General features: G+C 66.8%; 53 protein-coding genes and 2 tRNA genes (2 of these 55 cut by a window edge). 22 read left to right on the top strand and 33 right to left on the bottom strand.

The annotated features are described in order from the left end of the window. Positions 1 to 699 carry the 3' portion of a cupin-like domain-containing protein gene (locus AC5P7U_RS04835; protein WP_197563472.1) on the top strand. The gene continues 318 nt to the left of window position 1, outside the view, so 699 of the gene's 1017 nt are visible here — the last part of the coding sequence; its start codon lies beyond the left edge, outside the window; the stop codon is at positions 697 to 699. Between the two features lie 114 nt (positions 700 to 813). Further along, complete coding sequence (locus tag AC5P7U_RS04830) at positions 814 to 2388, top strand: sensor domain-containing diguanylate cyclase (protein WP_197563474.1); 1575 nt, start codon at positions 814 to 816, stop codon at positions 2386 to 2388. A 34-nt stretch (positions 2389 to 2422) separates the two neighbouring features. On the opposite strand, the gene AC5P7U_RS04825 is transcribed toward AC5P7U_RS04830, so the two are convergent. After that, positions 2423 to 3313: an energy transducer TonB gene (locus tag AC5P7U_RS04825; RefSeq protein WP_197563476.1), complete on the bottom strand. Its 891-nt coding sequence runs from the start codon at positions 3311 to 3313 to the stop codon at positions 2423 to 2425. Positions 3314 to 3374: 61 nt separating this feature from the next. Next, entirely contained in the window at positions 3375 to 5105 is a 1731-nt protein-coding gene (gene aceK / locus AC5P7U_RS04820) for a bifunctional isocitrate dehydrogenase kinase/phosphatase (protein ID WP_197563478.1), read from the bottom strand. 155 nt (positions 5106 to 5260) lie between these two features. On the opposite strand from aceK, the gene AC5P7U_RS04815 reads away from it, so the two are divergent. After that, positions 5261 to 6007, top strand: coding sequence for a KilA-N domain-containing protein (locus AC5P7U_RS04815; RefSeq protein ID WP_049456693.1), 747 nt, complete (start codon positions 5261 to 5263; stop codon positions 6005 to 6007). A 76-nt stretch (positions 6008 to 6083) separates the two neighbouring features. Here the strand turns inward: AC5P7U_RS04815 and AC5P7U_RS04810 are convergent, their stop codons facing one another. The 9 genes from AC5P7U_RS04810 to AC5P7U_RS04770 all read right to left on the bottom strand — a co-directional run bounded on the left by AC5P7U_RS04810 (position 6084) and on the right by AC5P7U_RS04770 (position 15450). Next, on the bottom strand, positions 6084 to 6443 hold the full coding sequence (locus AC5P7U_RS04810; RefSeq protein ID WP_006473505.1) for a hypothetical protein: 360 nt from the start codon (positions 6441 to 6443) through the stop codon (positions 6084 to 6086). A gap of 54 nt (positions 6444 to 6497) precedes the next feature. Next, positions 6498 to 6914, bottom strand: coding sequence for a roadblock/LC7 domain-containing protein (locus AC5P7U_RS04805; RefSeq protein ID WP_006473506.1), 417 nt, complete (start codon positions 6912 to 6914; stop codon positions 6498 to 6500). Next, positions 6907 to 7455, bottom strand: coding sequence for a GTP-binding protein (locus AC5P7U_RS04800; protein ID WP_197563480.1), 549 nt, complete (start codon positions 7453 to 7455; stop codon positions 6907 to 6909). The genes AC5P7U_RS04805 and AC5P7U_RS04800 overlap by 8 nt, the downstream gene beginning before the upstream one ends. Beyond that, positions 7448 to 8413 (bottom strand): hypothetical protein, encoded by a 966-nt coding sequence (locus AC5P7U_RS04795; RefSeq protein ID WP_197563482.1) that lies wholly within the window; start codon positions 8411 to 8413, stop codon positions 7448 to 7450. Before AC5P7U_RS04795 ends, AC5P7U_RS04800 begins: the two co-directional genes overlap by 8 nt. Positions 8414 to 8695: 282 nt before the next feature. Next, positions 8696 to 10918 (bottom strand): NADP-dependent isocitrate dehydrogenase, encoded by a 2223-nt coding sequence (locus tag AC5P7U_RS04790; RefSeq protein ID WP_006473546.1) that lies wholly within the window; start codon positions 10916 to 10918, stop codon positions 8696 to 8698. An 894-nt stretch (positions 10919 to 11812) separates the two neighbouring features. Continuing rightward, positions 11813 to 12325, bottom strand: coding sequence for a hypothetical protein (locus tag AC5P7U_RS04785; protein WP_006473548.1), 513 nt, complete (start codon positions 12323 to 12325; stop codon positions 11813 to 11815). 46 nt (positions 12326 to 12371) lie between these two features. Next, positions 12372 to 12665, bottom strand: a complete 294-nt coding sequence (locus AC5P7U_RS04780) for a LysM peptidoglycan-binding domain-containing protein (RefSeq protein WP_006473550.1) — start codon at positions 12663 to 12665, stop codon at positions 12372 to 12374. Between the two features lie 169 nt (positions 12666 to 12834). Further along, complete coding sequence (queF, locus tag AC5P7U_RS04775) at positions 12835 to 13653, bottom strand: NADPH-dependent 7-cyano-7-deazaguanine reductase QueF (protein WP_197563484.1); 819 nt, start codon at positions 13651 to 13653, stop codon at positions 12835 to 12837. Between the two features lie 477 nt (positions 13654 to 14130). Beyond that, positions 14131 to 15450 carry a M20 family metallopeptidase gene (locus AC5P7U_RS04770; RefSeq protein WP_006473586.1) on the bottom strand — a complete coding sequence of 440 codons (1320 nt, stop codon included), beginning with the start codon at positions 15448 to 15450 and terminating at the stop codon, positions 14131 to 14133. A 186-nt stretch (positions 15451 to 15636) separates the two neighbouring features. Between AC5P7U_RS04770 and AC5P7U_RS04765 the strand changes: the two genes are divergently transcribed. The 9 genes from AC5P7U_RS04765 to AC5P7U_RS04725 all read left to right on the top strand — a co-directional run bounded on the left by AC5P7U_RS04765 (position 15637) and on the right by AC5P7U_RS04725 (position 29910). After that, a complete protein-coding gene (locus AC5P7U_RS04765) occupies positions 15637 to 16881 on the top strand; it encodes an efflux RND transporter periplasmic adaptor subunit (protein WP_006473589.1) in 1245 nt (414 codons plus the stop codon). Positions 16882 to 16955: 74 nt separating this feature from the next. After that, on the top strand, positions 16956 to 20189 hold the full coding sequence (locus AC5P7U_RS04760; protein WP_495220825.1) for an efflux RND transporter permease subunit: 3234 nt from the start codon (positions 16956 to 16958) through the stop codon (positions 20187 to 20189). Positions 20190 to 20220: 31 nt separating this feature from the next. Next, a complete protein-coding gene (locus tag AC5P7U_RS04755) occupies positions 20221 to 23343 on the top strand; it encodes an efflux RND transporter permease subunit (protein WP_006473614.1) in 3123 nt (1040 codons plus the stop codon). Positions 23344 to 23501: 158 nt separating this feature from the next. Beyond that, the gene (gene yccS / locus AC5P7U_RS04750) at positions 23502 to 25679 is read left to right on the top strand and encodes a YccS family putative transporter (RefSeq protein WP_006473615.1); all 2178 of its coding nucleotides are present in this window, start codon (positions 23502 to 23504) and stop codon (positions 25677 to 25679) included. Between the two features lie 142 nt (positions 25680 to 25821). Continuing rightward, positions 25822 to 26616 carry an SDR family NAD(P)-dependent oxidoreductase gene (locus tag AC5P7U_RS04745; RefSeq protein ID WP_049458497.1) on the top strand — a complete coding sequence of 265 codons (795 nt, stop codon included), beginning with the start codon at positions 25822 to 25824 and terminating at the stop codon, positions 26614 to 26616. Between the two features lie 153 nt (positions 26617 to 26769). Continuing rightward, entirely contained in the window at positions 26770 to 28659 is a 1890-nt protein-coding gene (locus AC5P7U_RS04740) for an MFS transporter (protein WP_312561137.1), read from the top strand. Between the two features lie 181 nt (positions 28660 to 28840). Then, positions 28841 to 29128, top strand: a complete 288-nt coding sequence (locus AC5P7U_RS04735; protein ID WP_008265497.1) for a CD225/dispanin family protein — start codon at positions 28841 to 28843, stop codon at positions 29126 to 29128. Positions 29129 to 29162: 34 nt separating this feature from the next. Further along, on the top strand, positions 29163 to 29441 hold the full coding sequence (locus tag AC5P7U_RS04730; RefSeq protein WP_006473644.1) for a CD225/dispanin family protein: 279 nt from the start codon (positions 29163 to 29165) through the stop codon (positions 29439 to 29441). A 43-nt stretch (positions 29442 to 29484) separates the two neighbouring features. Continuing rightward, positions 29485 to 29910 carry a DUF2752 domain-containing protein gene (locus tag AC5P7U_RS04725; RefSeq protein WP_495220824.1) on the top strand — a complete coding sequence of 142 codons (426 nt, stop codon included), beginning with the start codon at positions 29485 to 29487 and terminating at the stop codon, positions 29908 to 29910. 563 nt (positions 29911 to 30473) lie between these two features. Here AC5P7U_RS04725 and ampE read toward each other — a convergent pair. The 5 genes from ampE to AC5P7U_RS04700 all read right to left on the bottom strand — a co-directional run bounded on the left by ampE (position 30474) and on the right by AC5P7U_RS04700 (position 34156). Continuing rightward, positions 30474 to 31361 (bottom strand): regulatory signaling modulator protein AmpE, encoded by an 888-nt coding sequence (gene ampE / locus AC5P7U_RS04720; protein ID WP_006473684.1) that lies wholly within the window; start codon positions 31359 to 31361, stop codon positions 30474 to 30476. Positions 31362 to 31494: 133 nt separating this feature from the next. Further along, positions 31495 to 32400: an NAD(+) diphosphatase gene (gene nudC / locus AC5P7U_RS04715; RefSeq protein ID WP_006473685.1), complete on the bottom strand. Its 906-nt coding sequence runs from the start codon at positions 32398 to 32400 to the stop codon at positions 31495 to 31497. Positions 32401 to 32519: 119 nt separating this feature from the next. Further along, positions 32520 to 32912, bottom strand: a complete 393-nt coding sequence (erpA, locus tag AC5P7U_RS04710) for an iron-sulfur cluster insertion protein ErpA (protein ID WP_049456218.1) — start codon at positions 32910 to 32912, stop codon at positions 32520 to 32522. Positions 32913 to 32943: 31 nt separating this feature from the next. Further along, positions 32944 to 33408, bottom strand: coding sequence for a bactofilin family protein (locus AC5P7U_RS04705; protein ID WP_006473689.1), 465 nt, complete (start codon positions 33406 to 33408; stop codon positions 32944 to 32946). Positions 33409 to 33412: 4 nt separating this feature from the next. Beyond that, positions 33413 to 34156, bottom strand: a complete 744-nt coding sequence (locus AC5P7U_RS04700; RefSeq protein ID WP_049456220.1) for a DUF6776 family protein — start codon at positions 34154 to 34156, stop codon at positions 33413 to 33415. Positions 34157 to 34335: 179 nt separating this feature from the next. Here AC5P7U_RS04700 and AC5P7U_RS04695 point away from each other — a divergent pair, with 179 nt between their 5' ends. The 3 genes from AC5P7U_RS04695 to AC5P7U_RS04685 are packed head-to-tail and all read left to right on the top strand — an operon-like array spanning position 34336 to position 39087. Further along, positions 34336 to 34953, top strand: coding sequence for a DUF4126 domain-containing protein (locus AC5P7U_RS04695; protein ID WP_008268141.1), 618 nt, complete (start codon positions 34336 to 34338; stop codon positions 34951 to 34953). Between the two features lie 44 nt (positions 34954 to 34997). After that, positions 34998 to 36884, top strand: a complete 1887-nt coding sequence (locus AC5P7U_RS04690; protein ID WP_197563488.1) for an EAL domain-containing protein — start codon at positions 34998 to 35000, stop codon at positions 36882 to 36884. Between the two features lies 1 nt (position 36885). Further along, positions 36886 to 39087 carry an ATP-binding protein gene (locus AC5P7U_RS04685; RefSeq protein ID WP_308309337.1) on the top strand — a complete coding sequence of 734 codons (2202 nt, stop codon included), beginning with the start codon at positions 36886 to 36888 and terminating at the stop codon, positions 39085 to 39087. A gap of 23 nt (positions 39088 to 39110) precedes the next feature. On the opposite strand, the gene bfr is transcribed toward AC5P7U_RS04685, so the two are convergent. The 3 genes from bfr to AC5P7U_RS04670 all read right to left on the bottom strand — a co-directional run bounded on the left by bfr (position 39111) and on the right by AC5P7U_RS04670 (position 40663). After that, positions 39111 to 39581, bottom strand: coding sequence for a bacterioferritin (gene bfr / locus AC5P7U_RS04680; RefSeq protein ID WP_006473774.1), 471 nt, complete (start codon positions 39579 to 39581; stop codon positions 39111 to 39113). 143 nt (positions 39582 to 39724) lie between these two features. Further along, positions 39725 to 39934 carry a (2Fe-2S)-binding protein gene (locus AC5P7U_RS04675; protein WP_006473776.1) on the bottom strand — a complete coding sequence of 70 codons (210 nt, stop codon included), beginning with the start codon at positions 39932 to 39934 and terminating at the stop codon, positions 39725 to 39727. Positions 39935 to 40042: 108 nt separating this feature from the next. Next, positions 40043 to 40663, bottom strand: a complete 621-nt coding sequence (locus AC5P7U_RS04670; RefSeq protein ID WP_006473777.1) for an RNA pyrophosphohydrolase — start codon at positions 40661 to 40663, stop codon at positions 40043 to 40045. A gap of 120 nt (positions 40664 to 40783) precedes the next feature. Here AC5P7U_RS04670 and AC5P7U_RS04665 point away from each other — a divergent pair. Both AC5P7U_RS04665 and AC5P7U_RS04660 read left to right on the top strand, forming a co-directional pair. Continuing rightward, positions 40784 to 40860, top strand: a tRNA-Met gene (locus AC5P7U_RS04665). Positions 40861 to 40915: 55 nt separating this feature from the next. Then, positions 40916 to 40990, top strand: a tRNA-Gln gene (locus tag AC5P7U_RS04660). Positions 40991 to 41272: 282 nt separating this feature from the next. Here the strand turns inward: AC5P7U_RS04660 and rpsI are convergent. Both rpsI and rplM read right to left on the bottom strand, forming a co-directional pair. Next, entirely contained in the window at positions 41273 to 41665 is a 393-nt protein-coding gene (gene rpsI, locus AC5P7U_RS04655) for a 30S ribosomal protein S9 (protein ID WP_005411311.1), read from the bottom strand. A 2-nt stretch (positions 41666 to 41667) separates the two neighbouring features. Next, on the bottom strand, positions 41668 to 42096 hold the full coding sequence (gene rplM, locus AC5P7U_RS04650) for a 50S ribosomal protein L13 (RefSeq protein ID WP_005414692.1): 429 nt from the start codon (positions 42094 to 42096) through the stop codon (positions 41668 to 41670). A gap of 196 nt (positions 42097 to 42292) precedes the next feature. On the opposite strand from rplM, the gene coq7 reads away from it, so the two are divergent. Then, entirely contained in the window at positions 42293 to 42937 is a 645-nt protein-coding gene (coq7, locus tag AC5P7U_RS04645; RefSeq protein WP_053509146.1) for a 2-polyprenyl-3-methyl-6-methoxy-1,4-benzoquinone monooxygenase, read from the top strand. A gap of 87 nt (positions 42938 to 43024) precedes the next feature. Here the strand turns inward: coq7 and AC5P7U_RS04640 are convergent, their stop codons facing one another. Continuing rightward, positions 43025 to 43345: a DMT family transporter gene (locus AC5P7U_RS04640; protein WP_005411314.1), complete on the bottom strand. Its 321-nt coding sequence runs from the start codon at positions 43343 to 43345 to the stop codon at positions 43025 to 43027. A 169-nt stretch (positions 43346 to 43514) separates the two neighbouring features. Continuing rightward, positions 43515 to 44309: an adenosylmethionine decarboxylase gene (gene speD, locus AC5P7U_RS04635; protein WP_006473908.1), complete on the bottom strand. Its 795-nt coding sequence runs from the start codon at positions 44307 to 44309 to the stop codon at positions 43515 to 43517. Between the two features lie 149 nt (positions 44310 to 44458). Here speD and crp point away from each other — a divergent pair, with 149 nt between their 5' ends. Further along, the gene (gene crp, locus AC5P7U_RS04630) at positions 44459 to 45148 is read left to right on the top strand and encodes a cAMP-activated global transcriptional regulator CRP (RefSeq protein ID WP_010482649.1); all 690 of its coding nucleotides are present in this window, start codon (positions 44459 to 44461) and stop codon (positions 45146 to 45148) included. A 62-nt stretch (positions 45149 to 45210) separates the two neighbouring features. Then, positions 45211 to 45972 carry a sulfite exporter TauE/SafE family protein gene (locus tag AC5P7U_RS04625; RefSeq protein ID WP_006473912.1) on the top strand — a complete coding sequence of 254 codons (762 nt, stop codon included), beginning with the start codon at positions 45211 to 45213 and terminating at the stop codon, positions 45970 to 45972. A gap of 123 nt (positions 45973 to 46095) precedes the next feature. Here AC5P7U_RS04625 and AC5P7U_RS04620 read toward each other — a convergent pair whose 3' ends face one another. The 5 genes from AC5P7U_RS04620 to AC5P7U_RS04600 all read right to left on the bottom strand — a co-directional run bounded on the left by AC5P7U_RS04620 (position 46096) and on the right by AC5P7U_RS04600 (position 50086). Further along, positions 46096 to 46812 carry a haloacid dehalogenase-like hydrolase gene (locus AC5P7U_RS04620; protein WP_197564881.1) on the bottom strand — a complete coding sequence of 239 codons (717 nt, stop codon included), beginning with the start codon at positions 46810 to 46812 and terminating at the stop codon, positions 46096 to 46098. After that, positions 46809 to 47603, bottom strand: coding sequence for an indole-3-glycerol phosphate synthase TrpC (gene trpC / locus AC5P7U_RS04615; protein WP_014038737.1), 795 nt, complete (start codon positions 47601 to 47603; stop codon positions 46809 to 46811). Before trpC ends, AC5P7U_RS04620 begins: the two co-directional genes overlap by 4 nt. 74 nt (positions 47604 to 47677) lie before the next feature. Further along, the gene (gene trpD, locus AC5P7U_RS04610) at positions 47678 to 48709 is read right to left on the bottom strand and encodes an anthranilate phosphoribosyltransferase (protein WP_006474036.1); all 1032 of its coding nucleotides are present in this window, start codon (positions 48707 to 48709) and stop codon (positions 47678 to 47680) included. Between the two features lie 16 nt (positions 48710 to 48725). Then, entirely contained in the window at positions 48726 to 49313 is a 588-nt protein-coding gene (locus tag AC5P7U_RS04605) for an anthranilate synthase component II (protein ID WP_006474038.1), read from the bottom strand. 2 nt (positions 49314 to 49315) lie between these two features. Next, a complete protein-coding gene (locus AC5P7U_RS04600; RefSeq protein WP_414555590.1) occupies positions 49316 to 50086 on the bottom strand; it encodes an SIMPL domain-containing protein in 771 nt (256 codons plus the stop codon). A gap of 600 nt (positions 50087 to 50686) precedes the next feature. On the opposite strand from AC5P7U_RS04600, the gene AC5P7U_RS04595 reads away from it, so the two are divergent. Both AC5P7U_RS04595 and AC5P7U_RS04590 read left to right on the top strand, forming a co-directional pair. Beyond that, on the top strand, positions 50687 to 51619 hold the full coding sequence (locus tag AC5P7U_RS04595) for a PAAR domain-containing protein (protein ID WP_414555588.1): 933 nt from the start codon (positions 50687 to 50689) through the stop codon (positions 51617 to 51619). 179 nt (positions 51620 to 51798) lie between these two features. Continuing rightward, entirely contained in the window at positions 51799 to 52308 is a 510-nt protein-coding gene (locus AC5P7U_RS04590; RefSeq protein WP_308308186.1) for a hypothetical protein, read from the top strand. A gap of 86 nt (positions 52309 to 52394) precedes the next feature. Here the strand turns inward: AC5P7U_RS04590 and trpE are convergent, their stop codons facing one another. The 5 genes from trpE to AC5P7U_RS04565 form a co-directional block, all read right to left on the bottom strand. After that, positions 52395 to 53885 carry an anthranilate synthase component I gene (trpE, locus tag AC5P7U_RS04585; RefSeq protein WP_006474076.1) on the bottom strand — a complete coding sequence of 497 codons (1491 nt, stop codon included), beginning with the start codon at positions 53883 to 53885 and terminating at the stop codon, positions 52395 to 52397. A 197-nt stretch (positions 53886 to 54082) separates the two neighbouring features. Further along, positions 54083 to 55036: a lipid kinase YegS gene (gene yegS / locus AC5P7U_RS04580; protein WP_197564878.1), complete on the bottom strand. Its 954-nt coding sequence runs from the start codon at positions 55034 to 55036 to the stop codon at positions 54083 to 54085. 302 nt (positions 55037 to 55338) lie between these two features. After that, positions 55339 to 55821, bottom strand: coding sequence for a GNAT family N-acetyltransferase (locus AC5P7U_RS04575; RefSeq protein WP_197564882.1), 483 nt, complete (start codon positions 55819 to 55821; stop codon positions 55339 to 55341). Between the two features lie 12 nt (positions 55822 to 55833). Then, a complete protein-coding gene (rpe, locus tag AC5P7U_RS04570) occupies positions 55834 to 56511 on the bottom strand; it encodes a ribulose-phosphate 3-epimerase (RefSeq protein ID WP_006474082.1) in 678 nt (225 codons plus the stop codon). Positions 56512 to 56540: 29 nt separating this feature from the next. Then, positions 56541 to 56666, bottom strand: partial view of a J domain-containing protein gene (locus AC5P7U_RS04565; protein ID WP_005411327.1) — the final stretch only. It continues 204 nt past the right edge of the window; the window shows 126 of its 330 coding nt (coding positions 205-330); its start codon lies off the right edge, out of view — the gene reads right to left on this strand; the stop codon is at positions 56541 to 56543.

Raw genomic sequence — 56666 nt, 5'->3', positions numbered from 1 at the left:
TACGCACGCGACCCGTCGCCGCCGTCGATCTACGTCGCCTCGACCACGCTGGACAGCTTCCTGCCCGGCCTGGCCGAAGCGAATCCGCTGCAGCTGGGCATGGCCGACCCGCTGACCAGCATCTGGATCGGCAACCGCTCGCGCATCGCCGCCCACCAGGATGTGCCGGACAATCTTGCCTGCGTGGCGGCGGGGCGCCGCCGGGTCACCCTGTTCGCCCCCGATCAGGTGCGCAATCTTTACGTCGGCCCGCTGGATTTCACCCCGGCCGGCCAGGCGATCAGCCTGGTTGACTTCGACGCACCGGATTTCGAGCGCTTCCCACGCTTCCGCGAGGCGCTGGCACAGGCGCAGGTGGCAGAGCTGGCGCCTGGCGATGCCGTCTTCATTCCTTCGCTCTGGTGGCACCACATGGAAGGACTGGACGCGTTCAACGTGCTGATCAACAGCTGGTGGCGCCCGGTGCCGGCCTGGATGGATTCCCCGATGAACGCACTGATGCTGGCGATCCTGGCGGTGCGCGACCTGCCCGAACCCCAGCGCGCGCACTGGCGCGCGATGTTCGATCACTACGTGTTCGACGCCGATGCGTCGACCAGCGCACATATTCCTGCGCATGCGCGTGGCGTGCTGGCCCCGCTGCACGCCGACCGCGCCGCGCAGATACGGCAGATCCTGCGCCAGCGACTGCAACGGTGAGCCCTGTGGCCGGCGCGTGCTTCACCCGCGCCCGGCCCTTTTGTGGCGATAATGCAGCCCCGCCTCCGCCGGTACCTGACCGCGCCGAGCGCCCTCTGCCCTCGTTTGCCCCGCATGCGCCTGATTTCGCCCCGCCTCAACCTGGGCAAGCTGATCCTTGCCCTGGCCCTGCTCAGCGCCATCATCGCGCTGGCCAATACCCTGCTGGCCAGCTACCGGGTGCAGCGCGACCAGCTGGTCGGCAATACCCTGGAAGCCAATCGCGTCTATGCCACCAAGCTGGCCGAGACCACCCAGAACTTCCTGCTGGCCGCACAGCAGGAGCTGGCCTATGCGGCCACCCGGCTCGGCCAGGACGATCTGGATCCGCAGCGGGCGCAGGATGAGGCCAGCCGCCTGCAGCTGCAGACCAACAGCTTCAATTCCTCGCTGGTGGTGGACGCCGATGGCCTGGTGATCGCCACTTCGCCGCAGACCCTGCAGCTGCAGGGTGAGGTGCTGCACAGCGTCGGCAACAACGCGGCTCTGGCGGCACGCCAGCCGATGATCAGCGATCCGTACCAATCGGCCACCGGCAAGCTGCTGGTGTCGCTGTCGCACCCGATCTTCAACCGCCAGGGCCATTACCGCGGCTACGTCAGCGGGACCCTGTACCTGCGCCAGCGCAGCGCACTGCATACGCTGCTGGGCAAGCACTACTACCGCGACGGGTCCTACCTGTACGTGGTCGACCGTCATGGTCGCCTGCTCTATCACGCCGATGGCAAGCGGGTGGGTGACTACGTGGTCGGCAATCCGGCGGTGAAGGCGGTGGTGCGTGGCGAGCGCGGTGCCCAGCAGGTGCGCAACAACCTGGGCATGTCGATGCTGGCCGGGTATGCACCGGTGCCGGCGACCGGCTGGGGCATCATCGCCCAGCGTCCGACCGAGGCCACCCTGCAACCGCTGTCGCGGTTGATGACCGCAGTGATCTGGAACGCGATTCCGCTCGGCCTGCTGTCGCTGCTGGTCACCTGGTGGTTCGCCCGCCGCATTTCGATGCCGCTGTGGCAGCTGGCGCGCAACGTACAGGGCGGCGAGGATACCGGCAATGCAATCAACCATGTCAGCGGCATCCGTGCCTGGTACTTCGAGGTCGCACAGCTGAAACACGCGGTGCTGCACAGCTTCAACGCACTGCAGGACCGGATCGGCACGCTCAACCGGGCCAGCCGCACCGACCCGCTGACCGGCCTGCTCAACCGTCGTGGCCTGCAGCAGGCACTGGATGCGCTGCAGGTGCAGGGCATCCCATTCGCGATCCTGGCGCTGGACATCGATCGCTTCAAATCGATCAACGATGCCCACGGCCACGACGTCGGCGATGCCGCCATCGTCCATATCGCTGATCAGATGCGCCGCTATTCGCGCGACAGCGACATCCTCTGCCGCGCCGGCGGCGAGGAATTCCTGCTGCTGATGCCGGGCATCAACGCCGAGCCGGCACGCCAGGCCGGCGAACGCCTGCGCCAGCGTATCGCCGGCCACCCGTTCGAGCCGGTGGGCACCATCACCGTGTCGCTGGGCGTGGCCCACTTCCCGAGCTTCCATGTCGATGCCGAGCAGGCGCTGCGGCTGGCCGACAAGGCGCTGTACATGGCCAAGGAACAGGGCCGCAACCGGGTCGTGGTCTACCCCTACGCCGACTGAGGCGGAGCCGACCCGGCCAGCTCCGCCATCCTGCTCAGCCCTGTTCCAGCGGAGTCAGCAGGCGCACGCCGCGCCTGGCGCCATCCACCATGTAGACGCCGCCCTCCTGCAGCAGGTCACTGCCGGCCTGCTCGATCGGGTCCGCCCTGCGCCACGGCACGGCGTGCCGCGGCCCCGGAATGAAGACACGCCAGCGCCCCAGACGCTCCGGCCCGGCATTGCGGTCGTTGTTCAGGGCGAAGGTCACCGGCACGCGTACCGTCCAGCTGTCCCGGGTGCTGTCCTCGCCGGTGGTCGGCGGGGTGAAGGTCCATTTGCGCGCGCTGCTGACGCTGGCCTTGGCCAGGCTGTCGCGCATCCTGGCCAGGGTCTGCTCGGGCCCGACCACGGCCATGTTGACCTGCTCGGCAACGACATCGGCCACCGTACCGTCGCGGGCCACCTTGACCATCAACAGCACCTCGCCCTGGCCACCGTTCCGAAACACCTCTTCCGGGTAACGCGGCGGCGTAATGCGTCGGTCGGTCACCGAGTCGGTCGCCTTCGGATCGTATTCGCTGAAGTTGACGCTGGTCATGCTGACTTCGTAGCCGCCCTCCGCCATCGGCTTGCCGCGCAGGCGCACGTGCATGGGGGCACGTGTCGCCACCGCCTTGCCATCACGCAGCGTCGGCTCGAAGCGCCAACCTGCAATGGTGCCCTCGACGAAGGACGCGATGCTCGGAGACAGCATCGACTTCTGGTCCAGTACCAGCGTGCTGACCGAACCATCGGCGGTGATCTCGACATGGCCGGAAAGCACCATGCTCATTTCCGCCGTGGCGCGCACGGCGCGTGCGGTCTGTGCACTGGCATCGCCGGCCAGCAAGGGGGCGCCGCAGCCTACGGCCAGCGCGAGGGCGAGAAACAGGGGGGAACGCATCATTGCCGGATCCTTGGTGATGAGTGCCGAGCGTACCCCAGTCGCGGCCATCACGGCAGCCCGTTCACGCCAGCCGATGGGCGCCCGCGTACGGCGGGGTGTCGGGGTAGTCACCACGCGCGAACCTGTCCTGCAGCTGCTGCCACCACTGCGGATCGAACAGGTGCCGGAAATGCTCGCGCACCGCGGCCAGTTCACCGGCTGGCAGGCCCATGAACGGGCCGAAGCGCTCAGGGAAGACATCGCGCGGGCCTACATGGAACCACGGCTCATCGGCCATTGCCTCTTCCGGGCTGCGCGGTTGCGGCCAGGCGCGGAACACGCAGTCGCTGACCAGGCACAGCTCGTCATAGTCGTAGAACACGGCACGCCCATGCCGCGACACACCGAAGTTCTTCGGCAGCATGTCACCGGGAAAAATGTTGTTGCGCGCCATGTCGGTGATGGCCTGCGCATAGTCGAGCACCGCCGCCCGCACCGCCTCGCCACCCTGCTCGCGCAGGTACAGATTCAGCGGGCGGAAGCGACGCTGCACATAGCACAGCGCGACTTCCACCTGGTCGCCATCGACGCGAACGCTCTGCGCGCACTGCTGCAGCAGCTCGTCCAGCAGCGCCGGCGCGAAGCGGTCACGCGGGAAGCGCAGATGACGATACGGCTGTGCGTCGAGCAGGCGGCCGACACGGTCGAGGTTGAACACCAGCGCGTACTTCTCTTCCACCTGCTGCCGCGACATTGCCTTGGGCCAGGCAAAGCGGTCGCGGATCAGCTTGAACACCAACGGATAGCTGGGCAGGGTGAACACCGCCATGACCATGCCCGGCGTGCCTTCGGCAGGCACCAACCGTTCCTGCGGATGCTCGTTGAAGTGGCGGAAGAAGGTGCGGTAGCGCTCGGTCTTGCCCTGCTTGGCGCGGCCCAGCACGGTGTAGATCTCATCGATTGGCTTGCCCGGCAGCAGGCTGCGCAGGAACACCACCGCATCCCCCACCGTGGCAAGGTCGGCCTGGAAGTAGCTGCGCGACACGCCAAACAGGTGGGCGACATCGCGGCGCCGGGTCAGCACGGCATCGGCGCGCAGCCCGCGCTCATCGTTGATCAGAGCGATCACGCACGGCGAGAAGCGATGCTCGCCGAACACGCGGCCGACCAGATAGGCGCGGCGCTCGCGATAGAACACGGTGTCGAGCAGCTCGATGCTGCGTACCGGCGTATCACCCCAATGGGCCAGATCGTCCTGCAGGCGCACTGCGATCGCCGCCGCGCAGCGCAATTGGTGGGCATAGGGAATGTCGAAGCGGTAATCGGCCAGCACCCGCTGCAGCGCCTCCACCGGCCGCGTGGGCGAGACCGCGTAGGTATGCCGTGCGACCGGATGGGTGATGGCATCGGAAGGTTCAACGTCGAAGGCGATGAACTCCAGCGCCGGGTCCACGCCACGGGTGGCGAACAGGCGCCGCGACAAGGTGTTGTAGAAGGTCTTGTACAGCTCGGCATCGATCAGCCCCTGCAGCAGGGTGCTGTAGCGCGCGTGCACCTGCAGCCACAGCGCGCGCGCGCCGATCGCCTCACCGGCGAGGCGACGCAGCGCATCCATCTGCTCGGCGATGCACAGGTCGTACAGGGCGATGCGCTCGACGGCATCCTGGCGGGCGCCGGCCCAGTCGCGCTGCTCGAAGCGCTGCCGCGCACGCGCGGTGATCGCCGCGAAGCGGGCGTGATACTGCTCGAAACCATCACGGATGGCGCCCGCGATGCGCGACGCCAGCTCGGCGGCGATGTCAGGCTCGGACATGCAGGGCTCATCGGAGAGGACCGGCTTCACCATACGCTGGCATGGGGTGGCTTGTGTAGCGCCGCTGCGCACCGCGACAAACGCAACGATTCCTACAGACCCGATGCCTCCCTGCTGCCTACCCTTTCAGGCCCAACAACGGCACGAGGTGACGCATGCAGCAAATGACCTTTATTCCGCGCGTGGAGGAAGGCAACGTAATCCCGCAGCGCGCCCGCGACGGCTACATCAGCGCCACCGCCCTCTGCCAGTCCGTCGGCAAGCGCTGGTCCGATTACCGGGCGCTGAAATCGACGGAGGAGTTCCTGCAGGAGCTCACGGCGCAGACGAAGCTGTCCGAGAATGAGCTGATCCACGTGGTCTCCGGTGGAAACCCGGCGATGCAGGGCACCTGGATCCACCCGTACCTCGCCATCCAGCTCGGCCAGTGGCTGTCGCGCAAGTTCTCAGTGAAGGTCTCGCAGTGGGTGGTGGAATGGCAGCAGGGTCGTGCCAACGCGGTGATGCCAGCGCACATCGACCGCTACATGCAGAACCGCGCAAAGGTGCCCTATACCCACTTTTCGATGCTCAACGAGCTGACCCTGAACCTGATCGCGCCACTCGAGCAGGCGGGCTATACGCTCCCGCAGGCGCTGGTGCCGGACATCTCCGAAGGCCGCCTGTTCTGCAAATGGCTGAGGGATCATCGCGGCGTCAACACCGATGCACTGTCCACGTATGACCACACCTACCCGGACGGCCGCACGGTGCAGGCCAAGCTGTATCCCAACGAGTTCTACGAGGACTTCCGCCGCCATTTCAACGAAGTCTGGCTGCCCCAGAAGGCGCACACGTACTTCGCCAAGCGCGACAGCAAAGCGCTTTCGTTCGTGACCACGCTGCTGCTTCCACCGCAGTGAAAGCAGCGCCGAACGTGCTCGGCTGCTTCGGCTGAAAGCAGCCGAGCATGGCTCGGCTCTACAGGAGCCGAATGGCTCAGATCGCCAGTTCGGCCTCCACGTCCTGCACCTTGCGCCGCGCCAGTGCCAGGTTGGACTTGGTGCGGTCCAGCACGATGTAGAAGAACAGCCCCTTCTTCTTCGCCACCGGACGCATGATGTGGTACGCCTTGCCCAGCGAGATCAGGATGTCTTCGATGGTGTCGTTGAGGTTCAGCGACGCGGCGGTCTTCATCTTGGCGCGGATCACTTCGGTGTTGCCGGCCGCGGCCACTTCCATGTCCATGCCGGCACCGGCTTCGCCCAGCAGCATGCCGCTTTCATAATCGACCAGCGCCACCGCCTGTGCGCCATCGATGCCCATCAGTGCGTTCAACGATTCAGTCAATCCAGCCACGTCGTATCCCCTTGTCAGTGTTGGTTCGAGCCCCTTGTTCCCCTGCGGCCGGGCTCACGATCCGCTGAGTTCGGCCAGGATCGCCTGGCCACATTCCCTGCTCTGCCACAGCACCTGGCCGATCACGCTGCGCTGGTCGCAGGCTGCCATCAGCAGCAGCGGCGCGCGCCCTTCGGCCTGGATCGCCAGCATCAGCACCTTGCCCCCCGCGGCTTCCAGCATCAGCGTCTGCAGATCGCCCAGCACCAGCTCGCGCCCCACCGCCGCGGCCAGCGCCAGCATCGCGCTCGTCATCGCCGCCAACCGTTCGCCGCGGCCGTCGGCACCGGCGCTGACCAGCGCGAAACCATCCACGCTGGCCAGCACGACCGTGCGCACCCCTTCCACACGCTGCTGCAGGTCCTGCAGCAGGGGTTGCAGGCGCTCGCGCTGTCCGGCATCGGGCAGGACCGCCACCTGCCCGTCAGCCATGCGCGGCCACCAGTGCATGCGCTTCCATTTCGCCCATCAACACATCCATCAGCAGCAGTCCCTGTTCGCGGTCGCGGGCATCGACCGCCAGCAGCGGCAGTGGCTGGTCGTCGAGGCAGGCGCGCGTGGCCCAGTCATCCAGCGCGGCATGGGGTGCCTGGTCGAGATGGGTGACCGCCACCACCAGCGCCAGCGCCGGTGCGAACGGCCGCAGCACCTGCAGGTAGTCCTCCAGCTCGGCGGCCATGCCGGCGCGACGCGCATCCAGCAGCAACACCGCACCGCGCGCGCCCTGCAGCAGGATCGGCCACAGGAAGTCGAAGCGCTGCTGGCCCGGGGTGCCGTACAGGCGCAGTCGTTCGCCGTTGGGCAGGTCGATGTCGGCGTAGTCCAGCGCGACGGTGGTGGAGGCCTTGTCGGCGCCAAGGCGATCACTGTTGGCCACATCCGTATCGATCACTGCGCCAGCCGCGATGCTGCGCACCAGGGTCGACTTGCCACTGCCCATCCCGCCCAGCACCACCACCTTGTGCTCACGCATTGCGCTCGCTCCCGCGCAGGTGCCGCCACAGGCGGGCGAGCAGGCCATGATCGGCACCCACGCTGCGCGCCGTCGCTACCGACGACGTCGGTGGAGCCTGCAGCTGCGCATAGCCACACAGATAGGCGGCATGGATGAAGTCGCGCACCGCCGCTGCCGGCAGTTCCAGCAGCATCGCGCACTCGTCCACGGTGCAGGCACGCTTGAGCAGCAGCGAGCACAGGCGGAAGCCATCGTGATCGTGGCCCAGCACGCGGAAATCGGGCCAGCGCAGCAGCTTCACCGATGCACCGCGCAGGCGTTCGTCCAGCGCCTGCCAGTGGCGGCTGCGCTGTGCCCACTGCCACAGCAACGGCCGCAGTGGCTGGCGTGCACGGTCGCCGGCCAACGCCTGCAGTCGTGCCGGTGTCAGCGCATCCAGCTGCAGCCGCTCGAAGGCGTCGGCCAGGCGCTCTACCAGTGCGGCGGAAGGTTCCTGCAGCACCACCGCCTGATCGTGCTCCAGATCCATCAGCAGCAACGGCTCGCCCGCATCACTCAACAGGGCCTGGCCCTGGCGCAGCGGCAGCCGCTCGCGCAGCAGTCGGGTGATGGCGTGCGCACCATCGGCCAGGCGGATCGGAGCAGGTGCGTGCATGGCCAGGGACTCCCCTGCCACCTGCATGCCACGCAAGGCGCGGCCGATGGCACCGTCATCCAGTACGTCCTGATGGCCATCGCCATCACGCAGCTGGCCTCCCAGGTCCTCGATCCAGCACTGCAGTCGCGGGCGTTGCTGGCGCATGCGCTGGGCCGCATTGCGTAGCGCCGGGGTATCTCGGATCACCAGCAGGTCGCAGTCGTCCAGGTCCTGGCTGCGCCGCACCTGCCCATCGGGCAGTGCAGAGGCCAGGCGCAGCCGTTGCAGCAGGGCCTGCTCGCCCTGGATGTCGGTTCCCACTACCAGCACGCGTGCCATCCGTGTTCCCCGTGCGACCACCTCCCCGGTGGTCTCGCGTCGCCAAGGCTAGGGCATCGCCTGCGGCGACCGTCGTGATCGATTGCTCAGATTGGAAGTGATCGCGAACGCAGCCCTTTCCTTTCTGCGACAACCATCGTGGGCAAGTTTCATGCCCTCTTGACGGCATTACGACAGCCGACGGATTTCACGGTTCTGGCCGCAGGTCGGACGCGGCCGGCCGCGCAAAAAGAAACCCGCGCCGAAGCGCGGGTTCCGGGGTCGCAACGGGACGGCGATGAATCAGCCGCGCAGCTGCTCCAGGGCGGCATTGAAGGTCGCGCTCGGGCGCATCGCCTTGCTGGCCTTGGCCACGTCCGGGCGGTAGTAGCCGCCGATATCCACGGCCTTGCCCTGCACGGCGATCAGCTCGTCGACAATCTTCTGCTCGTTGTCGGTCAGCGCCTTGGCCAGCGGGGCGAAGCGTGCCTTCAGCGCGGCATCTTCATTCTGCGCGGCCAGGGCCTGGGCCCAGTACAGCGCGATGTAGAAGTGGCTGCCACGATTGTCGATGCCACCCAGCTTGCGCGACGGCGACTTGTCGTTGTCCAGGAACTGGCCGTTGGCCTCGTCCAGGGCCTTGGCCAGCACGCGGGCAGCAGCGTTGTCGTAACGGTTGCCCAGGTGTTCCAGCGACGCAGCCAGGGCCAGGAATTCACCCAGCGAATCCCAGCGCAGGTAGTCCTCTTCGACGAACTGCTGCACGTGCTTCGGCGCCGAGCCACCGGCGCCGGTCTCGAACAGGCCACCACCGGCCATCAGCGGCACGATCGACAGCATCTTGGCGCTGGTGCCCAGCTCCATGATCGGGAACAGGTCGGTCAGGTAGTCGCGCAGCACGTTGCCGGTCACCGAGATGGTGTCCTCACCCTTGCGGATGCGGTCCAGCGAGAACGCGGTGGCTTCCACCGGCGGCAGGATGCGGATGTCCAGGCCGGCGGTGTCGTGGTTCTTCAGATAGGTTTCGACCTTGGCGATGACCTGTGCGTCGTGGGCACGGGCGGCGTCCAGCCAGAACACGGCCGGGGTGCTGCTCAGGCGGGCGCGTTCGACGGCCAGCTTCACCCAGTCCTGGATCGGCGCATCCTTGGTCTGGCACATGCGCCAGATGTCACCGGCTTCCACGGCATGCTCGAACACCACGTTGCCGGCGTCGTCGGTGACCTTGACCACGCCATCGGCGGCGATCTGGAAGGTCTTGTCGTGCGAGCCGTACTCTTCGGCCTTCTGCGCCATCAGGCCGACGTTCGGCACCGAGCCCATGGTGGCCGGGTCGAAGGCGCCGTGCGCCTTGCAGTCGTCGATGACGGCCTGGTAGACGCCGGCGTAGCAGCGGTCCGGGATGACCGCCTTGGTGTCCTGCAGCTTGCCTTCGGCGTTCCACATCTTGCCGGAGTCGCGGATCATCGCCGGCATCGAGGCGTCGACGATCACGTCGCTCGGCACGTGCAGGTTGGTGATGCCCTTGTCCGAGTTGACCATGGCCACGCCCGGGCGCTGTGCGTACTCGGCGGCCAGGTCGGCTTCGATCGCGGCGCGGGTGGCTTCGGGCAGCGACGGCAGGCGCGCGGCCAGGTCACCGATGCCGTTGTTGGCATCGAAACCGGCCTGCTTCAGCACGTCGGCGTGCTTGGCCAGCACGTCCTTGTAGAACTCGTTGACCGCCACGCCGAACATGATCGGGTCGGAGACCTTCATCATGGTCGCCTTCAGGTGCAGCGAGAACAGCACGCCCTGGGCCTTGGCATCGGCGATCTGCTCGCCGATGAACGCGGCCAGCGCCTTGCGGCTCATCACCGCGGCATCGACGATCTCGCCGGCCTTGACCGCGGTCTTTTCCTTCAGCACGACGGCGCTGCCGTCCTTGCCGTGGAAGGTGATCTTCAGCGAACCGGCGTTGGCCAGGGTGGCCGACTTCTCGCTGCCGTAGAAATCACCGGCGGCCATGTGCGCGACGTGCGACTTCGAATCAGCGGCCCAGGCGCCCATGCGGTGCGGATGCTTGCGCGCGTAGTTCTTCACCGACAGCGGTGCGCGGCGGTCGGAGTTGCCTTCGCGCAGCACCGGGTTCACTGCGCTGCCCTTGACCTTGTCATAGCGCGCCTTGTAGTCGCGCTGCTGGTCGTCGGCCGGGGTTTCCGGGTAGTCCGGCAGCGGATAGCCCTGGTCCTGCAGTTCCTTGATGGCCGCCTTCAGCTGCGGCACCGACGCCGAAATGTTCGGCAGCTTGATGATGTTGGCGTCCGGGGTGGTCGCCAGCTGGCCCAGTTCGGCCAGGTCGTCACTGACCTTCTGTGCATCCGACAGCAGTTCCGGGAACTGCGACAGGATGCGGCCGGACAGCGAGATGTCACGGGTTTCGACCACGATGCCGGCAGTGGCGGTGTAGGCATCGACGATCGGCAGCAGCGACTGGGTGGCCAGGAACGGGGCTTCGTCGGTCAGCGTGTAGAGGATCTTGGACATGGGGGACTTGGACTCTGTAGCAGTGCTCAGGGGAAGGCCGGCGCCAGCGCCGGGCCACGTGCAACCGTGTCGCTTTTCCCTGCCGCCGTCAGGGTGGGCGCGCGGTGGGGAAACCCCTGCATTGTCGCGTTTTCAGCCGCGCGGGGCAAAGCCGCGCCATACGCGGCGGTACTGCACCACTGTGTTGCGCGGCTGGTTAGCTTCCCGCCTGGAACCTGAGGCTTGGTCGGCTAGTTCGACTTCTCGCTCGTGGAGGCACGCACGACCCACTCCGACAATCGCTGCCCCCACTCGGCGCCCATCGGACAGGTCAACGTCTGTGCGCGTTTGCTTCGCCGGAAGCTGCAGACGCGGAATCCTCCAACGACGGCGGCCAGGCTGGCGACTTCATCTGCCGTCGCTGCAGCACCTCGGATGTGCAGCGAACCGGCGCCAGACACGCTGGGTCGAACGTAGACGTCGTACCGGGTGGAACCTCCGTCCGCGCTTGCGTACCCCGACACGGCATATCCGCTGTCCGTGAAGCGCATATCCGGCGTGCTTCCGGACGCAGGCTTCTCAGGTGCATCGCCCTCGTAGATCAAGGCGACTTCCCGACCATCTCGCCTGACGCGGTGCAGGCCGAAGTCGACAGGTGCCTCATAGGTCACGGACATGCCCGTAGGCACGCGAAGACAGGCACCGTATAGAAAGTGGTCGCAGCTGTAGCTCCACAGATCAGCGGGTGCGATTGCGAGGGTGAGTGCAATCCAGCTGAGCATCCTGTCTCCCGACCTGTCCGTATGCGGCTGAGGGTACCCAAGATCCATGTCGAGCGAGTATCGCCCAATAAAAAAGGACGCAGCCTCGCGGCTGCGTCCATCGTGAGTCCTGCCGGGAGAGAGTCGGCAGGACTTACTTGACCTCGAACTCCTGCGGCGTTCCGGCCGCCTTGCCATCGACCATGACCTCGGCGCGGTACTTGCCGGCCGGCCAGCCCTTTGCATTCTTGAACGTGACGTTGGTGGTTTCCGCGCCGCTGGCGTTCAGGGTCGCGGTCTGTTCGCCGGCCACCTGGCCGTCCTGGTAGGTCAGCTTGGCGCCGACATTGACATTGTTGGCGGCGCCGTCGGTCTTGATCGAGACGATGACGTCATCCTTCGGTGCGAACAGTGCAGCCGGTGCGACCGACTTGTCGGCAGCGGCCGTCTTGCCCACGGTAACGGTGGAGACGCTGACCGCAGCGGCTTCGGCCATCGGCGGCGGCGCGCCGGTCATCGGCGCCGGCGCTGCAGGTTCGGCCGGCGCGGTTGCTGCCGGTGCGGCGTTGCTGTCGGTCGATTCTTCCTTCTTCTTGCAACCGACCAGGGCAACGCTGCCCAGCAGGGCGGCGATCAGGGCGGTCTGGAGCGGGGTGGTCTTGATCATTCGGGGTTCCTCCCAGGGGATTGTCGGACGGCGTTCGATCGCCGGCTTACTTCGGCGGCAGCTTCAGGGTCTGGCCCGGGAAGATCTTGTCCGGGTCGTCGAGCACATCGCGATTGGCTTCGAAGATCTTCTTCCAGGCATTGGCGTCGCCCAGGTGCTGCTTGGCGATCTTCGACAGCGAATCTCCCTTCTGCACGGTGTAGGTGCCGCCGCTGACAACCTCGGCGGTGCTGTCCACCGAAGCGCTGACGCCGGAGAAGTCCGCCTTCGGCACCTGCTCGGCGGTACTGTCGACGCTGGCACTGACGCCGGAGAAATCGGCTTTCTTCTCGGTACTCATCCACAACTCCCGTCTGCATGACTACGTGGTTCGCACGTTGCCATGGAGGTTGTTAAATGGGGATGGTGCAGATGTGAAGCCGCCCCCCGGGGCGGCTGAACAATCGGGAAGGCGGGTGCCTGCAAGGTGCCGGCCGGCGGCCGGCACTACCAGTAACCGCCTTCGGGGGTTACTGGCGCAGTTCGCGGTAGGTCGCGGCCGGGGCGGCGATGCCGGGGCTGGCCCGCCAGGGATTGATGTCCAGGCCACCACGGCGGGTATAGCGGGCTTCCACTTCCAGCCACTCCGGCTGGCAGCGCGTGGACACCTCGCTGAAGATCCGCTCAACGCACTGCTCGTGGAACTCGGCGTGCTCGCGGTAGCTGACCAGATAACGCAGCAGGCCGGCGCGGTCGATCTTCGGCCCGCGGTAGCGCAGGCTGACCGTGGCCCAGTCCGGCTGGCCGGTGACCGGGCAGTTGGACTTCAGCAGCGCCGAGACCAGGGTCTCTTCCACCACCTGGCCGGCATCAGCGGCGAGGAAGTCCGCCTGCGGGGGGCCATAGCAGTCGATCTCCACCTCCAGCCCGTCAATCGATTCGCCGAGCGGCGTTTCGCGCAGGCCCGGCAGGCCGAACGCCACATGGACCGGCGCACCGGCACAGGCCGACAGGTCGGCGACGATGCGTGCGCGCAGTGCTTCGGCGGTGTCGATGCGGGTGCTGTTGAGGGAGTTGAGGTACAGCTTGAACGACTTCGATTCGATCAGCCGCGGCGAGGTGCACGGCACCTGCACGGTGGCGACGGCGACCTGCGGCTTGCCGCGCGGGTCGAGCCAGCTCAGCTCGAAGGCGTGCCAGCGGTCGTGACCGACGAATGGCAGCGCCGAATCATCGAGACCGATCTCGGCGCGCGCGCCGCTGCGGGGGATGGGAAACAGCAGGCCGGGATCGTACTGCGACGGGTAACTGACCTCGCGACCGAGGCTGGAATCCTGTGGGGTGTTCATGGGGGTCATTGTATCGCGCCAGAAGCGGGCCTTCGGCCGGGCCGGCCAACGGCGGAGCCCCTCCGTGGTGGTTCAGGGCAGGATCTCGGGTTGGCCGGGAGGGTGGGTTGGCTGGGGGACGCCGTGAATCCGTCCATGGAGGCTCGGTCGCCGCATCCATGCGGCTCACGCCCCCAGTCAACCCACCCTCCCGGCCACGGACAGTTTCCCGCGCCACCACGGGAAAGATCAGGAAAATCAAAATCAAAAGCCGATCCTTCAGACATTCCGGATGTCTGCCATCCACGCATGGCGTGGATCTACCGGCAAGCCACGGGATCGGGTCTAGAGGAAAGCCCCCTGAGTCAGGGGGCGGCCGCGAAGCGGCGGGGGTCTGGAAGCTGGTAAGGGGGGCCCACGGTTCGCGCAGCGAACTGTGGGAGCGACAGCGCGCATGCGATGTCGCGCACCCAGGGCTGCAAGCCCTGCCGGAAACCCTCAGCCCGCAGGAGTGCCCGCACCGTGCAGGTAGTCCAGGCTCACCTGCAGCAACGCCCGCAGCCCGACATCCAGCGCCTTCTCATCCAGCAGGAACTTCGGCGAATGGTTGGCCGGCGCCGTCGCCGGGTCGATGCCCACGCTGGTCGAACCCACGAAGAAGAACATGCCCGGCACTTCCTTCGCGTACAGCGAGAAGTCTTCCGCGCCCATCTGCAGCGGCGGCTCGTACACGTTGTCCTTGCCCACCACCGCCTGCAGGCTCGGCAGCATCTTCGCGGTCAGCGCCGGGTCGTTCACCGTGGCCGGGTTGCCTTCCGACTCGTAGATGTCGGTCACTGCCTTCGCGCCGTGCGCGGCAGCAGTGTGCTCGGCCACGTTGCGCAGGTCGGCGAAGATCTGCTGGCGCATGCCTTCGTCGAAGGTGCGGATGGTGCCCACCATCTCTACTTCATCGGGAATGATGTTGTAGCGGATGCCACCGTTGATCGCGCCGAAGGTCAGCACCGCCGGCTGCTTGGACAGGTTGGCGCGGCGGCTGACGATGGTCTGCGCGGTGCCGACCAGATCGGCGGTGGCCACGATCGGGTCCACGCCATTCCACGGTGCCGAACCGTGCGTCTGGCGGCCGATCACCTTGATCCCGAAACGGTCCGAGGCGGCCATCAGCGGGCCGCCGCGCACTGCGATCTGCCCTGCCTGCACACTGGAGAACACATGCAGGCCGAACACCGCCTCCGGCTTGAAGTCGGCAAACAATCCTTCCTTCAACATCAGTGCCGCACCGCCCTCTTCCGGCGGCGGTGCGCCCTCCTCGGCCGGCTGGAAGATCAGCATCACCTGGCCCGGCAGGTCCTTCTTCATCGACACCAGCGCTTCGGCCACGCCGAGCAGGGTGGCGGTGTGCGCATCATGGCCGCAGGCATGCATCACGCCCACGGTCTGGCCACGGTACTGGTCGGTGGCCTTGGAGGCGAACGGCAGGCCGGTCTGCTCGGTCACCGGCAACGCATCCATATCCGCACGCAGCGCGATCTTCGGGCCCGGCTTGCCGCCTTCGATGATCGCCACCACGCCGTGATGGGCGATGCCGGTCTTCGGCTTCAGGCCCATCGCACGCAGGCGCTTGGCGACCTCGGCCGAGGTGCGCGCCTCGCGGTTGGACAGCTCCGGGTGCTGGTGGAAATCGCGGCGCCATTCAACCACCCGGGCCTGCAGCCGCTGTGCGGCGGCGGTCACTTCCGGGCGCTGCCCGTCCTGGGCATGGGCAAGCGCCGGCAGGGCCAGCAACAGGGCGGACAACAGCAGCGAACGGCGCATCGCAATCTCCACGGCAAGGGGTTCCAGCTGAATGTAGGGCAACACTGCCGCTACGGGAACCTCCGCGGCTGGATCCGGTCTTAGCGCCCGTCCCATCCGTCATGCAGGAAACGTGATGTGGCACAGGTATGCTTTGCGCATTGCCCCCGGGGTCCCGCCCGGTCCAGCCCTCTTGGAGTCCTCGTAATGTCACGTGTTTGGAAGATCGTGCTGCTGGTCGTGGCGGTACTGGTGCTGGCCGTGGTCGGCCTGCGCGTCGTCGGCGGAGGCAAGGACAAGGCTGGAAAACCCGCTGCGGGCGCACGCCAGGGCGGCGAAGACCCGGATGCCGGTCCGGTGCCGGTGACCGTGGTCGACGCCACGCGCCAGGACGTGCCGGTGTACGCCAGCGCGCTGGGCACGGTGACGGCGATGAACACGGTCACCGTCAGCCCGCAGGTGGGCGGCCAGCTGATGAGCCTCAATTTCCGCGAAGGCCAGGAAGTGAAGCAGGGTGACGTGCTGGCGGTGATCGATCCGCGCACCGCCCAGGCCAGCTATGACCAGGCGGCGGCGGCCAAGCGCCAGAACGAAGCCCTGCTGGCGACCGCACGCTCCAACTTCCAGCGCTCGAACGCGCCGGAGTATCGCCAGTACGTTGCCAAGACCGATCTGGATACACAGCGAAACCAAGTGGCACAGTACGAAAGCGCGGTGGCCGCCAACGAGGCCAGCATGCGCTCGGCACAGGTGCAGCTGCAGTACACCAAGGTCACCGCACCGATCTCCGGCATTGCCGGCATCCGCGCGGTCGACGCCGGCAACGTGGTCAACGCCGGTACCGCGCTGGTCACGCTGACCCAGATCCATCCGATCCACGTGCTGTTCAACCTGCCCGAGCGCCAGCTCGGCGACGTGCGCCAGGCGCAGGCGGCCGGCACCGTGCCGGTGGCCGCGCTGGACCGCGCCGATTCGCATGTGCTCTCCGGCGACGGCAAGCTGGACGTGGTCGACAACCTGATCAGCGCCGACAGCGGCACGTTCAAGGCCCGCGCAATCTTCGACAACGCCGACAACGGGCTGTGGCCGGGCCAGTTCGTCAACGTGCGCATGCAGCTGCGTACGATCGGTGGCGGCGTGGTCATCCCGACCCAGGCGGTGCTGCGTGGCCCGGATGGCGAGTACGTCTACATCGTGCAGGGCGACAACACGGTAAAGATGCAGACCGTGCGCAGCGGCGTGGAAGTGGGCGACAGCCAGGTGCAGATCGCCGAAGGCCTGAAGGGTGGCGAGCGCGTGGTCAGCGAAGGCCAGTTCCGCCTCAAGCCGGGCAGCAAGGTCACCGCGTTGAAGCCGGGCGAAACGCCGGCCGCGCCGACCGAGGCCGAACTGAAGGCCGCCGAGCAGAAGAACGGTGGCGGCGGTGGCCGTCGTGGTGGTGGCCCGCGCTGAGCGCAGGCCACTGACCTCTCCCGCGCCGGCATCCCCGCCGGCGCTGCCAATGAAGTGCCAGCAAGGATCAGTCCGTGGGCTTTTCGACGATCTTCATCCGCCGCCCCATCGCCACCTCGCTGTTGATGGCGGGGCTGTTGCTGCTGGGCATCCTCGGTTACCGCAAGCTGCCGGTGTCGGCGCTGCCGGAAATCGATGCACCCAGCCTGGTGGTTACCACCCAGTACCCCGGCGCCAATGCCACCACCATGGCTTCGCTGGTCACCACGCCACTGGAGCGCCAGTTCGGGCAGATCTCCGGGCTGGAGCTGATGACCTCCGACTCCTCGGCCGGGTTGTCGACGATCATCCTGCAGTTCTCGATGGACCGCGACATCGACATCGCCGCGCAGGACGTGCAGGCGGCGATCCGCCAGGCCACCCTGCCCTCGTCGCTGCCCTACCAGCCGGTCTACAACCGGGTGAACCCGGCCGACGCGGCCATCGTCACCCTGAAGCTGACCTCCGACACGCGCCCGCTGCGCGACGTCAACAACTACGCCGACTCGATCCTGGCCCAGCGCCTGTCGCAGGTGCAGGGCGTGGGCCTGGTCTCGATCGCCGGCAACGTGCGCCCGGCGGTACGCATCCAGGTCAACCCGGCGCAGCTGTCGAACATGGGCCTGACCCTGGAACAGCTGCGCAGCGCGCTGACCCAGGCCAATGTCAACGCGCCCAAGGGTTCGTTGAACGGCAAGACCCAGTCCTACAGCATCGGCACCAACGACCAGCTGGCCAGTGCCGCCGAGTACCGCGACACCATCATCAGTTACAAGAACGGCCGCCCGGTGCGGTTGTCCGACGTGGCCGACGTGGTCGATGGCGTGGAGAACGACCAGCTGGCCGCCTGGGCCGATGGCAAGCCGGCGGTACTGCTGGAAGTGCGCCGCCAGCCCGGCGCCAACATCGTGCAGACCGTCGAGCGCATCCGCGCGATCCTGCCGCAGCTGCAGGGCGTGCTGCCGGCCGACGTGCACCTGGAGATCTTCAACGACCGCACCGAGACCATCCGCGCCTCGGTGCATGAAGTGCAGTTCACCCTGATCCTCACCATTGGCCTGGTGGTGGCGGTGATCTTCGTGTTCCTGCGCAGGTTGTGGGCCACGATCATCCCGTCGGTGGCGGTGCCGCTGTCGCTGGCCGGCACCTTCGCGGTAATGGCGTTTGCCGGCATGTCGCTGGACAACCTTTCGCTGATGGCGCTGGTGGTGGCCACCGGCTTCGTGGTCGACGATGCGATCGTGATGATCGAGAACATCGTGCGCTACATCGAGCAGGGCAAGAGTGGCAAGGAAGCGGCCGAAATCGGTGCGCGCCAGATCGGCTTCACCGTGCTGTCGCTGACCGTCTCGCTGGTGGCGGTGTTCCTGCCGCTGCTGCTGATGCCCGGCGTCACCGGACGCCTGTTCCATGAGTTCGCGTGGGTGCTGAGCATCGCCGTGGTGCTGTCGATGCTGATCTCGCTGACGCTCACCCCGATGATGTGCGCCTACCTGCTCAAGCCTGATGCCCTGCCCGAGGGCGAGGACGCGCATGAGCGCGCAGCGGCCGCCGGCAAGCAGAACCTGTGGACGCGCACCGTCGGCCTGTACGAGCACAGCCTGGACTGGGTGCTGGGCCACCAGCGCCTGACCCTGGCCGTGGCCGGCGGCGCGCTGGTGCTGACCGTGCTGCTGTACGTGCTGATTCCCAAGGGCCTGCTGCCCGAGCAGGACACCGGCCTGATCACCGGCGTGGTGCAGGCCGACCAGAACATCGCCTTCCCGCAGATGGAGCAGCGCACCAAGCAGGTGGCCGAAGCGCTGCGCCACGATCCGGACGTGACCGGCGTGTCGGCCTTCATCGGTGCCGGCAGCATGAACCCCACGCTCAACCAGGGCCAGCTGTCGATCGTGCTGAAGGAACGCAGCCAGCGCGATGGCCTGGACGAGATCCTGCCGCGCCTGCAGAAGGCGGTGGCCGGTATTCCGGGCGTGGCGCTGTACCTGAAGCCGGTGCAGGACGTGACCCTGGATACCCGTGTGGCCGCCACCGAGTACCAGTACTCGCTGTCGGACGTGGATTCGGCGACGGTGGCCACCCAGGCCACGCGCCTGACCGAAGCGCTGCGCCAGCGCCCGGAACTGGCCGACGTCGACAACAACCTGTCCAACCAGGGCCGCGCGCTTGAGCTGAACATCGACCGAGACAAGGCCAGCGTGCTGGGCGTGCCGATGCAGACCATCGATGACACGCTCTACGATGCGTTCGGCCAGCGCCAGATCTCGACCATCTTCACCGAGCTCAACCAGTACCGCGTGGTGCTGGAAGTGGCACCGGAGTTCCGCACCAGCACCGCGCTGATGGAACAGCTGGCCGTGGCCTCCAACGGTGCCGGCGCGTTGACCGGCACCAATGCCACCAGCTTCGGCCAGGTCACCTCGTCCAACTCATCCACCGCCACCGGCATCGGCGCGCAGAACACCGGCATCACCGTCGGCGCCGGCAACATCATCCCGCTGTCGGCGTTGGCCGAAGGCAAGGTGAGCAGCGCGCCGCTGGTGGTGAGCCACCAGCAGCAGCTGCCGGCAGTGACCGTCTCGTTCAACGTGGCACCGGGCTATTCGCTGTCCGAGGCCGTGCGTGCGATCCAGGAGACCAAGGACAGCCTGGACATGCCCACCCACCTGCATGCCGAGTTCATCGGCAAGGCCGCCGAATTCACCGGCAGCCAGACCGATGTGGTGTGGCTGCTGCTGGCCTCGCTGGTGGTGATCTACATCGTGCTGGGCGTGCTGTACGAGAGCTACATCCATCCGATCACGATCATCTCCACGCTGCCGCCGGCCGGTGTCGGTGCGCTGCTTGCGTTGATGCTGTGCGGGTTGAGCCTGTCGGTGGATGGCATCGTCGGCATCGTGCTGCTGATCGGCATCGTCAAGAAGAACGGCATCATGATGGTTGACTTCGCGATCGAGGCACGTCGGGCCGGTGCCAACGCGCATGAAGCGATCCGTCGCGCCTGCCTGCTGCGCTTCCGCCCGATCATGATGACCACCGCCGCCGCCATGCTCGGCGCGCTGCCACTGGCACTGGGCACCGGCATCGGCTCGGAACTGCGCCGCCCGCTGGGCATCGCCATCGTCGGCGGCCTGCTGCTGTCGCAGCTGGTGACCCTGTACACCACGCCGGTGATCTACCTGTACATGGAGCGCTTCTCCGAGTGGCTGGCCCGCCGCCGCGAACAGCGTGCGCCGCGCAACGGTTCGCTGCAGGAGCCGCAGGCATGATCCACGCCCCGCTGCTGCGGGGGGCCGCACGATGAACCTGTCCGGCCCCTTCATCCGCCGCCCGATCGGCACCGCACTGCTGGCCATCGGCCTGTTCATGGTCGGCCTGATCTGCTACCTGCGCCTGGGCGTGTCGGCACTGCCGAACATCGAGATCCCGGTGATCTTCGTGCACGCCAGCCAGTCCGGCGCCGATGCAGCCACCATGGCGACCACGGTCACCGCACCGCTGGAGCGCCACCTGGGCCAGCTGCCGGGCATCGACCGCATGCGCTCGTCGAGCTCGGAAGGCAGCTCGCTGGTGTTCATGATCTTCCAGAGCGGTCACAACATCGATTCGGCGGCGCTGGACGTACAGACCGCGATCAACTCGGCGCAGGCCGACCTGCCCTCGGGCATGGGCTCGCCGATGTACCAGAAGGCGAACCCCAACGATGACCCGGTGATCGCCATCGCGCTGACCTCGCAGACGCAGTCGGCCGACGAGCTGTACAACGTTGCCGACTCGCTGCTGGCGCAGCGCATCCGCCAGATCAGCGGCGTCGCCTCGGTCGACATCGCCGGTGCCTCGACGCCGGCCGTGCGCGTGGACGTCAACCTGCGCCTGATGAACGCCCTCGGCCTGACCGCCGATGACCTGCGCAACGCCGTGCGCGCGGCCAATGTGACCTCGCCCACCGGCTTCCTCAGCGACGGCAACACCACCACCGCGATCATCGCCAATGATTCGGTGGCGCGTGCGGCCGACTTCGCCGACCTGGTGGTCAAGACCCAGGGCGATGGCCGGGTGATCCGCCTGAAGGACATCGCCAACGTCTACGACGGCCAGCAGGACGCCTACCAGGCGGCCTGGTTCGACCACAAGCCGGCGGTGGTGATGTACGTGTTCACCCGTGCCGGCGCCAACATCGTGGAGACCGTGGACCGGGTCAAGGCACAGATCCCGACCCTGCGCGACTACCTGCAGCCGGGCACCACGATGACGCCGTACTTCGACCGTACGCCGACCATCCGTTCCTCGCTGCATGAAGTGCAGATCACCCTGCTGATCAGCCTGGCGATGGTGGTGTTGACCATGGCGCTGTTCCTGCGCCGGCTGGCACCGACGCTGATCGCCGCGGTGACCGTGCCGCTGTCGCTGGCCGGTGCCGCACTGGTGATGTACGTGATGGGCTTCACCCTGAACAACCTGAGCCTGCTGGCGCTGGTGATCGCGATCGGCTTCGTGGTCGACGATGCCATCGTGGTGATCGAGAACATCATGCGCCACCTCGACGAGGGCATGCCGCGCATGCAGGCGGCGCTGACCGGCGCACGCGAGATCGGCTTTACCATCGTCTCGATCACCGCCTCGCTGGTGGCGGTATTCATCCCGCTGCTGTTCGCCAGCGGCATGATGGGCGCGTTCTTCCGCGAATTCACCGTCACCCTGGTGGCGGCCATCGTGGTCTCGATGATCGTCTCGCTGACGCTGACCCCGGCGCTGTGCAGCCGCTTCCTCAGCGCGCACGACCACGCGGCGCCGCCGTCGCGGTTCGGCCGCTGGCTCGATGCCGGCCACGAGCGCATGCTGCGCATCTACACCGTGTTCCTCGACTTCTCGCTGCGCCACGCGCTGCTGATGTCGTTGACCCCGTTGATCCTGATCGGCGTCACCGTGTTCCTGTTCGGTGCAGTGAAAAAGGGTGCGTTCCCGCCGCAGGACACCGGCCTGATCTGGGGCCGCGCCAACTCCAGCGCCACCGTCTCCTTCGAGGACATGGTCGCCCGCCAGCGGCGCATCACTGACATGCTGATGGCCGACCCGGCGGTGAAGACCGTGGGCGTACGCCTGGGCAGCGGCCGCCAGGGCTCCAGCGCGCAGTTCAACATCGAGCTGAAATCGCGCAGCGACGGCCGCCGCGAAACCACCGCGCATGCGCTGGCGCGGTTGAGCGCCAAGGCCGACCGCTACCCGGACCTGCAGCTGCGCCTGCGTGCGATCCAGGACCTGCCCAGCAACGATGGTGGTGGCTCCAGCCAGGGTGCGCAGTACCGTATCTCGCTGCAGGGCAACGACCTGGCCGCGCTGCAGGAATGGCTGCCCAAGCTGCAGGCGGAACTGAAGAAGAACCCGAAACTGCGCGACGTCGGCACCGATGTCGACAACGCCGGCCTGCGCCAGAACATCCAGATCGACCGCGCAAAGGCCGCGCGCCTGGGCATCACCGTCGGCGCCATCGACGGCGCGCTGTACGGGGCGTTCGGCCAGCGCCAGATCTCGACCATCTACTCGGACATCAACCAGTACAGCGTGGTGGTCAACGCCCTGCCGTCGCAGACGGCCACCCCGGCGGCGCTGGATGAGGTGTACGTGCGGGCGCGCAACGGCGACATGGTGCCGATCACCGCAGTGGCCACCCAGATTCCGGGGCTGGCACCGTCGCAGATCACCCATGAAAACCAGTACACGACGATGGATCTGAGCTACAACCTGGCTCCGGACGTGAGCATGGGCGAGGCCAAGGCGATCATCGACGCGACCGTGGCGGGCATGCGCATGCCGGGCGACATCCGCCTGGCCGATGATGCAGGCTTCGGATTCAACTCCGACCCCAGCGACATGCTGATCCTGGTGCTGGCCGCGATCCTGACCGTGTACCTGGTGCTGGGCATGCTCTACGAGAGCCTGATCCACCCGGTCACCATCCTGTCCACGCTGCCCGCAGCGGGCGTGGGTGCGCTGCTGGCCTTGTTCGGCACCAACACCGAGCTGTCGGTGATCTCGATGATCGCGCTGGTGCTGCTGATCGGCATCGTCAAGAAGAACGCGATCATGATGATCGACTTCGCGCTGGTGGCGCAGCGCGAGCACGGGCTGGCGCCCCGCGACGCCGCCCGCGAGGCCAGCATCGTGCGCTTCCGCCCGATCATGATGACCACCATGGTGGCGATCCTGGCGGCCGTGCCGCTGGCGATCGGCCTCGGCGAAGGCTCCGAACTGCGGCGCCCTCTGGGCATCGCGATGATCGGCGGCCTGCTGTTCTCGCAGAGCCTGACCCTGCTCAGCACGCCGGCGCTGTACGTGATCTTCTCGTGCCTGGCCGAACGCTGGCGGGCACGTCGCGCACGCAAGCGCGAGGCGAAGCTGCTCAAGCGCGCGCAACGGGCCTAGCCCGGTAGAGCCGTCCGCCGGCCGGCTTCCCCGGCGCATCTGCCGGCCAGCGACCGGCACTACCATGGTTGCGAAGAGTGGGTGCGGACCGTTGGTCCGCACTGCATATTTCACGCGCAGCCCGCAATAATGGTGGCAGATCCTTCCACCGAGCCTGCATGTCCGCCCGACAATCCCGTCTCAGCCGCCTGTGGGCCCACGAGAAGGCCAGTTACGGCCTGCGGGTGTTCATCGCCCTCACGGCAGCGGTGGCCGCGTGCTGGCAGCTGGATGCGCTGACCGCCCTGCCCGGCGTGTTCCTGGGCATCATCGCCAGCGCCATCGCCGAGACCGATGACAACTGGTGGGGCCGGACCAAGGCCGTGGCGCTTTCGCTGCTGTGCTTCTGCATCGCGGCGGCCTCGGTGATCTGGCTGTTCCCGTGGCCGTGGATCTTCATCGGTGCGCTGGCACTGTCCACCTTCGGCCTGACCCTGCTCGGTGCGCTCGGCGAGCGCTATGCGTCCATTGCCCAGGCCACGGTGACGCTGGCCATCTACACCATGATCGGCCTGGAGCAGCATGGCGCGCGCGACCTGCACAGCGCACTGGACGCCGTCAGCCACCTGCTGGCCGGTGCGGTCTGGTATGGCCTGCTGTCGATCCTGTGGACCGCACTGTTCGCCAACCGGCCGGTGCGCGAGCGCGTGGCACGGCTGTACCAGGAACTGGGCCGCTACCTGCAGTTGAAAGCCGCCCTGTTCGAACCGGTGCGCGAGGCCGACCTGCAACGCCGCCAGCTCGACCTGGCCGAGCAGAACCGGCGTGTCGTCGGCGCGCTGAACGAGGCCAAGACCGCGATCCTGGCCCGCTTCGGCCGTTCCGGCCGGCCCGGCGTGAACTCCGGCCTGTACCTGCGCCTGTACTACATGGCGCAGGATTTCCACGAACGCGCCAGTTCTTCGCACTACCCGTACGGCGCGCTGGTCGATGCCTTCTTCCACAGCGACGTGCTGTACCGCTGCCAGCGCCTGCTCGATCTGCAGGGCCAGGCCTGCGCGCGGCTGGGCGAGGCGATCCGCCTGCGCCGCCCGTTCGTGTATGGCGAGAACAACCAGCAGGCCGGGCGCGACCTGGCCGATGCACTGGCCTACCTGCGTGACCAGCAGCGGCCACAGTGGCAGCGCCTGCTCGGTTCGCTGGACCTGCTGGTGCACAACCTGCGCAGCATCGAGCGCCGCCTGCTCGACGCCGAACGCTCCGAGGCCAGCCTCGACAACGTCGATACCCGCCTGCGCGACAGCAACCCGCATACGCTGCGCGAGATGGGCGTGCGCCTGCGCCAGCAGCTCACGCCCGGCTCGGTGCTGTTCCGCCACGGCCTGCGCATGGCCCTGGCACTGATCGCAGGCTTTGCAGCGATCCGCCTGTTCAATGCGCAGAACGGTTCATGGGTGCTGCTGACCATCGTGTTCGTGTGCCGGCCCAACTTCGGCGCCACCCGCCAACGCCTGGCCCAGCGCATCGTCGGCACGCTCGCCGGCCTGGTGCTGACCTGGGCACTTCTGCAGCTGTTCCCGCAGCTGCACGTGCAGCTGCTGATTGCCCTGCTATCGGCGCTGCTGTTCTTCTTCACCCGCACCGACCGCTACCTGGTGGCGTCGGCGGCGATCACGGTGATGGCACTGACCTGCTTCAACCTGATCGGCGATGGCTTCGTGCTGATCGTGCCGCGCATGGTCGACACCGTGCTGGGCTGCGCGATCGCAGCGGCGGCGGCGTTCCTGATCCTGCCCGACTGGCAGGGCCGCCAGCTGCACCTTGTTCTGGCGCGCGTGCTGGACACCGCCGCACGTTACCTGGACTCGGTGCTGGGCCAGTACCGCAGCGGCATGCGCGACGACCTGGCCTACCGCATCGCCCGCCGCGACATGCACAACGCCGACGCGGCGCTGTCCACCGCGCTGTCGAACATGCTGCGCGAGCCCGGCCACGTGCGCCGCAACCTCGATGCCGGCTTCCACTTCCTGGCCCTGTCCAACACCCTGCTCGGCCACCTGTCGGCCCTGGGTGCGCATCGCGACCAGGTGGACAGCTACGCCGGCGATCCGCTGGCATTGGCCGCCGGTGATCGCGTGCGCAAGGCACTGCAGCAGCTGGCGACGGCGCTGACCGCACGGCAGCCGGTCGCAGAGGACGACAACGATGCGGATCGCGCGGTCGCCGCCGAGCTGGAGCAGATCGACGAGGCGATGCCACCGAAGCTGCAGCTGATCCGCACGCAGATGGCGCTGGTGCTGCGCCTGCTGCCGAAGGTACGGGCGGCGGCCAATGCGGCGGTGACCAGCCTGACCTGATCCCTCACCGCTGAATCGGGCATGCCATCCACGCATGGCGTGTATCCACCGCGCCGCGTGCAACAACGCGTTGCGCCCTGCGCTGCATTCCGATCACACCGCCGGATCGATACTGGGGCCCCCCCCTGCCCTGGATGTCCCCATGAAGATCGAACTCGGCGGCCACACCGCACTGGTCACCGCTTCCACCGCCGGCATCGGCCTGGCGATCGCACAGGGCCTGGCTGCGGCCGGGGCCACGGTGGTCCTCAACGGCCGCAGTGCCGACAGCATTGAACGCGCACGCCAGCACCTGCTCTCTACGGTACCGGGTGCCCATGTGCTTGGTGTCGCGGCTGACCTCTCGGATGCGGCCGGTGCCGAAACGCTGCTGGCCGGCCTGCCCAAGGTCGACATCCTGGTCAACAACGCCGGCATCTTCGGCCCCGAGGACTTCTTCGAGACCGACGACGCCACCTGGGAGCGCTACTGGCAGACCAACGTGATGTCCGGCGTACGCCTGTCGCGTGCGCTGCTGCCGGCGATGGTCGATGCCGGCTGGGGCCGCGTGCTGTTCATTTCCTCCGAATCGGCGCGCAACATCCCGGCCGACATGATCCACTACGGGGTCAGCAAGACCGCGCAGCTGTCGTTGTCGCGCGGCCTGGCCAAGCGCGTGGCCGGCAGTGGCGTCACCGTCAATGCCGTACTGCCCGGTCCGACGCTCTCTGACGGTTTCGCCGCGATGTTTGAAGATGAACGCCAGCGCAGCGGCAAGCCGCTGGAACAGATCGGCCGCGAGTTCGTGATGGAGCATCGCCCCTCCTCGGTGATCCAGCGTGCCGCCACGGTCGAGGAAGTGGCCAACATGGTGGTCTACCTGGCCTCGCCGCAGGCCTCGGCCACCTCCGGCGCAGCGCTGCGCGTGGATGGCGGCGTGGTCGACGACATCGTCTGAGACCGCTGGAGGTGTGCGGACCAACGGTGCGCACCCACAGGTCCGCACCCACCGTCGTGGGGCTTCAGTAGATCCACGCCATGCGTGGATGCATCCGGCCATGGTCCCGGCGGATAGGCAGGAATGCTAGGCTGCGCCGGTCAAGGAGGCTCCATGTCCGGTCACAACCAGTTCGCCCTGCTGCGCCAGCGCCGTTTCCTGCCGTTCTTCGTGGTCCAGGCGCTCGGTGCATTCAATGACAACGTCTACCGGCAGGCGATCATCAGCATGCTGCTGTTCATGGCCGTGCCGGAGGAAGAACTGGGGCTGTACGCCACGCTGGCACCGGCCATCTTCATCCTGCCGTACTTCCTGTTCTCGGCACTGGCCGGGCAGATTGCCGACAAGCTGGAAAAATCGCGGCTGATCGTGATCACCACCACCATGGAGATCGTGATCATGTCGCTGGCCGCCACCGGCTTCCTGACCCAGAGCCTGCCGGTGCTGCTGATCGCACTGTTCTGCACCGGCATGCAGTCGACCCTGTTCGGCCCGGTGAAGTACTCGGTGCTGCCGTCGGTGCTCAGGCCCGAAGAACTGACCGGTGGCAACGGCCTGGTCGAGATGGGCACATCGATGTCGATCCTGTCCGGCATGATCGTCGGCGGCCTGGTGTTCACCGTGGCCGGCAGCCACGGCACGGTGGTGGCGGCGTGCGCGATCATCGGCCTGGCCATCTGCGGCAACATCGCCGCGCGGCTGATTCCCAAGGTCGACGCCGGCGACCCGAACCTGAAGATCAACTGGAATCCGCTGCCGGAATCGCTGGCGGTGCTGCGCATGGCGCGCCAGCAGAAGGCGGTGCGCAACGCGATCCTGGGCGTGTCCTGGTTCTGGTTCGTCGGTACCGTGCTGACCTCGCAGCTGCCGGCCTACGCGGTGACCAACCTGGGCGGCGAGCCGACCCTGTACATCTTCGCGCTCGCCCTGTTCTCGGTCGGCACCGGCGTCGGCTCACTGCTGTGCGAAAAGCTGTCGGCACGCACGGTGGAAATCGGCCTGGTGCCGCTGGGTGCGTTCGGCATGACCGCGTTCCTGCTTGACCTGTACTTCGCCCGCAGCGGCGAGGCCACCGTGCACGGGCTGACCGTCGGCACCTTCCTGCAGCAGCCCGGCAGTCTCCGCATCGTCATCGACCTGGTCGGCATCGGCCTGTTCACCGGCATCTTCGTGGTGCCGCTGTTCGCGCTGATCCAGAGCCGCACGCCGAAGGCACAGATGTCACGCGTGTTCGCCGCGCTGAATATCCAGAACTCCGGCTTCATCGTGGCCGCCGCCCTGCTGTCACTGGCCGCGCACAAGCTGCTGCACTGGACCATTCCGCAGCAGTTCCTGGCGCTGGCCATCGCCAATGCGCTGGTGGCGATCTACATCTTCACCATCGTCCCCGAATTCCTGATGCGTTTCCTCAGCTGGGTGATGGTGCGCACCCTGTACCGGCTGCGCCCGCACGGCATCGAGGCCAATGTGCCCGACGAGGGTGCTGCGCTGCTGGTCTGCAACCATGTCAGCTACATGGACGCGCTGATCCTGTCGGCGACGATCCCGCGCCCGGTGCGCTTCGTCATGTACTACAGGATCTTCAACATCCCGGTGATGCGCTGGATCTTCCGCACCGCCAAGGCCATCCCGATCGCCGGTGCGCGCGAAGATCCGGCATTGATGCAGCGCGCGTTCGACGAGATCGATGCCGCGCTGGCCGAGGGCGAGCTGGTCTGCATCTTCCCGGAAGGCGCACTGACCAGCGACGGCACCATGGCGCCGTTCAAGTCCGGCGTCGAGAAGATCCTCGAACGGCGGCCGGTGCCGGTGGTGCCGATGGCGCTGCGTGGCATGTGGTCGAGCATGTGGAGCCGCCGCGACAGCCGCCTCGGGCGCATGCGCGTGCCGCGCCGCTTCCGCGCCACCATCGAGGTCGTGGCGGCACCGGCCGTGGACGGCCGCAGCACCGACGCCCCTGCGCTGGAAGCCCAGGTGCGCGCCCTGCGCGGGGATCACGCCTGACGTCGCCGGCCCGCCAGGCTGGCCCGGCGACCTCCCCGCATACGCCACCGTCCAGTGGAGAACACGTCATGCCGTGCATGTAAACGCATACATGCAACGCCGGTTGCGGTAGATTACGCACCCACAGGGGGGAGGCCCGGCCAATGCATCGTGGCCGGCCACCAAGGAATGGAGTCTCGCTTTGAATCAACCACCACCGCTCAGCCGTCCGGTCTACATCCCCAACCATCTGGTCTGGGCGATCCTGACGACGCTGTTCTGCTGCCTGCCGTTGGGCGTGGTGTCGATCGTCTACGCTTCCCAGGTCGATGGCCGCCGCGCGGCCGGCGACCTGCCGGGGGCGTATAGCGCGTCGCGCAAGGCGGGCTGGTGGGCGGTGGCTTCGGCCGTGACCCTGCCGGTCCTGTTGCTGTTGTGGTTCGGGCTGTTCGGCGGCTTGGCCGTACTGGGCGCTCTTTCCGACCAATGATTCACAACCACCACCCATCAAGGAGCTTGAACCCATGAACACCGCTACTCCGCAGGTCCCGAACAACCTGGTCTGGGCCATCCTGACCACCCTGTTCTGCTGTCTGCCGGCCGGCATCGTCTCGATCGTCTACGCCGCACAGGTCAACGGCAAGCTGGCTGCGGGCGACATCGCTGGCGCCCAGGATTCGGCCGCCAAGGCCAAGAAGTGGGCCATCTGGTCGGCCATTGCCTGGGTCGTGGTGGTCGTGCTGTACGTGCTGTTCTTCGTTGTGCTCGGCGGCATGGGCGCGATGAGCAACAGCGGCTACTGATACGCCTGGACGGATCCGGCGCCTGCGCCGGATCCGTTGTTGCATGTCCGCGCTACCCGCCCGTTCCCGACTCGCCCGCTGGGCGCCGCTGCTGGTCTCCGCCGGCCTGGCCTTGGGTGCCACGGTGGTGCTGCGCAACGTCAATCCGTATGTTGCCGGCAATCCCTTGCCGAGCTGCCCGCTGTACGCGCTGACCGGCCTGTACTGCCCGGGCTGTGGCAGCACGCGCTGCCTGTATTCGCTGGTCCATTTCGACCTTCCGGGCGCGATGGCGATGAACCCATTGCTGGTCATCAGCCTGCCGTTCCTGCTGCTGATGCTGCTGAACATCGCCGGCATCCGCCCGCGCGTGCTCGACCCGCTGATGCGGGTGCTGGCCAATCCCGTGTTCTGGCTCTGGGTGCTGCCCGGGTATGCGCTGCTGCGCAACCTGCCGTGGGCGCCGTTCACCGCGCTGGCACCGATCTAGGTTTCCAGCCAACGGCGCAGCCCCTCGTGGTGGGCGGCGTTTCAAAGCAGAAGCCTTGGGGTTGGCCGGGCGGGATGGGTTTGCGGTGGACGCCGTGAATCCGTCCATGGAGGCTTGGCCGCGGCATCCATGCCGCGGACACCCCCGCAAACCCATCCCACCCGGCCACGGACAGTTTCCGTGTGCGTCCACCACGGAAAAGAAAAAAATCAAAAGCGGAAGCGGATCGCTTCGCTCTGCATCCACGCATGGCGTGGATCTACCGTGTCGACCAAGGTCGACACCTACCAACAGCCGCCGGAATCTGTCGGGGGTGGGGCGGTGTGGGGCTGCAGGACCGATGGCGACATGGATGGCGCCATCGAGCCCCCAGGGGTGAGGGCGCTTTGCTTGCGAAGCACTGCTTCGCAAGCGCCCGAACGCACAGCCGCCAGCGGCTGGGCCGGTCTGGGGGTTTACGGCGTGTCCTGCAGCCCCACACCGCCCCGCCCAACCCTCAGCAATCCAGAGCTGCCGTTGCTGTTGCTTCTGCAGGTGCAGGGCTGCAAGCCCTGCAAAAGCCACTACGTCACCCAGCCTGCAATCACCAGCAGGGCGAGGATCGCCAGCCACAGCAGCAGCATCCGCCACACCAGGCTCATCGCATCGCGCAGGTCCGGCAGCCGTTGCCACACCGGCAGCAGCCCCGCCTCGGTGTAGTCGTGCGCATCCTCGCGCAGCTCGGCATTGACGCTGGCACGCGCCACCGCTCCCAGGAAGCCGATGTTCCCGGCCAGGCGCTCGCCATGGGCCTGGCGCCAGGCCTTCCACGCCGTATCGAAGTTGCCCACCAGCGCCATCGAGAACGCCATCAGCTGCGCCACCGGCCATTCGATCCAACCCAGCAGGCGCTGCGCCAGCGCCAGCGGTTCCACCGGCACGCGGGCGCGCATCGGGCTTTCGGCCATCAGCGCCAGCAGCCGGTAACCCAGCGCACCGGCCGGCCCCAGCAGCAGGAACCAGAACAACACCGCAAACCAGCGCCGCAACGCATTGAGCACCGTTGCTTCGACCAGCGACGGCACGTCCTCGCGCAGGCTGCCACCGGCCGCCTGCAGGTTGCGCACCGCCGCCTGCCGCGTCGCGGCATCGTCAGCGTCGATGATCGCTTCGATATCGCGGTCCAGGTCGCGCGGTCCCCAGCACCATGCCAGCACCACCACGCCCAGCAGCAGTGACGGCAGGCCGAACAGCACCCCGCGCAGCAGCCAGGCCAGCAGGGCCATCAGCAGCAGCGGCGGCAGCAGGGCCAGGGCCACGCCTGCGGGGCTCTGCCAGGCCTTGCCACCCCGGGCATCCAGCCAACCCAGCCAGCGCCGGAAGCCGTCGAAACGGCGCAGCGAGGCAGCAGCGGCCGGGGCGACATGGCCCAGGGCCAGCGCCACCAGCACGGCAGCCAGAGTGGTGAACATGGCGGGTCTCCCTACGAAACAGAACGCTCGCGCCGCTACCTTACCTGTCGCAGCGGCGCCCTCAGCGGTGAACCGGACTCTAACCCGGGCCGTGTTCAGGTGGCGGCAATACAGCCGCCGCGCCTGGCCCGCTTCAGCCCTTCTGCTGGCGGTACCAGTGCTCGATCAGGCCCCGCGAAATCGAGATCGGCGGCGACACGCGGATGCCCTGGCCATCGTCCTCGACATCGCGTGCCAGCGCCGCGCCCACCTCGTCGGCACTGAACCAGCGCGCATCTTCCAGTTCACCGTCCACGGTCGGCAGATCATCCTGCGCCTGCGCACGGAAACCGATCATCAGCGCCCCCGGGAACGGCCAGGGCTGCGAGCCGAGGTACTGGCAGGCGGTCACCCGCACCTTGCTCTCCTCGTGCACCTCGCGCACCACGGTCTGCTCGAAGGTCTCGCCCGGTTCGACGAAGCCGGCCAGCACCGAGTAGCGGCGCGGCGCCCAGTTCGACTGCCGCCCGAGCAACAGCCGGCCCTGGTTCTCCACCGCCACGATCACCGCCGGATCCACCCGCGGGTAATGCTCGGTGGAGCACTGCGCGCAGCGGCCGACGAAGCCGCCACGGGCGAACGCCACGGCACCGCCGCACACGCCGCAGAAGCGGGTACGCGAGTGCCAGTAGGACATGCCGCGGGCATAGCTGAAGGCGGTCGCATCGGCCATCGACCACAGCAGCGCGGCCTGGCGCAGGTCGAGGCGGCGTGGTGCGGTGATGGTCACGCTGGCGGCTTCAACCGAGAACCACGCCTGGTCTTCGCGCAGGCCGAGGAAGATCGCGGCACCGGGACCGCCGCCGATGTCGGCGCCGGTCAGCGCCAGTGGCTGATCGTCATCGCCGGTGAAGGCGCTGCCGTCCTGATCAAGCACGAGGATGCGCGCGCCCGGCCACAGGCGCGCCAGTGCATCGGCATCGTCGCGCAGGGCATCGGCGCGCTCCAGCGGTTCGCCCACGAAGGCGAAACCGGAAAGCGGCGAAGAAGTATTGGGCATCCGGCAAGCGTGCCGCCAATCGATGCGGGTGGCAAGCCGCGGGCTTTGCCGAAGCCGTCTGTGGGTGTGGAGCCTGCTCCACACACCTTGTCGCGCGGGGGGCGGGCCCCGCGCCCCGCCTACATGCTGAAACTGCTGCCGCAGCCGCAGGTGGTCTTCGCGTTCGGGTTGCGGATCACGAACTGGGCACCGGTCAGGCTTTCGGTGTAGTCCACCTCGGCACCCATCAGGTACTGCAGGCTCAGCGGATCGACCAGCAGGGTCACGCCGCTGGTCTGTACCGCCAGATCGTCCTCGGCACGGTTCTCGTCGAACTCGAACCCGTACTGGAAGCCCGAACAGCCGCCACCTTCGATATACACGCGCAGGGCCAGGTCGGGGTTGCCCTCTTCCTGGATCAGGGATCTGACCTTGGCGGCCGCCGACTCGGTGAAATTCAGCGGTCGCTCCAGCGACTGGTAATCGGGCGCGGCGGCCGGGGTGGCGCCGGGCAGGGAGACTAGCGTGCTCATGCCGTCAGCATGGGGGTGCCGAGGATGGCTTTCAAGCCATCGCCTCGGCCAGCTTGCGACGCGCGGCGGTGTCGCCCTTGCCTGCATCGGCGTCGTCGGCCTCCGGGGCCGGCAGGGCCGCCATCGGGGCGCTGGCATGGATCAGGCGGCCGTTCAGCTGGGCGCCCGCATTCATCTCCACCACCTGGTAATGGACATTGCCATTGACCCGCGCGCTCGGGGTCAGTTCGACCTTCTCGGTGGCGTGCACGTCGCCGTCCAGGCGGCCGCTGATGACCACCACCTGGGCACGGATCTCACCCTCGATCACGCCATGCTCGGCGACCGTCAGGGTGGCACCACTGGCGCCTTCGGCGGCAATCACCTTGCCGTGGATGCGGCCTTCCACGTACAGGCCACCACTGAATTCCACATCACCGCGGATCACCACCTGGTTGCCGATCAGGGCATCCACCACCAGCTGGCCATCACGGTTGGATTTGCTGTTTCCGAACATCTGCCTACTCCCCTTTGCTGGCCGGCGCGCCGGCCTGTTTCCAGTCGAATACCTGGGTGGTACCCCCCGTACCACTCCCCAATGTCACCCGCACGCGTTGCGGGGTGAAGTCAGCCGGCAGCATCACGCTGCCGGTGATCTGCTGGAAGTACCGGAACGAGTAATCCTGTCCCGGTACCTTGCTGCGCTGGTGCAGATCATCCCAGCTGATCGTGGCCAGCTTGCCGTTCTTCACGCCTTCCACGGTGAAACGCATCTGCCCCTGGCTGATGGCACCGCGGTTGAGGTTCTGGGTCAGCACGGCGGTGTACTGCCAGGTGCCGGCCGCTTCCGGGCTGAACTCGATCGAATGGGTGTTCAGGCCCTTGCGCTGGCTGGTTGAGCCGACCAGGCGCTCATAGAAGGCGACGTCGGCGCGCAGGCCAGCGATCTCCTCATCGCGCTCGGCCAGCGAGGACTGCACCTCGGTGTTCGCAGCGCGGCTGATGCGATCGGAGGCTTCCAGCGTGGCCTGCTTCTGGCGCAGCTCGGTCAGCTGCGCCTGCAGCGTCTCGGCATGTTTCTCGGCGGCCTGCAGGCGCTGGCCCTGCGCATCGCGCGGGGTGGCCATCCAGCAGCCGCCGAGCACCGCCAGCACCAGGCTGAGCAGCCAGATGCCGCCGAGCACCAGCAGCCGGCGACGATCGACCGGCGGTTGCGGCGCGCCGGGCAGGCGCACCTGCACGCGCATGGGAGGACGGTTGTTCATGGGTGGTTTCCGGGGCATCGCGAGGGCGACACCGGTACGGCCCCTGTGGCAAACGACGGGCTAGTGTATGACAGGACGGGTGGGTTTCCTGCGCAGTGGCCGGCCGCGGTCTGTGGCGTTCAGGCACGCCATCGTCGATAGTGAGGCCCCCCGCACAGTTCCGTCGCCGGAGCATCGCCATGACCGAAGCCCACCTGTTCGTGATCGGCATCCTGCTGGCCTGGTTGGCCGGCATCCGCGTCTATCTCACCGTGTTCGGCGTCGGCCTGGCCGGCCTGCTCGGCTGGGTCGACCTGCCACCCGCGCTGCAGGCCACCGAATCGTGGTGGGTGCTGGGCACCTCGGCGGCGCTGGCAGTGACCGAATTCTTCGCCGACAAGATCCCCGGCGTGGACTCGGTGTGGGATCTGGTGCAGACCCTGGCACGCGTGCCCGCCGGCGCCTTCCTTGCCGCCGCCACGTTGTCGCCGGACGGCCAGCTGGGGACCGGCGCACTCGCCGCCGGTGCCGGTGTCGCGCTGGCCAGCCATGGCCTGAAGGCGGGCACCCGCGCCCTGCTCAATACCTCACCGGAACCGGCCAGCAACTGGGTCGCCTCCGCCGCCGAAGACACCGTGGTGATCGGCGGCCTGGCGCTGGCCCTGGCCCATCCCTGGATCGCGCTGGTGGTGGTGCTGGCCTGCAGCCTCGCTGGCGCGCTGCTGGTCTGGCTGGTCTGGCGCACCTTGTGGAAAGGCGTGCGTTGGCTGGCACGCGGCGCGGCGACGGACAGCCCGCGGCAGCCCGGCACCGGTTGATCGCCGGGCTTGCCGCATAATGAAGGCGAACACCAGGAGCACCGATGGCCGCAATCGAATCCCCCGCGGGCGCCCGCCCGGGACGCGCTGAAACCCCTCCGGCCGATCATTGGCAACGCTGGGCCGTCGAGGCGGTCACCCACGCTCCCGCCGCACCGGCAGCGGTCACGGCACAGGGCGGCACGGCCGATGCGCCATCGATCAACAGCGCGCCGCCACCGCTTCCCGGCCCTTCAGCGCTGGCAGAAGCCGGCAACAACGACCAGGCGCCGCCGGCGTCCGATTCGCCCTATCGCGTGCTGATCGTCGAGGACGATCGCGCCCAGGCCCTGTTCGCGCAGAGCGTGCTGCACGGTGCCGGCATGCAGGCGATCGTGCACAGCGATGCCGACGGCGCGCTGCAGGCGATCAAGGACCACCGCCCGGACCTGATCCTGATGGACCTGCACCTGCCCGGGCTGGACGGCATGCGCCTGACCGCGCTGATCCGCCAGCAACCCGGCCTGCAGCTGCTGCCGATCGTATTCCTCAGCGGCGACCCGGACCCGGAGCGCCAGTTCGAAGTGCTCGACAGCGGCGCCGATGACTACCTGAGCAAGCCGATCCGCCCGCGCCACCTGATCGCCGCCGTGGCCAACCGCATCCGGCGCGCGCGTGCGCAGGCCGCGACCCTGCCAGGAGCCTCCGGTGCCCCGGCCACCAGCAATCCGGAAACCGGCCTGCCGACACGACACCACGTATTGCAGCAGCTCAACGCCGCGCTTGCCCACCGCGACCCGGGTGGCGTGTTGTTCGTCGAAGTCTCCAGCGCGCTGGGCCTGCGCGAGCGCTATGGCTATGCCGCCTTCGAACGCCTGATGGTGCAGGCCGGCCAGCGCCTGGCCGAGGCCGGCCATCCGCACCTGCTGGCACGCCTGAACGACAACAGCTTCCTGCTGCTGGCGCGCACCGCCGATGAAGACAGCCTGGAAGGCATCGCCGCGGCCCTGCGCGAACAGCTGTCGGCGCGCGCGTTCGTGATCCGCGATGACGAATCCGTGCACCTGCGCGGCGTGGTCGGCTATGCCCCGCTGTCCTCAGGTTTCGACGACGCCAACAGTGCCCTGGAAGCCGTCGAACGCACCACCCTGCAGGCGCGCCTGCTGAGCGCCGGCGTGGCCGGCCACGTACACCGCGAGGCGATCAGCGAACAGGAGCACCTGGCGCTGCTGGAGGGCCAGCTGGAGCTGGCCTACCAGCCGATCGTCGCCGTCGCCGGCGGCAACACCGCGCAGTACCAGCTGCTGCTGCGCCTGCGCCAGGCCGATGGCACGGTGCTGGCTGCCGGCCAGGTGATTCCGGCAGCGGAAGCCGCCGGGCGCATCGCCGACCTCGACCAGCAGGTGATGGACCATGCGCTGGGCCTGCTGGACCTGTACCGGCACGCGACCCAGCCGCTGAACCTGTTCGTCTCGCAGTCGCTGCGTACCCTGCAGCGCGATGCCTTCGCCGACTGGCTGCTGGAATCGCTGCACCAGCGCGACCTGCCCGGCAGCGCGCTGGTCATCGATGTGCGCCTGCCCGATGCGCTGATCCACACCGTGCCGCTGCTGCAGTTCTGCCAGCGCATGGCCGATGCCGGCGTGCGTTTCTGCCTCAGCCAGTTCGAACCGGGTGGGGAGGCCGATGCGTTGCTGACCCACCTTCCGTTGTCGTTCGTGCGCATGGCGGCACGCTTCTCCAGCAGCCACGCCAACCCTGCCACCCGCGAGGAACTGCGCAGGGCAATCGAACAGGCGCATGCGGCCGGGCTGCAGATCATCGGCCAGCAGATCGAAGACCCGCAGGCGGCGGCCGCGATGTGGGTGGGCGGCGTCGACTACATCCAGGGCAACATGGTGCAGTCGGCCGGCAGCGACCTGAACTTCGACTTCCACAACGCGGTGCTCTGACGTGCCGCTGTGGGGCGTGCTGCTGGTAGCCCTTGGTGCGGCCGCCATCACACTGCTGCTGTTGGGCCTGCGCCTGCGCGCGCGCAATCTTGCGCTGGCCCAGCTGCAGCGCGGGCACAGCGCTCTGGCCGCCGAACGCGACCAGCTGCGCCGTACCACCGAACGCCAGGGCCAACTGGAACAGCAGCTGCTGCAGGCCAAGCAGGCCGCCGAGGCCGCGGTGCTGGCCAAGGGCGAGTTCCTGGCCACGATGAGCCACGAGATCCGCACCCCGCTCAATGGCATCCTGCCGATGCTGGAGCTGATCGCGCGTGGACCGCTCGGCGAAGACCAGCGGCAGATGCTGGCCACCGCCTCGGCCAGTTCACAGCAGCTGCTGCGCATCGTCGACGACATCCTCGACTATTCACGGCTGGAAGCGCAGGCGCTGGAACTGGAGATCACCAGCTTCAACCTGCGTGACCTGCTCGATGGCGTGGTGCAGCTGATGCAGCGTGCCGCCGACGCCAAGGGCCTGTCGCTGGCGCTGCAGCTGGACCCGGCGGTGCGCCTGCCGGTACGCGGCGACCCGGTACGCCTGCGCCAGGTGCTGAGCAACCTGCTGGCCAACGCGATCAAGTTCACAGCACGCGGCCAGGTGCTGCTGCGCGTACAGCGGTTGGGAGAAGGCGCGGCGCAGCACCAGCTGCGCTTCGAGATCATCGACACCGGCATCGGCATCGACGAGGTGCTGCAGGCGCGGCTGTTCCAGTCCTTCAGCCAGGCCGACGCCTCCACCACCCGCCTCTACGGGGGTACCGGCCTGGGCCTGGCCATCTGCAAGCGCATCATCGACCTGATGCAGGGCCGCATCGGCGTGCAGTCCACGCCCGGCCAGGGCGCCACGTTCTGGTTCGAGATCCCGCTGCTGAAAGTACCCGGCGACCTGCCAGCCATGGCACGTCCACCCGCGCCACTGCTGCTGTACAGCACCGATGCGATCCTGCAGGCACGCGTCGAGCGCATCGCCGCCCACCATGGGCTGCAGGTGCAGGTGCTGGTACAGCCCGGTGCCGTGGTCGAGCGCCTGCGCGCGCCGCCACGCCCCGGGCAGCCGGCGCCGGCCTGGCTGCTGGTCGATGCGCATGCACGCCGTGCAGGTGAAGCCACGCTGCAGCAGGCCCTGGCCGAACGTGGCGAAGAAGATGCGCTGCAGGTGCTGTGGCTGCAGGACGACGCCGTTGCGGCGCGCCCGCGGCAGCAGCGGCTGCCCGCACGTTTCGATGATGCCGCCCTGCATGCGCTGCTGGCGGTGCCGGTCGCGCACGCGCGACCCGCCGCATTGCTGGCCAATGCTGAAGACGGAATGCCCGCGCCGACGTTGCCGCCGTTGCACCTGCGCGTGCTGCTGGTGGAAGACAACTCGGTCAACCGGATGGTGGCCGAGCAGCTGCTGCGCGTGTTCCAGTGCGAGGTGCGCAGCGCCGCCGATGGCGAGCAGGCATTGCTCGCCCTGCGCGAAGGTGGCGTGGACGTGGTGCTGATGGACTGCCAGATGCCGGTGCTGGATGGCTACGCCGCCACCCGTCATTGGCGCGCCGAGGAAACCGCATCCGGGCGGCTGCGGCTGCCGATCATCGCGATGACGGCCAATGCGATGGCCGGTGACCGCGAACGCTGCCTGCAGGCCGGCATGGACGACTACCTGTCCAAGCCGATCGCACGCGCCACGCTGCATGCGCTGTTGAAGCGCTGGGGGCAGCGCCCGGGCAATGCGGCCGCGTCGAACCTGCTCGGCGGCGATGCGCCTGCCATCGGTCGAATCCTGCCGGCCGAGCATGGCGCGGCCCTGCCAGGTACGAAGCGCCAGGCGGCGCCGCAACCGGTGCTGGATCGCGATGTACTGGACGAACTGCACGCGGTGATCGGCGAGAGCGCCAGCCAGATCGTCTCGGTGTTCCTGGACGATGCCCCGGCAATGGTGCAGCAACTGCAGCAGGCCGCGCATAATGGCGACGCGCCGCGCATGCAGGCGATCGCACACAGCCTCAAGTCATCGAGTGCGAACGTCGGCGCGTTGTCGCTGTCTGCGGTCGCGCAGCGGATCGAGCATGAAGCCCGCAGCGACAGCCTGCAGCGCCCTGCCGTGGCAGTGGCGCTGCTGGTGGCCGAATTCGCCCGCGCGCGCGTGGCGCTGACGGGTTACCTGGCACAGCATCGCTAGCGTCGAGCAAGCTCGACGCTACGTCACTCTTCCAGCTTGCTCAGCAGGTACTTCGGCTCGCCGATGCGCTCGATCAGGTCCAGCTGGGTTTCCAGCCAGTCGATGTGCTCTTCTTCCGAGTCGAGGATCTTCACGAACAGCTGGCGGCTGACGTAGTCGCCAACCGAATCGGAATAGGCCACGGCCTCGCGCAGGGTGACCACGCCGTCGCGTTCCAGCGACAGGTCGCACTGCAGGATCTCGGTCGGGTTCTCGCCGATGCGCAGCTTGCCCAGCGCCTGGAAGTTCGGCAGGCCTTCGAGGAACAGGATGCGGTCGGCGAGCATGTCGGCATGCTTCATCTCGTCGATCGATTCCTTGTACTCGTGTTCGGCCAGTTCCCTGATGCCCCAGTTCTTCAGCATCTTGGCGTGCAGGAAGTACTGGTTGATCGCGGTCAGCTCGTTGTAGAGGACCTTGTTGAGGAATTCGATGACCTTGGTGTCGCCCTTCATGGGGATGCTCCTGCACGCTGAAAACGCAGGCACTTTAGCGCCTTGCGCAGCCTCGTGAAGGAACGCGAATCGTGCGCATTGGCCTGTGCGGCCAGCAGTGAAGGATGCGAAAGCGCGGCGTCAACGCGCCGCGAAAGAAACGGTCAGGCGACCTGGGCCAGGCCCAATACCGGCAGCGGCAGATCGTGGGTGGCGCGTGCCTTGGCCAGCAGCTCGCCGGCCATGTCCAGGCAGGAACCGCAGGTGGCACCACAGCCGGTACGCATGGTCAGTTCGGCCACCGTGCTGACGCCATTGCCGGCGGCTTCGCGGATCTGGTGGTCGGTGACTCCGTTGCAGATGCAGACGTACACAGGCGGGAACCGGGCTGACAGGCCAGAAGCGGCCTGTTGGCTATTCCAATGGAAACGAGAATGGTTGTCAATCAGAGACCTGAACCATTCTCGATACCGTTCAGCCCGTCAGCTGGCCGGGCCGTCGCCCTGTGCCTTCTTGGGCCAATAGCCCCGGGTCCGCGGGCGCTTGCGGGGTCGCTCGTGCCCGGCCGTATGGCCTGGCATCCAGGCCTCGGCGGCGCTCTTGGGCATGGCGGTGACGCCCTTCCCGGCCACGCCACGCGCCAACGGCGCAAGGTGACGCAGGGCGCGCGCATAGACGCCGCGCTTGAACATCACCACATGCTCCACCGGGTACCAGAAGTCCACCCAACGCCAATGGTCGAACTCGGGCGAATCGGTGTGGTCCAGCTTCACATGGGATTCGTCGCCGGTCAGGCGCAGCAGGAACCAGACCTGCTTCTGGCCGATGCAGACCTGCCGCTCGTTGCGGCGGATGGCCCGCGCCGGCAGCTTGTAGCGCAGCCAGCCGGGTGTCGCCCCGAGCACTTCCACATGCTCAGGCAGCAGGCCGGTCTCTTCCTGCAGTTCACGATACATGGCCTCGACAGGCGTCTCGTCGGTGTTCATGCCACCCTGCGGGAACTGCCAGCCGTCCCGGCGCACCCGTCGTGCCCAGAACACCTGACCATCCTGCCGCATCAGCACGATGCCGACGTTCGGTCGATAGCCGTCCGGATCGATCACGATGCGGACTCCTAAAAAATCTACTGGCCGGGACTATCCCATGCCCTCTGCCGCCCCACAAGCACGATACAAAAGTGTTGACAGGGGCGATACACATCCGCAGAATAGCGGGCTCACCAAGGCTATGTAGCTCAGCCGGTTAGAGCACAGCACTCATAATGCTGGGGTCGGTGGTTCGAGTCCACCCATAGCCACCACACTGAAAATCAAGTTGTTTTCCAGTGTGAAAAGTGAGAAAATAGTTGCACGTTTTGCCCCGTCGCCAAGCGGTAAGGCACCTGACTCTGACTCAGGCATTCGGTGGTTCGAATCCATCCGGGGCAGCCAAATTAAAAGCAAAAGGCCAGATCGAAAGATCTGGCCTTTTGCTTTTAATTTGGTCGCGCATTCCACCTTATCCCCGCGCCTGTCGGCGCGCCCCCTTGAACAACAAGGGGGCTCCTCCCCAGAGAGAACCTCGGGGTCGGATCCTTCGAAACCATGGGTAGTGCCGGCCGCTGGCCGGCAACCTGGAAATGCATGACTCCGAAACGACAAAAGCCCGGCCGAAGCCGGGCTTTTGCTTTCCAACCAGCGGGCTCCCGAGGGAGCCCAACCAGGCGCAGCGGATCAGCGCTTGGAGAACTGGGTGGCGCGGCGGGCCTTGTGCAGACCGACCTTCTTACGCTCGACTTCACGGGCGTCACGGGTCATGAAACCGGCCTTGCGCAGCTCGGACTTCAGGGTCTCGTCGTACTCGACCAGAGCACGGGCGATGCCCAGACGGATCGCACCGGCCTGGCCGGTGGTGCCGCCGCCAGCGGCGGTGACCAGGATGTCGAAGCTTTCGGTGTTCTTGGTCAGCTCGAGCGGCTGGCGCACGATCATGCGCGCGGTCTCACGACCGAAGAACTCGTCCAGCGGACGGCCATTGACGGTGATGTTGCCCGAACCCTTGCGCAGGAACACGCGAGCGGTGGAGGACTTGCGGCGGCCAGTGCCGTAGTTTTGAGTGATAGCCATGATTAGATATCCAGAACCTGCGGCTGCTGTGCGGCGTGCGGATGCTCAGTGCCGGCGTAGACCTTGAGCTTGCGGTACATCTGGCGACCCAGCGGGCCCTTCGGCAGCATGCCCTTCACGGCGATCTCGATCACGCGCTCCGGGTGGCGCTCCAGCGCCTGGGCCAGGGATTCGGTCTTCAGGTTGCCGATGTAACCGGTGAAACGGTGATACATCTTGTCCTGCAGCTTCTTGCCGGTGACGGCAATCTTTTCTGCATTGATGACGACCAGGTAGTCGCCGGTATCAACGTGCGGGGTATAGACCGGCTTGTGCTTGCCACGCAGACGGCGGGCCAGCTCGGTGGCGAGACGGCCCAGGGTCTTGCCCTCGGCGTCGACGAGGTACCAGTCGCGCTGGACGGTCTCGTTCTTGGCAGTGAAAGTGCTCATGAAGAACTCTAGGTTAGGTCGGGCTCATTGCGGCGAAAGGCTCGCCGGAACTCTGCCACGCGTTGTGAAAAGGTGAAGCGTAAGAGGCGGGATTGTACGCACCCTGCCCGCCTGGCGCAAGTCGCCCCCGTCCCCGGGTTGGCAGGGCGGCAGGGCCGGGCGAGAATCGGGCCCTCCCCGCCCCACCCGTACCGCCATGACCGCACTCCGCCAGACCACCCCGCTGGACCACCTGCTGACCGAGGCGCAGCGCGCCCTGGACACGGTGTTCGGCAACCCGCCGGCGGCCCGCCCCTACCCGGCCGCGGACACCGACGAGCCGGGCATGGACAGCACCGAGCGCCGCCACGCGGCGGGCCTGATGCGGATCAACCACGTCGGCGAGGTCTGCGCGCAGGGCCTGTATTTCGGCCAGGCGGCGGTGGCCCGCGACCCGGCCACGCGTGAACACCTGCTGGAAGCCGCCCAGGAAGAGACCGACCACCTGGCCTGGTGCGCCACCCGGCTGGGCGAGCTCGACAGCCGTCCCAGCCTGTTCAACCCGCTGTGGTACGCCGGCAGCTACACCATCGGCACCCTGGCCGGGCTGCGCGGTGACGGCTGGAACCTGGGCTTCGTGGTCGAAACCGAGCGCCAGGTGGAGGCCCATCTGGACGAGCACCTGGTCGACCTGCCGGCAGGTGACCTGCGCAGCCGCGCCGTCATCCAGGTGATGAAGGACGACGAGGCCCGCCATGCGGAACACGCCGAACAGGCCGGCGCCCGCCGCCTGCCGTTCCCGATTCCGGGGGCGATGGCGCTGGCCTCCAGGGTGATGAAGACCATCGCTTACCGGCTGTAAGCCCCAGGTAGTGCCGGCCGCTGGCCGGCAACCTCCTGATCTTCGGCGGTGCCTACCGGGTTGCCGGCCAGCGGCCGGCACTACCGATTAATTGGGCGAGACCAGCTTCAGGCCGATCACGCCGGCCACGATCAGGCCGACGCAGGCCAGGCGGGCCGGCGATGCGCTGTCGTTGAACAGGTAGATGCCCAGCACCGCCACGCCCATGGCGCCGATACCGGTCCAGATCGCGTAGGCCGTGCCGACCGGGATGCTCTTCATCGCCTGGCTCATCAGGTACAGGCTGATCAGGGCGGACACCACCGTGGCAGCGGTGGGCAGGGGTTTACTGAAGCCTTCGGAGTACTTCATTCCAAGGGCGAAACCGATCTCGAACAGGCCGGCCAGCAGCAGGTAGATCCAGGGCATGGGTGGGGGCTCCTTACCTTTTTTGAAAAAACGAAACGGCCCGGTGTTTTCACACCGGGCCGTGGGTCGGTACATCACCGTGGAGCCATGACGCTTGCGCGGTACAGGGGCTCCACAGGGCGGGTCGTCCCGCCTGGGTGGCGATGCCTGCGGGCATCGCGCATGGGGCTTACTCGGACAGGTTGCGGCCGTGGAACAGCTCTTCGATCTCGCGCTTGAGCAGCGCTTCGATCTTCATGCGTTCCTTGAACGACAGGTTCTTGGCCTTTTCCTCGAACAGGTACTGGTCCAGGTCGAAGTCCTTCAGGTGCATCTTGGTGTGGAAGATGTTTTCCTGGTAGACGTTGACGTCGAACATCTCGTAGCGCGACTTGATGTTCTTGGCCAGGAAGTTCTGGATCGAGTTGATCTTGTGGTCGATGTAGTGCTTCTTGCCCTTCACATCGCGGGTGAAGCCACGGACGCGGTAATCCATGATCACGATGTCCGACTCAAGGCTTTCGATCAGGTAGTTCAGGGCCTTCAGCGGGGAAATGACGCCACAGGTGGCCACGTCGATGTCCGCGCGGAACGTCGCGATACCTTCCTGCGGATGGGTTTCCGGGTAGGTATGGACGGTGATGTGGCTCTTGTCCATGTGCGCGACCACGGCGTCGGAGATCAGCTCCTTGCCGGCCTGCTTCTTGTCGATCACCGGCTCTTCGGAGATCAGGATGGTCACCGAGGCACCCTGCGGGTCGTAGTCCTGGCGGGCCACGTTCAGGATGTTGGCGCCGATGATCTCGGCGACATCGGTCAAGATTTGAGTCAGCCTGTCGGCGTTGTACTCTTCATCGATGTATTCAATGTAACGCTGACGCTCCTCTTCGGTGCGCGCGTAACACACGTCATAGATGTTGAAGCTCAGCGCCTTGGTGAGGTTGTTGAAACCCTGCAGCCTCAGGCGAGGCAACGGCTTGACCACGGCGGTCGATTCCTGTGTAAGAAGGGAAAGGGGGAATTATGGGGCAAACTGCCCCCGGGGGGAACGTGAAGACGCAAGAGTTCTGGCACACTGTTTGCCCTTAACAATTGCGCTGGTTAAGCTCCGCTATCGACCCCGTGAATCCGTTCATGCGCAGAGGGAGCGCCCCTATCGTGTCAACCGTGCGCCTAGCTAGCAGTCCACTGGCCCTGGATATCGCCACCATCGATCGCTTCCTGGCGCACAGCCACAGGCGGCGATATCCCACCCGTACCGACGTCTTCCGACCCGGTGACCCGGCGGGAACCCTGTATTACGTCATCAGCGGCTCGGTCTCGATCATGGCCGAGGAAGATGACGATCGCGAGCTTGTGCTGGGCTACTTCGGTGCCGGCGAGTTCGTGGGCGAGATGGGCCTGTTCGTCGAATCGGACCGCCGCGAGGTGATCCTGCGGACCCGTACCGCCTGTGAACTGGCCGAAATCAGCTACGAACGCCTGCACCAGCTGTTCCTCGGCCCGCTGTCGGCCGACGCCCCGCGCCTGCTGTATGCGCTGGGCCAGCAGATCTCCAAGCGCCTGCTCGACACCAGCCGCAAGGCCAGCCGCCTGGCGTTCCTGGACGTTACCGACCGGATCGTGCGCACCCTGCACGACCTGGCGCAGGAGCCGGAGGCGATGAGCCATCCGCAGGGCAGCCAGCTGCGCGTCTCGCGCCAGGAACTGGCGCGCCTGGTCGGCTGCTCGCGCGAGATGGCCGGCCGCGTGCTGAAGAAGCTGCAGACCGACGGCCTGCTGCATGCACGCGGCAAGACCGTGGTGCTGTACGGCACCCGTTGACCGTTGAGCACCCGGTGGGTGCGGACCTTGGTCCGCACTCCTTTGCGCGCTAGGCTCGGTGCATGGAACTGAGCAGCGCATTCTGGTGGTTCATCCTCATCGGCCTCGGCGCACAGCTGGTCGACGGCGCACTGGGCATGGCGTTTGGGCTGGTGTCGTCGTCGGTGATGCTGGCCATGGGCATTCCGCCCGCGCAGGCCAGCGCCGCCATCCACACCGCCGAGGTCTTCACCACTGGCGCCTCCGGTGTGTCGCATCTGGTCGCCGGCAATGTCGATAAGCGCTTGTTCCTGCGCCTCGCCCTGCCCGGCGCGGTAGGCGGCGCAGTCGGTGCCTACGGGCTGACCCAGCTGCCCGGCGAGGTGATCCGCCCGCTCATCTATCTCTACCTGCTGGTGCTGGCCATCATCATCCTGGCCCGTGCCGCCGGCCGCCTGATGCCCAAGGGCGAGGTCAAGCGGGTACCCGTGCTGGGCTTCGTGGCTGGCTTCCTGGATGCCAGCGGCGGTGGCGGATGGGGACCGGTAGCCACCTCCACCCTGCTCGCCCGTGGCGGCCAGGCGCGCACCACCATCGGCACGGTGAACGCCGCCGAGTTCGTGGTCACCCTGACGGTTTCAGCAACGTTCCTGCTGTCGATGGGCCTGCATCACCTGCAGATCGTGGCCGGCCTGCTGATCGGCGGGATGATGGCTGCCCCGGTGGCCGCACTGCTGGTGAAGCGCCTGAAGGAGCGCTGGGTGCTGGTGGCCGTCGGCGTGCTGGTGCTGGGCATCAGCCTGTTCCAGATCGGCCACGCGCTGAGCGGGTACCTGGCGCGCTGAGCGCTCGCCGGGCATGGCCCTGCGATGCATGCACGGCGTTCGGTAGTGCCGGCCGCTGGCCGGCAACCTCATGATCTGCGGAGGGGCGTGCCACATTGCCGGCCAGCGGCCGGCACTACCGCATTACGCCTTCTCGCCACCGCGGTCGACGCAACCCCAGTTGAGGATGCGGGTGCCGGCCGGCAGCACGCGGCGGAAGAAGTCCACCTTGCCCGGCTTCGGGTTCACCACCACCGGCGCCCTGGCGGCCAGCAACAGCGGCAGGTCGGCAGTGCTGTCGGAATAGGCAATGTCGATATCGCCATAGCCGCGCTCGCGCAGCATGCGCATCTTCTCTTCGTTGTGGCAGTGACGGGTCGGGCCGACCCCGCCCAGTCGCGGGCCGACCTCGGTGCCGATCACCGGCACGTCCTGGTGGGCGACAAAGGCCAGGATCGCGCGCGCCAGCTCTGGGGGCGCGCCGGTGGCGACCACGACGCGATCGCCCTTGGCGCGATGCGCCGCAAAGACGTCCAGCGCCTGCGGCAGCAGCTTGGCGCGCATCTGCGCCTCATTGCGCAGCACGTAGGCGTCAATCACCTTGTTGAAGTCGCGCGCGCGATGCAGGCCGAAGCTGCCGATCCATACATAGACCGAAATGCCGGCACGACGGGTCGGCAGCATCGCCACCATCGGCCCGGCGATCGGCGTGACCAGCAGCGCGGCCAGCATGCGCAGCGGATTGCGCTTGATCAGCGAGGCAAACAGGTGGGTGCCCGAATCGCCGTCGTAGAGGGTGTGGTCGAAGTCGAAGACCACCAGCGGCGCATCCCCGCGCGGCGTTGGATAGTGCGTTGTCATGCTGCGAAGAATAGCTGACGCAGGCCCTCGCCCGGCTCTTCCACGCGCATGAAGGCCTCGCCGACCAGGAACGCGTGGATGCCGGCGTCGCGCATCAGCGCCACGTCCTGCGGGCCGAGGATGCCGCTCTCGGTCACCAGCAGGCGGTCGCGCGGCACGGCGTTCTGCATGTCCAGCGTGGTCTGCAGCGAGACCTCGAAGGTGCGCAGGTTGCGGTTGTTGATGCCGATCATCGGCGCCGGCACCTGCAGCGCGCGCTCCAGTTCATCGATGTCGTGCACTTCCACCAGCACGTCCATGCCCAGCGACAGCGCCAGTTCGGACAGGGTGGCCAGCTGGGTATCGTCCAGCGCGGCAACGATCAGCAGGATGCAGTCGGCGCCCAGCACGCGCGCCTCGTACACCTGGTAGGCGTCGATCACGAAGTCCTTGCGCAGCACCGGCAGCGTGCAGGCCTCGCGGGCCTGCTGCAGGTAGGCGTCGGCGCCCTGGAAGAAATCGACGTCGGTCAGCACCGACAGGCAGCTGGCACCGCCGAACTCGTAACTGACGGCGATGTCGGCCGGGCGGAAGTCCGGGCGGATCACGCCCTTGGACGGGCTGGCCTTCTTCACCTCGGCGATCACCGCCGGGTCGCCGTTGGCCACCGCGGCCTGCAGCGCGCGCACGAAGCCACGTACCGGCGGGGCGCTGGCCAGGGCGGCCTGCAGCTCCTCGAGCGGGCGCTGGGCGCGGCGCTGGGCCACTTCTTCGGCCTTGCGGGCCAGGATCGTCTGCAGGATGTCGCTCATCGTCGTCGGTTCAATGCGGGGGCGGTGAGGACGGCCATTATCGGCCATCGGGTGGGTCAGGCTGAACCGCGCGCTCAGGCAACCAGCGCGCGGGTGGTGTCAACGTACTGCTGCAGGCGCTGGCGGGCGCTGCCGTTGGCGATGGCGGCACGGGCGCGGGCCAGGCCGTCGCCGATGTCGCTGGCCACGCCGGCCACGTACAGGGCGGCACCGGCGTTCAGGGCAACAATGTCCAGCGCCGGGCCCGGGGTGTTGTCCAGCACCGCGCGCAGCATCGCGATGGACTGCTCCGGGCTGTCCACGCGCAGGTTGCGGCTGGCCGACATGGCAATGCCGAAGTCCTCCGGATGGATCTCGTACTCGCGCACCTTGCCATCGCGCAGCTCGCCCACCAGGGTGCCGGCACCCAGCGAGATCTCGTCCATGTTGTCGCGGCCCCAGACCACCATGGCGCGCTCGGTGCCCAGCTCGCGCAGCACGCGCGCCTGGATGCCGACCAGATCGGGATGGAACACGCCCATCAGCACCGACGGTGCGCTGGCCGGGTTGGTCAGCGGGCCGAGGATGTTGAAGATGGTGCGCACGCCCATCTCGCGGCGTACCGGCGCCACTACCTTCATCGACGGATGATGGATCGGCGCGAACATGAAGCCGATGCCGGTCTGTTCGATCGCAGCGGCCACCTGGGCCGGCTGCAGTTCGATGGCCGCGCCCAGCGCTTCCACCGCATCGGCGCTGCCGGATTTGGACGACACACTGCGGTTGCCGTGCTTGGCCACGCGCGCACCGGCGGCGGCGGCGACGAACATCGCGCAGGTGGAGATGTTGAAGGTGTGCGAGCCATCGCCACCGGTGCCGACGATATCGACCAGGTGGGTGGGATCGGCCACCGGCACCGCCAGCGCGAACTCGCGCATCACGGTGGCCGCTGCGGCGATCTCGTCGATGGTTTCCTTCTTCACCCGCAGGCCGGTGAGGATGGCGGCGGTCATCATCGGCGAGACGTCGCCGCGCATGATCTGCCGCATCAGGTCGACCATTTCGTCGAAGAAGATTTCGCGGTGCTCGATGGTGCGCTGCAGGGCTTCCTGGGGGGAGAAGCTCATGGGAATGCTCCTTGGATCAGGCCGCCGGGCGCTGCAGGAAATTGCGCAGCAGGGCGTGGCCGTGTTCGGTGAGGATGGATTCGGGATGGAACTGCACGCCTTCCACCGGGAACTGGCGGTGGCGCAGGCCCATGATCTCTTCGATCGAGCCGTCCTCGTTCTCGGTCCAGGCGGTCACTTCCAGGCAGTCCGGCAGGCGGTTCTTGTCCACCACCAGCGAGTGGTAGCGGGTGGCCTGGTAACGGTCCGGCAGGCCGGCGAACACGCCCTTGCCCTGGTGGCGGATGGGCGAAGTCTTGCCGTGCATGATGTTGCCGGCGCGGATGACCGTACCGCCGTAGACCTGGCCGATGCCCTGGTGGCCCAGGCAGACGCCGAGGATCGGGGTGGTCGGGCCCAGGCGCTCGATCAGTTCCAGCGACACGCCCGCTTCATTGGGTGTGCACGGGCCAGGCGAGATGACGATGCGCTCGGGTTTCTGCGCGGCAATCTCATCCACGCTCATCGCATCGTTGCGCACCACCTTCACCTCGGCGCCGAGCGTCTGCAGGTACTGCACGAGGTTGTAGGTGAAGCTGTCGTAGTTGTCGATCATCCACAACATGGTCAGGTTCCGTCGCTTATCAGGAAAATGGCGTACACGTTTTCGGTGTAGGTGATGGGGCCGGCTTCGATCGACTCGCGTATGTTCGAACCGGTGGCCTCGATGCTGTTCTGCGGCGCGGGCGGCGCGGGCGGCGCGAACGTGTCGTCGACGCGAGGCCAATTCCCCGCCTGCACGCCATAGGCAAAGTTCGGCGCCACATCGGAGATGCTGTACAGGCCGCGCAGCTTCGTGCCGTAAGCCTTGGCCAGGCCCTGCGCGGACTCGCGCGTCTGTGCCGCCGCCTCGCCCTTGAGTTCGCGTCGCAGCGCCACTTCGCCCGAATAGGTTGGAGCCACGCTGCTGACCTGCACGTTCTCATTGGCCTTCAGCGCACCCAGCACGTCCTGCATCGCCTTCACGCTGGCGAAGCTGGCACGCAGCTGGCGCCCTACGCGGGTACCGATGAAGACCTGCCGGCTCTGCTCATAGCGCGTTGCAGGACCAATGCGCAGGTTATCCGCACGCACGCTGCCTTCCTCCGCCTTGTACTGCTTGAACAGCGCCAGCACGCGGGCAACGTTGTCCTGCACGCGGCGCCGCGCGGCATCGGCATCCATGTCGGTCTCTTCGATGTTCAGCTGCAGGCCGAACCGGTCCGGCATCACCACGCGGCGCGCCTCGCCCTTCACCAGCAGGTGCGGCTGCGAGGGAATGGTGTTGGCCTGCGCCCACGCAGACGGGGCCATCAGGGCCAGGGTGGACGACAACAACCATGCGCTAAGCAGCTTCATGCGGTGTTCCTTGTCGGCAGGTGAGGACGGCGGGAGGCTCGTTGCTGCGGGCAGTACGCACAGCCGGGCGAGGCGCCCACTCAAGGTGGCCGCAACGTCGCATAAGTCTGTGGGGGTACGCTTTGTGCAGCAATCAACCAGCTCCTGTTGGGGGAGCCGCCGTGCCGGGGAGCGTTCTATTGGATCTTGCCCGCCGATACGGCGGCAAGGTGCGGTCCGGGACCGCGACGACCTGCCGCTTCCTATTGGAAGCGCCACCACTTGGCTACGTTGTTCAGCAGGGTGCGGGTCATCGGACTACTCTGGGGGCGATTACCGGAGGCAGCGGCCTGGAAGCGCCGTTGCGGTGTATGGGTCCAAGCGTATCAGATCCCGAACGCCCCGGGGCGGGGAGATTTATCTGCCTGATCAGGGAGCAGAATCGGGGGCCACCTCGTGCATGACGCAATTGCCTTGGTGCGGAAAGGGCTCCGTCCTGGTTTTGCAGACTTCCACCTGGCCCTATGTGACCGCCCTTGCAGTTGCGCGCCAGTGCGATTGAGGCGGCTTTCCCGGCCGCTCATCCTCCTTCGCACTCTCCAGCAGCACAGGAGCGCCAGGATGGCGCGATTGTTCATCGTCGTGGGCGACAGACTCAGTAGTGGCGGCAGCGTTCTCACCGGCTCACCGTTCACCGATATCGAGGGACGGCCCATGGCCCGAGTAGGTGACCGCACGATCTGTGCGGCGCATGGCCCCGGCACGATCATTACCGGCGATGCCACGCTGATCGTGGATGGGAACGCCGCTGCCCGGCATGGCGACCGGACAAGTTGTGGATGCTGGCTGATTGCGGGGCGGCAGAACCTGGTTTTTGTGGATCAGGGAGTTGCATCGGCCCCCAGTGCCCAGGCACCACCCACGGCTACGACGCGCCAGGCAGGCGCCACTTCGAACATTCCGGCAGAGTCGCCGGATCGGAGATCCACGCTCAGATCAAGGCGAAGGGCTTCAGTATGCTGGGCCGAGGATCACGAGATTGAGGTAGCGACAAATGCACATGGACGCTACTACCTCGTGCATGACGAGAACGGGAACCCTCTGGACCTAAGCCTGCAAAGAAAGTTCGAAATCTCCGTACCACTGAAATCCACAGGCGATGTGCAAGTACTGGTTCGTATCAAGGCAACGGCTGTGCGAACTGGCTCAGATGCTGGCGCAACAGTTTCGCAAGAGGACATGGACGCGGCCAAGTCGCGGTTGGAGGCAGGCATTCAGACACTGTGGAACAACAAATTCACTCTGGAGATATCCGATGCCCCGTGCGGCATCAGAACCTTCCCCATAGTATTCAAAGTCGAATGGGTTGCCAGAGGCCATCACTACGCAATGAATGTAAGTCCAAGCCAACTGCGTGAGCACGTCGTAAACATGAATATCAACGTGTGGAAGGAAACAACCACATGGACCTTTGCGCATGAGTATGCACATTGCTTCGGCGTAGCTGACGAGTATTCCTACGACCGGATGAACACGTGGACATTGAGATATTAGCGCCCCGATGGAACATTGAGCCCAGATGCACTACAGATTCCAGCAAACAAGGCAGATGACGATCCGGGCGCCACAATCATGTCAACCCAGAACAACACCAGCGTAGAGCTCAGGCATGCGTGGCAGATCGCTCTGGAAGTTCAAGAATTTCTAGCGCGCCACACGGGTAGGAGAATCGAATGCAGCGTCAGATAGCCTTTTGCATTGCAATGGGATTCAGCAGTCTACTCAACGCAGGAGATCGCTCCATGGATAGAAATCCTGACTTTGAAATGACTGCCAGCTGCAAGGGGCAGACTCCCTGCATCTTTGATGGCGACAGAATTGCCTTCGATATCAGCGTCAGGAACATCAAGGACACGCCCATCAATCTGCCATTGGAATTCATTCGCTACGGTGGCCCTTACATTGTTCTTCATGACAACCGGACGCAGCGCCAACTGACGCTTCCCTCGCACATGCTCGATGGCGCCCTTCTCTCCAACTTGACCGCAGTAGCACCAGGCCAGTCGGTGTCCGTATCCGGTTCCATCGATGCATCCTATCTGGATGCGTGGGGAGGTGAGGATGCAGATGTGACTGCCATGATAAAGCTCGCCGCACCTTTGCACGGATCCAAAGAGTTCCAGTCGATTGGAACAACAGCGCTTCGAATCATCGGAAGCAAGGCATTCACAGGTAAGGGGTGAATCGTACGGCCGTGCTGGGAGGCGACGGCCCGTCACATCAGCGGACATGCCCATGCCGACCGGGCACTCAACAGGGCGCCCGGCAACTACAACCCCTTGGCGGCCTGGGCGACGGCGCGGAACAGCGCGCGGCCCTTGTTCATCGTCTCGTCCCATTCCTTGTCCGGGTCCGAGTCGTAGACGATGCCGGCGCCGGCCTGCACGTACAGGCGGCCGTCCTTGATCACCGCGGTGCGGATCGCAATCGCGGTATCGGCATCGCCATGCCAGCCGATGTAGCCGATGCTGCCGGCGTAGACATTGCGCTTGATCGGTTCCAGCTCGCGGATCACTTCCAGCGCACGGATCTTCGGCGCGCCGCTGACCGTACCGGCCGGGAAGGTGGCGCGCAGCACGTCGGCATAGCTCAGGCCCGGCTGCAGCTGTCCGGTCACTTCGCTGACGATGTGCATGACGTGGCTGTAACGCTCGATCACGAACTGCTCGCCCACTTCCACGGTGCCGGCCTTCGATACGCGACCGGCGTCGTTGCGGCCGAGGTCGATCAGCATCAGGTGCTCGGCGCGCTCCTTCGGGTCGGCCAGCAGCTCGGCCTCCAGCGCCAGGTCCTGCTCGACGGTGGCGCCGCGCGGACGGGTACCGGCAATCGGACGCACGGTGACTTCGCCCACGCCGTCATCAGTATGTTGCAGGCGTACCAGGATTTCCGGCGAAGAACCGACCACCTGCAGGTCACCGACATCCAGGAAGTACATGTACGGCGAAGGATTCAGCGCCCGCAGCGCACGGTACACATCCACCGGGCGCGCCTTGAACGGCACGCTCAAGCGCTGGCTGAGCACTACCTGGAAGATGTCACCGGCGCGGATGTATTCCTTGCTGCGCTGGACCGCATCGACGAAGCCTTCGCGGGTGAACCCCGAGACGAAATCGGATTCGTCCAGTACGTCGCTGTTGAGCGGCGCCGGATAGCCCGCGCCCGGCGCGCGCAGCTTGGCGGTCAGTGCATCCAAACGGGCCTGGGCCTGCTCGAAGGCGCCGTCGACGCGCGGGTCGGCATGCACGATCAGGTACAGCCGGCCCTTGAGGTTGTCGAACACCGCCAGCTCGTTGGAATCGAGCAGCAGGATGTCCGGGGTGCCCAGCTCATCGCGGCCGGCCGGCGGTGCCAGGCGCGGTTCGATGTAGCCGATGCACTCGAAGCCGAACCAGCCGACCAGGCCACCGGTGAAGCCCGGCAGGCCGTCCAGCTTGGGCACCGAGTGGGCGCTGCGCAGCGCCTCGACCTCGGCGAACGGGTCGGCCACTTCGCGGGTTTCCACCACCTGGCCGTCCTCGCGCACGGTCAGCGTGTGGCCGTGGAAGGCGTACACGCGGCGCGCCGGCAGGCCGATGATCGAGTAACGACCAAAGCGCTCGCCGCCTTCGACGGATTCAAACAGGTAGGTATTGGGGCCGTCGGCGAGCTTCAGATAGACCGAAAGCGGCGTGTCCAGGTCGGACAGCACTTCGCGGACAACGGGAATGTGGGTGTGGCCTTCAGCGGCCTGCAGCTGAAACTGAGCGTGCGAGTTCAAGACGACTTTCCTTCCGGGACACAGCGTTATGGGGGCGGACGACGGCAACGGGCCACCATCGCCACCAACGGCGTGCGGAAGAAAGGGTATGCGGGGTCGTCAGGCTGGACACCCCTTGACTGTATCGCAGCATGGGCGGGAGGGGAACCCTGTGAGCCTGAATCACGGCGAGTCCGGGGCGGCCAGGGAGACCGGCGCTACGGCCCACCATTGATGCCGGAGACTCCAACCAGCAACGGGCAACCGGCCGGCAGATGCATCCGCACCCTGCCCGGCACGCACGCGATGCGGAACTGGCGGGCCTCCACCGGTTCACCGTCCAGGTTGAGCGTCAGCGGGCGCTCGGATGCGATCTGCAGCCACGGCAATCGCGCGCGCGTAGCCAGCTGTTCCAGCGCGGCCTGGGTGCCCGACTTCAGCATCTGGCCCAGCGTAGCGGTCACCTCGCCTTCCAGCTCCGGCAGCACCGTTACATCCAGCAGCCCATCGTCGATCAACGCCTGCGGGCACAGCTGCTGGCCGCCACCGGCCTGGCGCCCATTGCCGATGCCCAGTGCGATGAAATCGCCTTCCCAGGCGAAATCGGGGCCCGACAGGCGCGCACTGATCGGCTCGATCCGCCCCAGTTTGGCAATGCCGGTGATCACATAGGCCAGCCCACCCAGGATCTTCTTCAGGCCAGCATCGGTTTCCACGGTGACCTGCGTACCGAAGCCCCCGCTGGCAAGATTGGCGCACCACCAGGGCGTGCCATCAGCATCCACGCGCAGCAGGTCGATGGCGTGCGGCCGCGCCTGCCCGATCAGCGCGAAGGCGTCCTTCGGTTCGGTCGGAATGCCGGCCGAGGTAGCGAAATCGTTGGCCGTCCCCATCGGAATCAGCGCCAGCGAGGGCAGCGCATCGGCAGGTTCCTCGCGATGCGCCAGCGTTTCCGCCACCGCGCTGAGCGTGCCGTCGCCACCAGCGGCAACGATCACGTCCACGCCGTGGTCGATCGCTTCGGCCACGTAACGTTCGGCATCCCCCTCTTCCCAGGTCACCCGCACGTCCAGCTGCACGCCCTGTCCGCGCCAATGGCCGACGGCGTCGCGCAGCTCGTCGTTGCCCGCGGATTTTCCGTTGAGGATCAGGCGCCAGCGCGGGATGGTCATGCAGTGCTTCCGGTGCGGGGGTGGCACAGGCTAGCAATGCGCTGTTTGTCCTCAGTGAATGTCACGCAGATGTCATTCAGCTACCGGAGAATGGAAGGCCATAGCAGGGACGATGGATGGAGGCAGGATCAGCCTCCCACGCATGCAGCAGGGCCACGCCAGTGATTGGCGTGGCTTTTTTTTGGAGTTCACAGGAAGTGCGAACCAAGGTTCGCACCCACCGGGTTGCGGTTCGCACCCACCGGGTTGCGGTTCGCACTCACCTGGTTGGTAGCTCCACGCCATGCGTGGATGCACTCGCCTCAACCGTTGGCGATATCGTGCAGCGCCTGGCCCTGCAGCCGGTACACGGTCCACTCGTCCTGCGGCTTGGCGCCGGCAGCGGTATAGAACTCGATGGCCGGGGTATTCCAGTCCAGCACCGACCATTCGAAGCGACCGCAGCCTTCGGCCACGGCCTGGCGCGCGATGTACTTCAGCAGCGCCTTGCCCGCGCCTGCGCCGCGCTTTTCCTGGCTGACGTAGAGGTCTTCCAGGTAGATGCCCTTGCGGCCCAGCCAGGTCGAGTAGTTGTAGAAATACACCGCATAGCCGATGGCCTCGCCGTCGGCTTCGCAGATCAGTGCGCGTGCCGTGGCGTCGGCACCGAACAGGCTCTCGGCAATGCCGATCTCGTCGGTCTGCACCGACTGCTCGGCCTTCTCGTAGATGGCCAGCTCGCGGATGAAATGCAGGATCAGGCCGGCATCGGCGACGGTGGCCGGGCGGATGTTCAACACGGCCACCGTACTCATGGCTCAGCCCCGTGCCGCAGCGACGTTCGCGCGCATCTGCGCGATCACGTCCTGGTAGCTGGTCCTGGCGTTGAAGATGGCCGAACCGGCGACGAAGGTGTCGGCACCGGCCGCAGCGATCTCGCCGATGTTGTCGGCCTTCACGCCGCCGTCGATCTCCAGGCGGATGTCCTTGCCGCTGGCATCGATCATCTTGCGCACCACGCGCAGCTTGTCCAGCGCCGAGGGAATGAAGGCTTGGCCGCCGAAGCCCGGGTTGACCGACATCAGCAGCACCAGGTCCAGGTCGTCCAGTACCCAGTCGAGGATGTCCACCGGGGTGGCCGGATTGAGCACGATGCCCGGCTTGCAGCCCAGCGAGCGGATCAGCTGGATGGTGCGGTGCACGTGGCGGCTCGCCTCCGGGTGGAAGCTGATGTAGGTGGCACCGGCCTCGGCGAAGTCCGGGATGATGCGATCCACCGGCTCGACCATCAGGTGCACGTCGATCGGCGCGGTGACGCCGTGCTTGCGCAGCGCCTGGCAGACCATCGGGCCGATGGTCAGGTTCGGCACGTAGTGGTTGTCCATCACGTCGAAGTGGACCCAGTCCGCGCCAGCGGCGAGGACGTTGTCGACTTCCTCGCCGAGGCGGGCGAAGTTGGCGGACAGGATGGACGGGGCGATGAGGCAGTTGGACATGGCCGGGCCTTGCAACGAGGGGAAAAGGGTCAGCGCTTGCGCAGGGTCTTGATGCGGTCGTAGGCGGCATTGATCCGCCGCGACTTCTGCTCGGCCTGCTGCTGCAGCTCGGGGGCGGCGCCGCCAAGCTTGTCGGGGTGGTACTGGGAGATCAG

This window comes from Stenotrophomonas sp. YJH_SMC_57 (assembly GCF_059369755.1).
The sequence above is the reverse complement of the archived record's forward strand: the minus strand, read 5'-3'. Positions and strand labels throughout refer to the sequence as shown.

Bases quoted from the DNA above. Each gene is read 5' to 3' on its own strand.
- aceK (WP_197563478.1), bottom strand. From the start codon at position 5,105: ATGTCCGAGCCTGACATCGCCGCCGAGCTGGCGTCGCGCATCGCGGGC.
- AC5P7U_RS04640 (WP_005411314.1), bottom strand. From the start codon at position 43,345: ATGCCCTGGATCTACCTGCTGCTGGCCGGCCTGTTCGAGATCGGTTTC.
- AC5P7U_RS04780 (WP_006473550.1), bottom strand. From the start codon at position 12,665: ATGAGTACCGAGAAGAAAGCCGATTTCTCCGGCGTCAGTGCCAGCGTC.
- AC5P7U_RS04695 (WP_008268141.1), top strand. From the start codon at position 34,336: ATGACCGAAGCCCACCTGTTCGTGATCGGCATCCTGCTGGCCTGGTTG.
- AC5P7U_RS04745 (WP_049458497.1), top strand. From the start codon at position 25,822: ATGAAGATCGAACTCGGCGGCCACACCGCACTGGTCACCGCTTCCACC.
- yccS (WP_006473615.1), top strand. From the start codon at position 23,502: ATGTCCGCCCGACAATCCCGTCTCAGCCGCCTGTGGGCCCACGAGAAG.
- AC5P7U_RS04795 (WP_197563482.1), bottom strand. From the start codon at position 8,413: ATGGCACGCGTGCTGGTAGTGGGAACCGACATCCAGGGCGAGCAGGCC.
- coq7 (WP_053509146.1), top strand. From the start codon at position 42,293: ATGACCGCACTCCGCCAGACCACCCCGCTGGACCACCTGCTGACCGAG.
- AC5P7U_RS04690 (WP_197563488.1), top strand. From the start codon at position 34,998: ATGGCCGCAATCGAATCCCCCGCGGGCGCCCGCCCGGGACGCGCTGAA.
- AC5P7U_RS04830 (WP_197563474.1), top strand. From the start codon at position 814: ATGCGCCTGATTTCGCCCCGCCTCAACCTGGGCAAGCTGATCCTTGCC.
- rpsI (WP_005411311.1), bottom strand. From the start codon at position 41,665: ATGGCTATCACTCAAAACTACGGCACTGGCCGCCGCAAGTCCTCCACC.
- AC5P7U_RS04785 (WP_006473548.1), bottom strand. From the start codon at position 12,325: ATGATCAAGACCACCCCGCTCCAGACCGCCCTGATCGCCGCCCTGCTG.
- AC5P7U_RS04800 (WP_197563480.1), bottom strand. From the start codon at position 7,455: ATGCGTGAGCACAAGGTGGTGGTGCTGGGCGGGATGGGCAGTGGCAAG.
- AC5P7U_RS04790 (WP_006473546.1), bottom strand. From the start codon at position 10,918: ATGTCCAAGATCCTCTACACGCTGACCGACGAAGCCCCGTTCCTGGCC.
- queF (WP_197563484.1), bottom strand. From the start codon at position 13,653: ATGAACACCCCACAGGATTCCAGCCTCGGTCGCGAGGTCAGTTACCCG.
- AC5P7U_RS04590 (WP_308308186.1), top strand. From the start codon at position 51,799: ATGCAGCGTCAGATAGCCTTTTGCATTGCAATGGGATTCAGCAGTCTA.
- yegS (WP_197564878.1), bottom strand. From the start codon at position 55,036: ATGACCATCCCGCGCTGGCGCCTGATCCTCAACGGAAAATCCGCGGGC.
- AC5P7U_RS04740 (WP_312561137.1), top strand. From the start codon at position 26,770: ATGTCCGGTCACAACCAGTTCGCCCTGCTGCGCCAGCGCCGTTTCCTG.
- AC5P7U_RS04730 (WP_006473644.1), top strand. From the start codon at position 29,163: ATGAACACCGCTACTCCGCAGGTCCCGAACAACCTGGTCTGGGCCATC.
- rpe (WP_006474082.1), bottom strand. From the start codon at position 56,511: ATGTCCAACTGCCTCATCGCCCCGTCCATCCTGTCCGCCAACTTCGCC.
- AC5P7U_RS04815 (WP_049456693.1), top strand. From the start codon at position 5,261: ATGCAGCAAATGACCTTTATTCCGCGCGTGGAGGAAGGCAACGTAATC.
- AC5P7U_RS04700 (WP_049456220.1), bottom strand. From the start codon at position 34,156: ATGAACAACCGTCCTCCCATGCGCGTGCAGGTGCGCCTGCCCGGCGCG.
- erpA (WP_049456218.1), bottom strand. From the start codon at position 32,912: ATGAGCACGCTAGTCTCCCTGCCCGGCGCCACCCCGGCCGCCGCGCCC.
- AC5P7U_RS04625 (WP_006473912.1), top strand. From the start codon at position 45,211: ATGGAACTGAGCAGCGCATTCTGGTGGTTCATCCTCATCGGCCTCGGC.
- AC5P7U_RS04600 (WP_414555590.1), bottom strand. From the start codon at position 50,086: ATGAAGCTGCTTAGCGCATGGTTGTTGTCGTCCACCCTGGCCCTGATG.
- AC5P7U_RS04725 (WP_495220824.1), top strand. From the start codon at position 29,485: ATGTCCGCGCTACCCGCCCGTTCCCGACTCGCCCGCTGGGCGCCGCTG.
- AC5P7U_RS04770 (WP_006473586.1), bottom strand. From the start codon at position 15,450: ATGCGCCGTTCGCTGCTGTTGTCCGCCCTGTTGCTGGCCCTGCCGGCG.
- AC5P7U_RS04825 (WP_197563476.1), bottom strand. From the start codon at position 3,313: ATGATGCGTTCCCCCCTGTTTCTCGCCCTCGCGCTGGCCGTAGGCTGC.
- AC5P7U_RS04620 (WP_197564881.1), bottom strand. From the start codon at position 46,812: ATGACAACGCACTATCCAACGCCGCGCGGGGATGCGCCGCTGGTGGTC.
- bfr (WP_006473774.1), bottom strand. From the start codon at position 39,581: ATGAAGGGCGACACCAAGGTCATCGAATTCCTCAACAAGGTCCTCTAC.
- crp (WP_010482649.1), top strand. From the start codon at position 44,459: ATGCGCAGAGGGAGCGCCCCTATCGTGTCAACCGTGCGCCTAGCTAGC.
- AC5P7U_RS04595 (WP_414555588.1), top strand. From the start codon at position 50,687: ATGGCGCGATTGTTCATCGTCGTGGGCGACAGACTCAGTAGTGGCGGC.
- AC5P7U_RS04705 (WP_006473689.1), bottom strand. From the start codon at position 33,408: ATGTTCGGAAACAGCAAATCCAACCGTGATGGCCAGCTGGTGGTGGAT.
- nudC (WP_006473685.1), bottom strand. From the start codon at position 32,400: ATGCCCAATACTTCTTCGCCGCTTTCCGGTTTCGCCTTCGTGGGCGAA.
- AC5P7U_RS04805 (WP_006473506.1), bottom strand. From the start codon at position 6,914: ATGGCTGACGGGCAGGTGGCGGTCCTGCCCGATGCCGGACAGCGCGAG.
- AC5P7U_RS04755 (WP_006473614.1), top strand. From the start codon at position 20,221: ATGAACCTGTCCGGCCCCTTCATCCGCCGCCCGATCGGCACCGCACTG.
- trpC (WP_014038737.1), bottom strand. From the start codon at position 47,603: ATGAGCGACATCCTGCAGACGATCCTGGCCCGCAAGGCCGAAGAAGTG.
- ampE (WP_006473684.1), bottom strand. From the start codon at position 31,361: ATGTTCACCACTCTGGCTGCCGTGCTGGTGGCGCTGGCCCTGGGCCAT.
- AC5P7U_RS04605 (WP_006474038.1), bottom strand. From the start codon at position 49,313: ATGTTGTGGATGATCGACAACTACGACAGCTTCACCTACAACCTCGTG.
- rplM (WP_005414692.1), bottom strand. From the start codon at position 42,096: ATGAGCACTTTCACTGCCAAGAACGAGACCGTCCAGCGCGACTGGTAC.
- trpD (WP_006474036.1), bottom strand. From the start codon at position 48,709: ATGAGCTTCTCCCCCCAGGAAGCCCTGCAGCGCACCATCGAGCACCGC.
- AC5P7U_RS04765 (WP_006473589.1), top strand. From the start codon at position 15,637: ATGTCACGTGTTTGGAAGATCGTGCTGCTGGTCGTGGCGGTACTGGTG.